General features: G+C 29.0%; 27 protein-coding genes, 1 tRNA gene and 1 riboswitch. Of the genes, 4 read left to right on the forward strand and 24 right to left on the reverse strand.

The window, feature by feature from the left end; all coding sequences use genetic code 4:
* Nucleotides 1-250 precede the first annotated feature (250 nt).
* From ACX1M8_RS01805 to pepF, 7 genes are read right to left on the reverse strand one after another with little or no spacing between them, the layout of a single operon-like run.
* Nucleotides 251-724 carry a DUF3899 domain-containing protein gene (locus ACX1M8_RS01805; protein ID WP_458797936.1) on the reverse strand — a complete coding sequence of 158 codons (474 nt, stop codon included), beginning with the start codon at nucleotides 722-724 and terminating at the stop codon, nucleotides 251-253.
* The gene (locus tag ACX1M8_RS01810) at nucleotides 717-3,107 is read right to left on the reverse strand and encodes an ATP-binding cassette domain-containing protein (RefSeq protein ID WP_458806977.1); all 2,391 of its coding nucleotides are present in this window, start codon (nucleotides 3,105-3,107) and stop codon (nucleotides 717-719) included. The genes ACX1M8_RS01805 and ACX1M8_RS01810 overlap by 8 nt, the downstream gene beginning before the upstream one ends.
* A complete protein-coding gene (locus ACX1M8_RS01815) occupies nucleotides 3,100-4,152 on the reverse strand; it encodes an ABC transporter ATP-binding protein (RefSeq protein ID WP_458616827.1) in 1,053 nt (350 codons plus the stop codon). Before ACX1M8_RS01815 ends, ACX1M8_RS01810 begins: the two co-directional genes overlap by 8 nt.
* 11 nt (nucleotides 4,153-4,163) lie before the next feature.
* Nucleotides 4,164-5,492: an ABC transporter permease gene (locus ACX1M8_RS01820; RefSeq protein ID WP_458616824.1), complete on the reverse strand. Its 1,329-nt coding sequence runs from the start codon at nucleotides 5,490-5,492 to the stop codon at nucleotides 4,164-4,166.
* On the reverse strand, nucleotides 5,492-6,664 hold the full coding sequence (locus tag ACX1M8_RS01825) for an ABC transporter permease (protein WP_458616822.1): 1,173 nt from the start codon (nucleotides 6,662-6,664) through the stop codon (nucleotides 5,492-5,494). The genes ACX1M8_RS01820 and ACX1M8_RS01825 overlap by 1 nt, the downstream gene beginning before the upstream one ends.
* Nucleotides 6,665-6,674: 10 nt before the next feature.
* Nucleotides 6,675-10,586 carry an OppA family ABC transporter substrate-binding lipoprotein gene (locus tag ACX1M8_RS01830; protein WP_458836677.1) on the reverse strand — a complete coding sequence of 1,304 codons (3,912 nt, stop codon included), beginning with the start codon at nucleotides 10,584-10,586 and terminating at the stop codon, nucleotides 6,675-6,677.
* Nucleotides 10,587-10,595: 9 nt separating this feature from the next.
* A complete protein-coding gene (gene pepF, locus ACX1M8_RS01835) occupies nucleotides 10,596-12,437 on the reverse strand; it encodes an oligoendopeptidase F (RefSeq protein WP_458836678.1) in 1,842 nt (613 codons plus the stop codon).
* A gap of 90 nt (nucleotides 12,438-12,527) precedes the next feature.
* Nucleotides 12,528-12,695, reverse strand: a riboswitch (Lysine riboswitch).
* 420 nt (nucleotides 12,696-13,115) lie between these two features.
* Between pepF and ACX1M8_RS01840 the strand changes: the two genes are divergently transcribed.
* Complete coding sequence (locus ACX1M8_RS01840; protein WP_458834955.1) at nucleotides 13,116-13,847, forward strand: chromate transporter; 732 nt, start codon at nucleotides 13,116-13,118, stop codon at nucleotides 13,845-13,847.
* Nucleotides 13,847-14,503, forward strand: coding sequence for a chromate transporter (locus tag ACX1M8_RS01845; RefSeq protein ID WP_458797929.1), 657 nt, complete (start codon nucleotides 13,847-13,849; stop codon nucleotides 14,501-14,503). Before ACX1M8_RS01840 ends, ACX1M8_RS01845 begins: the two co-directional genes overlap by 1 nt.
* A 40-nt stretch (nucleotides 14,504-14,543) precedes the next feature.
* Here ACX1M8_RS01845 and ACX1M8_RS01850 read toward each other — a convergent pair whose 3' ends face one another.
* From ACX1M8_RS01850 to secG, 12 genes are all read right to left on the reverse strand, one after another.
* A complete protein-coding gene (locus tag ACX1M8_RS01850; protein WP_458836679.1) occupies nucleotides 14,544-16,700 on the reverse strand; it encodes a coiled-coil domain-containing protein in 2,157 nt (718 codons plus the stop codon).
* Nucleotides 16,701-16,704: 4 nt separating this feature from the next.
* Entirely contained in the window at nucleotides 16,705-16,980 is a 276-nt protein-coding gene (locus ACX1M8_RS01855) for a hypothetical protein (protein WP_458616809.1), read from the reverse strand.
* Between the two features lie 3 nt (nucleotides 16,981-16,983).
* Nucleotides 16,984-18,021 (reverse strand): carbohydrate ABC transporter permease, encoded by a 1,038-nt coding sequence (locus ACX1M8_RS01860; RefSeq protein ID WP_458836680.1) that lies wholly within the window; start codon nucleotides 18,019-18,021, stop codon nucleotides 16,984-16,986.
* Nucleotides 17,966-19,015 (reverse strand): carbohydrate ABC transporter permease, encoded by a 1,050-nt coding sequence (locus ACX1M8_RS01865; protein ID WP_458616804.1) that lies wholly within the window; start codon nucleotides 19,013-19,015, stop codon nucleotides 17,966-17,968. Before ACX1M8_RS01865 ends, ACX1M8_RS01860 begins: the two co-directional genes overlap by 56 nt.
* Nucleotides 18,999-21,059 carry an ATP-binding cassette domain-containing protein gene (locus tag ACX1M8_RS01870; protein WP_458616801.1) on the reverse strand — a complete coding sequence of 687 codons (2,061 nt, stop codon included), beginning with the start codon at nucleotides 21,057-21,059 and terminating at the stop codon, nucleotides 18,999-19,001. Before ACX1M8_RS01870 ends, ACX1M8_RS01865 begins: the two co-directional genes overlap by 17 nt.
* A 98-nt stretch (nucleotides 21,060-21,157) precedes the next feature.
* A complete protein-coding gene (locus ACX1M8_RS01875; protein ID WP_458836681.1) occupies nucleotides 21,158-22,594 on the reverse strand; it encodes a thermonuclease family protein in 1,437 nt (478 codons plus the stop codon).
* Nucleotides 22,595-22,662: 68 nt separating this feature from the next.
* Complete coding sequence (locus ACX1M8_RS01880; RefSeq protein ID WP_458836682.1) at nucleotides 22,663-25,224, reverse strand: P68 family surface lipoprotein; 2,562 nt, start codon at nucleotides 25,222-25,224, stop codon at nucleotides 22,663-22,665.
* A gap of 205 nt (nucleotides 25,225-25,429) precedes the next feature.
* The gene (locus ACX1M8_RS01885) at nucleotides 25,430-25,714 is read right to left on the reverse strand and encodes an antibiotic biosynthesis monooxygenase family protein (protein WP_458616795.1); all 285 of its coding nucleotides are present in this window, start codon (nucleotides 25,712-25,714) and stop codon (nucleotides 25,430-25,432) included.
* A 43-nt stretch (nucleotides 25,715-25,757) separates the two neighbouring features.
* Entirely contained in the window at nucleotides 25,758-27,299 is a 1,542-nt protein-coding gene (gene metG, locus ACX1M8_RS01890) for a methionine--tRNA ligase (RefSeq protein ID WP_458836683.1), read from the reverse strand.
* Nucleotides 27,300-27,308: 9 nt separating this feature from the next.
* Nucleotides 27,309-28,094, reverse strand: a complete 786-nt coding sequence (locus ACX1M8_RS01895) for a tRNA1(Val) (adenine(37)-N6)-methyltransferase (RefSeq protein WP_458836684.1) — start codon at nucleotides 28,092-28,094, stop codon at nucleotides 27,309-27,311.
* Nucleotides 28,066-30,270, reverse strand: coding sequence for a ribonuclease R (gene rnr / locus ACX1M8_RS01900; RefSeq protein ID WP_458836685.1), 2,205 nt, complete (start codon nucleotides 30,268-30,270; stop codon nucleotides 28,066-28,068). Before rnr ends, ACX1M8_RS01895 begins: the two co-directional genes overlap by 29 nt.
* A gap of 4 nt (nucleotides 30,271-30,274) precedes the next feature.
* Nucleotides 30,275-30,547, reverse strand: a complete 273-nt coding sequence (gene secG / locus ACX1M8_RS01905; protein WP_458797906.1) for a preprotein translocase subunit SecG — start codon at nucleotides 30,545-30,547, stop codon at nucleotides 30,275-30,277.
* 280 nt (nucleotides 30,548-30,827) lie between these two features.
* Here secG and ACX1M8_RS01910 point away from each other — a divergent pair, with 280 nt between their 5' ends.
* Together ACX1M8_RS01910 and ACX1M8_RS01915 are read left to right on the forward strand one after the other, a co-directional pair.
* Nucleotides 30,828-33,263 carry a hypothetical protein gene (locus tag ACX1M8_RS01910; protein ID WP_458836686.1) on the forward strand — a complete coding sequence of 812 codons (2,436 nt, stop codon included), beginning with the start codon at nucleotides 30,828-30,830 and terminating at the stop codon, nucleotides 33,261-33,263.
* Between the two features lie 14 nt (nucleotides 33,264-33,277).
* A complete protein-coding gene (locus ACX1M8_RS01915; protein WP_458836687.1) occupies nucleotides 33,278-34,849 on the forward strand; it encodes a hypothetical protein in 1,572 nt (523 codons plus the stop codon).
* Nucleotides 34,850-34,889: 40 nt separating this feature from the next.
* Here the strand turns inward: ACX1M8_RS01915 and ACX1M8_RS01920 are convergent, their stop codons facing one another.
* The 5 genes from ACX1M8_RS01920 to ACX1M8_RS01940 all read right to left on the reverse strand — a co-directional run bounded on the left by ACX1M8_RS01920 (nucleotide 34,890) and on the right by ACX1M8_RS01940 (nucleotide 47,927).
* Nucleotides 34,890-35,978, reverse strand: coding sequence for a zinc-binding metallopeptidase family protein (locus tag ACX1M8_RS01920; protein WP_458616780.1), 1,089 nt, complete (start codon nucleotides 35,976-35,978; stop codon nucleotides 34,890-34,892).
* Between the two features lies 1 nt (nucleotide 35,979).
* Complete coding sequence (locus tag ACX1M8_RS01925) at nucleotides 35,980-36,486, reverse strand: redoxin domain-containing protein (RefSeq protein WP_458616778.1); 507 nt, start codon at nucleotides 36,484-36,486, stop codon at nucleotides 35,980-35,982.
* Between the two features lie 353 nt (nucleotides 36,487-36,839).
* Nucleotides 36,840-36,923: transfer RNA gene (locus ACX1M8_RS01930), tRNA-Leu, on the reverse strand.
* A gap of 38 nt (nucleotides 36,924-36,961) precedes the next feature.
* Entirely contained in the window at nucleotides 36,962-37,459 is a 498-nt protein-coding gene (locus ACX1M8_RS01935) for a dUTP diphosphatase (protein ID WP_458806989.1), read from the reverse strand.
* Between the two features lie 244 nt (nucleotides 37,460-37,703).
* On the reverse strand, nucleotides 37,704-47,927 hold the full coding sequence (locus ACX1M8_RS01940; protein WP_458836688.1) for a coiled-coil domain-containing protein: 10,224 nt from the start codon (nucleotides 47,925-47,927) through the stop codon (nucleotides 37,704-37,706).
* Nucleotides 47,928-48,034: the final 107 nt, after the last annotated feature.

Here is a 48,034-nt window from a genome sequence, read left to right on the forward strand (position 1 = left end):
AAAAAGATGACAGCTCCACTTTAACTTTAGTGGAATGTCATCTTTTTAATTTTTAAACATTCGGTCTATTACCAATTTGTAACTTTAAAATCTACTTCATAGTGCCTAAATTTATTAGCATCTTCTATATGCATCATAATATTAAGTTCGATATATAATTAAGCGCAATCCGTGCTTTTTTATTTACTTTTTAGCCTATAGCATAGCTACAAAAGCAAATAAAAAGTCAGCAACTTTTGTTGCTGGCTAATTAAGCATATACAACTATTATAAAAGCTATAGAGAGAATTAGATAGATAATAGATGCAAATACAAATGGGAATTTTGTTTTAGGGTGCGCTAAAGCATATTCCTCTTTCTTTTGCTTTTCTATTCTTTTCTTTTCTAAATAAATTCTTTTATCTTCATTAGGCATTTTCTTTAGTTGTTTTTGCTCTTTAGCATCAGATAGATTATCTATAGATAATCTTAATTTGCTAAGAGTTCTTTCTAGAAATCCTAATTTAAGTGCTATAGCAATAATTGAGATAAAGAATGTCACAAATGCTGGCACTGAAAATGCATCTATAGCTTTATTGTGATTTCATTGATCTTTATTTATTATGTAATAGGGAATTACAATAGCAAAATAAAGAATTAAGAAAGCTAAATTTATAAGGTAGAAGCGCAAGCTTGAAAATTCACTTTTAAGTTTTAATCCTATTCTATAGGTAGTTTTATTCATCTTTAGTCTTCGCTAATCATTTTCCAACTTGTGAACTTGTTCCATAAACATAATGTAAATCATCTTCTACTTCATATTGCATAGCAATATTAGGGAACATTTGTTCATCAAGATATGAAAGTTCAAATTTAACATCTTGGAATTTTTCGTTAGCATTTGAAATTTTAGGAATAGCTTTAAATAAGTTTATTGTGTAAGGGTGAACTGGATTTGCGTAAATTGCTTCAGTTTTACCTGATTCAACAATTTTACCAAGGTGCATAATTTGCACTCTATCAGCTATATATTCAATCATAGAAAGGTCGTGAGCAATAAATACCATTCCAATGTTCTTTTTCTTACATAAATCTTTTAGAAGGTTTACAACTTGAGCTTGAATTGAAATATCAAGTGAAGCGATTGGTTCATCGGCTACAATTACTTTTGGTTCTGTGATTAAGGCACGAGCAATAACAATTCTTTGTCTTTGACCTCCTGAAAATTCATGAGGATAACGATAAGCGAATTGTTTTAGTAAACCTACATCTTCTAACGCTTTATAAATAATAGATTGTGTATATAGATCTGAAATACGTTTCATTCTTAATGGTTGACCTAGTGTTGTAATAAATTTACCTAGTTTACCCATCTTCTTGTATTTTTGATCTTTACGTGTAATACCCATTAATAAGTAAACACTATATAAGTTTTTATTTAGGTATTTGTATTCAATTTTGAATGAAGCAATACCATTAAGTCTATCTTCTACATTTGTTTTATATACTTTAAGGTCAATTTGACGTTGTAAATATTTCTTATATTCTTTAGAATTCTTTTTAGCTTTTGATAATGGTGCAATAACATCTTTAGCAAAGAATTTCATGAAGTTTTCATTATTTTGCATAAATTGTGCAAAAACTTTTTTATCTCTAGCACGTAGTTCTTTATCAACTTCACTTGCTTTAGCGATTTCTTCTTGTAATTTTAAAATTCTTTCACGATATGATACAACATATTTTTTAGCTTCTGTATCAAATAAAGCTTGAGCACGGGCTAATTCAGCTTTAGCTTGCATTCTGTTTTGGTAGTAATCTGGTGCATATTTAAAAGCTTCTTTAATCATTTTTCTTTGTGTTGATCTTTCAGCTTTTTTAGATGCTAAATATTTTGTTTTAAGTTCTTTTTCCAATTTAGTAGATTGTTGAATGTATGAACTTAAATCAAAGTCATATTCATTTTTTACAATCTTTTTAAGTTCTTTAATTGATTCTTTTTTACTTGTATTAATGTTTAATTTTTCAGCATAGAATTCTTGAGAATATTTTCTAAATTCATCAGACATTTTTAATAAATCTTCGAATGAAAGAAATTTAAGTTGCGAGTAATTTGCTTTAAGTTCCTTATATAAACGATGATTAATTAAATATAGCTTGTACTCATGGAAGAATAAATCTAAAAATGTTGTAGATAAAGCATCATTGTGGTGCATACGATATTCATTTTTAACTTCAGCAAGGAAGTTTTGAATAGATGTTTTTGAAATTTTAGCTGTATCTTTGTAATTAGTTTTATCTTCTTCATAAACTAATTTTTCGTCATTGTATTGATTTTTTAAATCATAGAATTTTTGAGTAAATCAAAATAGTTCTTTTTCATGTTTATATTTATTTCTAGCTTCTTCAAGTTCAACTTCATCAAAATCAATTTTCTTATTTCTGAAATCAGCTTGCTTGCTTTCGTATAAAGCAATAAGTTCTTCAATATTTTTATAAAGGTTATTAATTACAATTGAATTGATTTTAGTTCTTTCTTCTAAATAAGCAAAATATGAGTTGAACTGATCATCTAAATTATTTGCTATATCAAATGTAATTTCATTTCCTAATTTTTCTCATTTAGCAATAAATGGTTCATGTAATTTATTTGATATAAGAAGACTTTTTAGTTGATATTGTAAAGCATTTTCAATAAATGTAAATCTAAAGTTGCTTTTAACTTTATTTCAATCTGAACTGATATCTTTACGTTTATTCTTTATGATTCCATTTACAATAAGTGGTTCTTTTAAAATACTATAAATAGTATTTTGACCATTTAAAGAAGCCATAGGATCTTGGAAAATCATTTGAATATTCTTGTGCATAAACTTTTTACGTTTACGTGATATTCTTTTACCTGAAATGATTTTTCCATCTAAACGAACGAAACCATTATAGTCATCATATAGTCTTAAAAGTGAACGACCAATAGTTGTTTTACCTGATCCAGATTCACCAATAAGTCCTATAATTTCACCTTCTTTAACATCAAAAGAAACATTATCTACAGCTTTATTAACTGCATTTTTATTAACAAAATATTTCTTTAAATTAATTATTTCCAAAATTGTTTTTTTATTATTCATTAAATACCTTCTTAAAGCTGTCTAGTCTTGATTGTAATTCTTTTGATAATGTTACTTTAGGTGCATCTGGGTGTAATAACCAAGTTGCTGCATAATGGTTTTCTGATACTTCAAATAGTGGTGGTTCCTTTAAAAAGTCTATTTCCAAGGCATATTCGTTTCTTGGCGCAAAGGCATCACCTAATGGTAGATTATTCATATCTGGGGGAGTACCATTAATAGAATATAATCTATCTTCTTTGTTTTCGGGGATAGCTGAAATTAAAGCTCAAGTATAAGGGTGACGTGGGTCTGTAAAGATATCTTTCTTGCTTCCACGTTCTACGATTTTCCCTGCATACATTACATAAATGTAATCACAGAATTTAGCAACAACGGAAATGTTGTGACTAATAAGGATGATTGTAATTTGAAATTCTTGTCTAATTTGTTCAAATAGCGCTAGCACAGAGGCTTGAACAGTAGGATCTAAGGCAGTTGTTGGTTCATCAGCAATGATTAAACTAGGTTTAAGAGCAACTACCATAGTAATAACAACTCTTTGTTTCATCCCACCAGAAAGTGTGTGTGGATACATATTAAAGACTTGTTCAGCATTTCTAATACCGAATTGTTTTAGTAAATTAATTAAGTAATGTTTCTTTTCGATATTTTCCTTGCCTTTTCAATCTTCATTTTTGTTTAAGGCATCAAGAAGTTGTTTTCCAATTTTTCTTGTTGGATTAAGTGAAGTAAGAGGATCTTGAGGAATATATCCAATTTTGTGCCCTCTTATCTTTTCTCAGAAAGAATCTTTTTTGCTTTGCATTAAGTCAATTCCATCAATTTCCATTTTATCAGCTGTAGTAAAAGCATTATCATTAATATTTAATAATGATTTAGAAGTAACTGACTTACCTGAACCAGATTCACCTACAATACCGATAATTTCACCTTTATTAATTTCAAGATTAACACCACGAACGATAGTAATGAATTTATTACGTCTTAATTTAAATGAGACTTTTAAGTTTTCAACTGTTAACAGTCTTTCTTTTTGTTCCATAATATTTTCTCCTATCTTGTTTTAATAACTTTTGGATCAAGAGCATCGTGTACTCCTAAAGCCACAAAGTGAAGTGAAACTGAAATTAATAATAGAATCATAGCTGGTAGCACAAGAATAAAGGCATTATCTCCGGCTTGAGCAGCAGCACTTGAAAGAATTGAACCTAGGTTAGCTTGATCTGATTTGAAGAAACCAAGGAATGCAAGTGATGATACAGACATAATGATTCCTGGAATTGAGGCAACATAGCTTGTTGAGATTTTTCCAATAATTGCTGGAAGTGCATGTTTGTAAATTAATCTAGCTTTTGAAGCTCCAACTGATTTTGAAGCTGTAATGTATTCTTGATCTTTAACTGTAATAATAAACATTCTAGTGCTTCCTACAGATCCAACTCAACCAATGAATACTAAGGCGATACCTAGTGTTAGGTCTGTTGTACCGAATGTAGAAGCAAAGATTAATAATCAAATAAGTGTAGGAGGCGCCACAAAGATATCAATTAGACGCATGATAACTGTATCAATTCATGATCCTACATGGAATCCTAAGTAAGCTCCAATTGCTACACCTATAACTGTTTGAATAGTTGCTACAATGATAGCTAATCTAATAGCTTGTCAAGTTCCAACTCATGATAAGGTTCAAATATCGATACCATCTTTATTTGTTCCTAAATATGTTGATAAGTTTAACTGAGGGTTGATAGCTATAATTTTATCAATCATAGCATTAACTTGATCTACTGGTGCATTTTTAGCAAGTCCTGAATTTTCAAGAGCAATTGCAATATTACGCGCTTTTAAGAAGGCATAAGCATCTACATTAACGCTTTGCATGTCTTCATTAATTTGCACTATTTTAACTGCGTTAGCAGGGTTATCTACGCCAAAGAACATGAATCTATTTCATAAGACACCACCAAAATAATCCTTATTCGCTCATTCTCTTGTAATTTTGTCAAAGTTAGGAATGTTTTCTGATGAATATCAAGGTGAAAACATTGGTGGTAAGTTTTGTACATCTGGAGAAGAAGTTTGTAAAACTTTACCATCAGGAAGGTAAATTGGCACTGTCCGAGATATCGGCTCAGTTGAAGAATATTGTGCTACAGCAGTAACTACAATAGACATAACTAAAATTGCAATAAAGACAATTAAGGCAACAACAGAAACTCAACTTGTGAAGAAACGCTTAAAGATTTCTACTAATAACTTTTTAGGTTTACCTGCAATATTATTTAATAATGATTCTTCTTTAGGAGCAAATTGTTTAACACTACTTCTAAGTTGATTTAAAGATAAATTATATTTTTTCTCAAATTCTTTAGCATTCATTAGAATTTTGCTCCTTTCGATGTAATTTCATTCATTTTAAATTGTTTGTTTCTATCTCTTCATGCAAAATAGAATTTTGTGTAACTATATGGAGAAGCTGCTGTATATTTAATTCTTGGATCTAAAATAGCAAATGATACGTCAACAACTATAGTTGTTAATAAGCTTAATAATGTGAAGAATACTGTAGAGAACATAATAATGTTAATTTCACCTCTTGGGAAGGCTTGAGCAATAACTTGTGATGTTCCGGGTACATTTCAGTATGTTTCGATAACAATCCCACCACTAAGAAGTCCAATATATGACGGAATTAAGATAGCTGCTAATGGGATTGAAATGTTTCTTAAAACATATTTGAAGAAAATTTCTCTCTTAGAAAGACCTTTAGATTTAGCGATTAAAATGTAATTTGAAGTAAGAACTGTAATAACTTGGTTACGTGTATATGTGATATATCCTGATAATGAACCTAGCACAATAATAGCGATAGGTGGTAATCAAGAAACAATCATTTTACCTACACCATAGGCTTCAACTTCTGTTTCATTGTTAAAGTTAATAAAGTGTGGTGGAATATTAGCTGAGAAAAGAATTGAAATTAAGATAGGCGCTATAACGAATGATGGAAGAGCAATAAAGATTAAAGCAAAGAAGTTGATTCCTGCATCAAATACTGTTCCTCTTTTGTAACCTGCGAAAATTCCTAGAGTAATTCCTAAAATAGCTGCAATTACAAAGGCTGGAAGTGTAATTATAATTGAGTATTTAAGGTATTTAAAGAAGTACTCTGAAATAGAAGATGTATTTGTTTGTTGGAAAATTGTTTCATCATAAGGCAATCCAAATGGGTTAGCATGATTTGTAAATAAATTTTGTATTCAATATCCGAAACGAATGAATGGGTTTAGTTTTATAGTCATTCATGTGTTCTTTACATCTTCATAATTTAAATTATTAGGAATTAAGTGATACTGTACGGATTTATCATACAGTTGGCGAAGTTGGTTAGCTATCGAAGTACCAGAAGAACTAGCCGAATTCTGTTCTTGCATAGCTTTTTGTGCAAATGGGTTATCTGAGAATTGTGCTACAAGTAAGTACACAACCATCGTGATAGCAATCAATGTTACGATTGCAAACCCAATACGCTTAAGTATATATTTTCACATAGTTTCCTTTCTATTTATTGTCTTCTTTTACTACTCTGTAGTTAGTTACATCATCAAATCCGTTATATGTCACAGGTATAATGTAGTTAGGGTTAGTAATTCTTTTAGCAAAAGGAGATTTTGAAGCTGTTAGGTAGAACATATCAGGGATAGCTCCAACTATATTCGAAATCTCTTGTGCTAAGTCTAAAAGATCTTTTTTAGTTATATCTTTAGTAGTTGTATATTCTAATCAGAATTTAGCGTTTAAGTCGCTTAATTTTGTAAAGTTTACTGCTTCATTTTCTTTTAAATCAACGAAAGCTTTTTCTCCGTTAGCTTGAGTTTCATATTTCTTCTTACCTAATCAAGAATCCATTTTATTTAATTCAGCTGTAGTTAAATTAGCTATATCTTCCATAGAAACTGAAAGCATTTGTGTAGGTTGTTGGATGTATTTTGCAAAAGCTTGTGTTGCTTTATATAACTGAGGATAAGCAATTTTTAATTTATCAGCATACTCTTGATTTACAAGTGCTGTAATCATTAGAACAGCTAAACCTGTTCTGCTAGCATATCCTGTTATTCCTGATCCTAGACCATCGTAGTCATATCCTCAAGAAGCTCTTGTAAATGGTGTTGTATCTTGTAATCAATAGCTAAATCATTCATCTCTTTTTTGAGCTTCAAACTCTACAACTCTGAAATCAAGTCTACTATCTAATCCATTTATTGCTGCTACATAGTCTTTATAACCTTGTTTTCTAGCTTGAGTAATGTTTGTATATGATCACATTATGTCCATAGAAACTTTAGTTCCAACAAGTTCTGGGTGTGCTTCATACACTTTATCAAGTAGAGCTTTCATTCTTTCCTTCATTTGTTCATAAACAATTGATTTTGAAGCATCTTGAGCTGTTACGTTTAAGTTTTGAGTATCTGAAGGTTTTAGGAATGTGGAATTAATCTTATCAAATACAACACGTTGACCTGTAGCTGAATCAACAACAAAGGTACCATTAATAATATCGTGATTTGGTCTTAAACTATTTGTGTCTAGAGATTTATCATCAACATCATCATTCGGTTTTAGGTTTGCATCTGGTGCAAATGCTGAAATTCAAGGATATGAAGGGTTATTTGGAGAAAGTTGATTTGCAAATGAAGCTCAAGAAATAGCAGATGAAATGATATTTCTAAATTCTCCCCCAATTCCTAGCGTTGTATAAGGGACAGTATTTTTAGCTGTTCCCTCCATTAATTCTTTAACAGAAGTTCCATACATTGTATATGCAAACGCATCACTCATATAGGCTTTTTTAGATGCTTGAGGCATAAATCTTCACATAAAGGCTTTTAGCAATGAATCTTTTGCTAATATTTGTTGATATGATAACCCGTATGCTTTAGGATCTTTTAAGGCAGCTTGTTTGTTATTTTTAGTTAAACTATCAAATGGATATTCAGCAATACCTCCAGATAAGTATTTATAGTAAGTTTGATTACTATATGTTTCTGGATCAATTGGTGATTGTTGATATGCAGTTGTTAATTTTAATAATGTTTGATTTGAACCAGTATAAGTTGTGTCAAAGTAATATGGATTTAGATATTGTGATAATGAGAAAGTTTCTGAATCATATGGTTTTGCATAGTATTTACCAGCAAATAATGTAGTTTGTGGATTAAATCCATATCAGTAAATACCACTTTCTCTTGCTTGACCTGAAGCAGATTTGACAGCTTTGACAATTGTGTTATATAATGTAGTATCATTTTTTGTCGCTAGCACTTGTGAGTAAATATCTTCAGTATTATTTAGTGTCATATCCTTAATATATGTTGAAGGAGCAGGCACAAAATCGTAGTTAATTGAGATAGTTTCTAGCAATTGCATAAAGTCTGTTTTTGCATTATCGTATTTTCCAATAACAAATAAATCATCCTTAACATCTTTATTTTCTGGGTTAGGAGCTTGAACAACAGTTTTATCCTTATCAAGCATTTGATCTCAGTTAACGTTATACATTTTGTATAAATATTGGTTAGGGAATTGAGCATCTGGAACAAATGCTTTATCAGGAGATATTAGTAATTTTCTAACTTCTTCATCAATATATTTGCTTCCACCATTTGAATTTCTATATTTTGTATCATTCATCATTGTTCTAACAATAGATGTATAGAAATCTTCTGAAATTATAGGATATTGAGTTCTTTGACCTTGAGCATTAACTCAGAATTGTCCCGGTCTAATTCTAAATGAGAATTTAACAACATTATTACCAGAAACTAAATCCATAAATTCTTTAGAGTTAATTGAACGAGGATTTGATGAAGTTCTTTTTACAACAGTATTTCTATAAGTTCCATCAGGGTTATCACCGACAGGTACTAAACCAGCATCATCACTATCGAAAACATGTATGTCATAGACTTTTTGACCTTTTTCATCCACTTTTCCATTATCAACATAAACATAAATAGCATCTGCTAATTCAAGTTTATATCTTTGAATTTCAGGTGAAAGAATTGCTTGAGTTTTTTTCTGTGTAACTCCATTTTCATCAATAATTGTTTCTTCAGTATTTTTAATTATTGGTCTACCTAAAGTTTCAAGTGAAACAAAACTTAGTGTAGTACTATCAATAGTTGAAGAAGCAACTCTTCCTCCATATGAAGCCGAGAAATCAGCTGGATATGATGAAAGAGAAAATGAAGAGTTAAATGATCTTTGGTAAACTCTGGTTTTAGCTATTTTATCACCCACTGGACTATTACTAAATGTGTAATCAGGACTAATAATCTTTTTAACTTGTTCTAATGATAAATATCCTTGAGTACCTTGTAATTTATCATTGTAAGTTTTGTCTAATGCATCCATTTGATAGATATAAATGTTTGTTTCAGCATCTTTTACTAAATCTGCATACTTTGTATATTTGTTGTATGCCTCTTGTAAATTAGCACTAAATTTAGCAATTTCTGCATCAGTTTCTTGTTTTTTAGCCACTAATTCATTATTCGCAATAACAAGTTTTGCATTAATAGCATTTATAGATTCATTAATCTTATTTTCGTCAGACTTTAGTTTATCTAATTCAGCTTGTCTACCTTGGCTATCATTAGCAAATGAAATTTTTAACATAGCAGCTTCAGCATATCCTAAAAATTTCTTTGCTTTTTCTAATTTTGCTTCAGCTGCAGCGATTTTGTTATTAATTTCTGTTACCTTAGTTGTTTGTCTTTCTGTAATGCGATTTTGAAGACTCTCAATTTTGGCTTTAAGCTTATCTTTTTCTTCACCATCAGGCAGAGCATTATATTTATCAGTTGTAGCTTTTAACTCTATTTCAATATTTTCGATAGCTATTTTATTTTGTTTAATTAAATCTTGTGCTCCTGATAATTCAGCTGTAGCTTTTTTAAATGAAACATTTATAGTATCGTATGTCACACCTTCTTCTGCACTTATTTCAGGGATTATAAATTTTTCTTTGCTTTCAAGGTTCTTTAAAAAGTTTTTAATTTCATCATTTAAAGAATTAGAAGGTAACTGTTGAATTTGTTCACTTAATTTTGGAAAAGATGTTTTTCCAGCAGCTAGTTGATAATACATTTCTTGAGCTTTTACAATTTGAAGATTATATTCATTGTTAAGGTTATTATTTTCTAAATCTTTTACTTTAACTGCATAAACTTCTAGCTCTTGTAGCAAGCTTGATTTTTTATTATTTAGCTCAGAATAAATATTCCATTGTTCTTTAGCTAATGTATCATTCTTTTTAACGATATCTTGATATTCAGCAAGTTGATTATCATTTTTAATATCGCTTGGTTTAATAGCTGCTGACGATTTTGTCGCACAACTAGAAGCAAGCATTACCGTTGCTGCTAAAGGTATGACGGAAATCGAAGATAATAATAAATATTTTCTTTTCATGCTTCCTCCTTATTTTTTAATTTTGAAAATCTTATTTCCAAGCTTAATTCATTGTTGAGTTAAGTCTTCTACATAATCAAATCCTAATTTATAGAATTCGTCACTTTCTAAATTAACACCAACATTTCTTAAAATTTCAATCGGATAATCGCTACATCCTGCTTTTAAGAAGTTATCAATGTAATTTTGCAATGCACTTGCACCTTCTTTTTGATATTTAGCAAAAAAGAAGTTTGCAACTAATTGCCCTATAGCATACTTGTAAACGTAAAATCCATAGTAGAAATGAGGTACATAAATTGCTTTTAGATTTTCTTTTGCATTGTATTTGTATGTTTTTTTCTTATCACTCTTATATTTTAAAGAATTTTTAAAGTATATATCAGATATTGTTTCATAACTTCCAGATGCATTTCCAGAAGCTATTGCATTATATAAGTCGTATTCATAATTTGCTCATTCAACTTGCGTTAGAACTGTACCAGCAAATCCTGAAATCATATTGCTTAGTATTTTAAATTTTAATTTATCATCATTTGATGTCTTTAGTAAGTAATCAAATAACATTAGTTCATTAAAGATTGAAGCTATTTCAGCTAAAAATATAGGATATTGTGAGTTTACTAATGGTTGATATTTAGAAGAAAAGTATGAATGCATTGAGTGTCCTAATTCGTGCGCTAGTGTTTCAATACTATCTAATCTACCATCAAAGTTCATTAGTATGTACTTTTTATCTATATCATATGTTCCACCGATACTATAAGCCCCACTACGCTTATTGTCTACAGGCATGAAGTCAATTCATCCTTGATTAAAGGCTTTTTCTACTTCAGCTATATATTCTTGACCAAAAGGCTTAATAGCATTAGCCACAATATCTTTAGCTTCTTCTACACTATATTCAGATTTTACATCTACTAATTCTCTAGCACCATCCCATTTTTGCATCATATCATGGAATTTAGCTTGGTAAAACTTTTTGTAGGCTTTCTTATATTTATTAAAAATTACACTTCTGTCTGAAACTTGATTAAATAATTTTTGAAGAATTGCATCACTAACCTTGTCGCTACTTGTTAGCATTGCAACAGCTGAATCATATTTTCTGATTTTTGCTTCTACTGTAATAGATTTAAATTGTTGATATAGTGTTTCTGCAAGAGATTGTCTATGTTGGTAGTAAGCATTTCAAAAATTATGATAAGCTTGTTTTCTTACTTCTTTGTTATCTGATTTAGAAAATGTCACTCTATTTGTTGGATTAAGTTTAACTTTCTTTTTATCAGATAAATTAATGTATCCATAATCAAGTTCGCTATTTGTTATGATTGAAAAAATGTTATGAGGATCTGGTTCTCCTAAAGAAGATTTAATGATATATTCCTCTACTTCGTCGCTAAGTTTGTGTGAATATTGTTCAATTAAGTCTTCAATTCCTCTTTTATATAAAACTAATCTTGGATCTTTCTTTCATTCCTTCATTTGTTCAATGTGTGCGAAGAAACGATTAGTTTCTGAACCATATTCCTCATCTAATTGTTGATTTAAGAATTCTCATTCCTGTATTAACTGCTTAAATTTAGGATCAACTATATTAATGTTATGGTTGTTTGATAAATAGTTATCAATTTTATAACTTATTATAGTTTGCTTTTCTGATTCGATTAAATCTTGTAAGTATGCATCTATGTTATCGTATTTAGTATCTTTATTTTTTATTCTGTTTTTATATATTTCTTTATATTGATCAATCCATTGTTCTAAAGTTTTACCTTGTAAAATATCTTCTAAATCCCAGCGATATTTTGATGGTACGTCTGAATATTTTCTGTATTGTTTAGCTGCCATATTTCTCCTTAATAAACATGAGAAAAAGAAAGTTTTGTAGGCTACAAACCTACAAAACCCTAAACAAAATTACTTTTATTATGGAATTTGTAAATCTATAGCACCAATGTTATTAAACAAAGAGTAGAAATCTTTTATGCTTTTCTACCAACAATCAGGTTGCCACCTTCAATGCTTCGGCTTTTATATCCTTTCAATATTTATCATCGCGTGCCCGCTAAAATATTTACTCTTATTAAAAGCTCCTCTATAGTTTATTCTTAGCAATAACAGATTTCTAGGTTGAATCTGTTATTAAATTTAGCCAAAAAACAGATACAACTAAAACACATTCATCATATTATGTCAGTGACGACGGATGAAGGTAATAATAATATTAGTTGTAATCACATTTCTTTCTTTTTTCATGCGTTTATTATAGCACACATGCAAATTATTAATAAAGAAAAATTAATTTGTTCCACATTTGTTCCACATTTTGACTTATATCCTTATAATATAGTCTTATTAAAATTTAATGAGCATTTCTATTTAAGCTTTTTTACAAAAATTTAGTGAAATTTTTATTTTTTTCTTACGTCTAAGTATTATTTTTTCCTTTAATGCTATGAAATAGAGATAAAGTTAAAATTAAAGCACTTATACTATATGGTAGAATAATGGGAGGGAAGGATGTTTATGAAAAAAATAAAAGTAAAAAAAGATAGTAAAGCTAGCTTTTGAGAAGTATTTCTTTTTATCTTAAAAGTTACTATTATTGGTTTTGGTGGTGGAAATGCACTAATGCCAGTAATCCAAAGAGAAGCAGTTATGAAGAAAAAATGACTAACTGAAGAAGAATTTGACGATATCGTGATTGTAACTAATATGTTGCCTGGAGCTTCAGTTATTCAAACTTTATCTTATATCGCTATTACATTACTTGGAAAAGTTAAGGGAACTATTTTAACATTACTTGCTATATTACCTCACGTATTATTAGCATTTGCATTCTTAGTAGTGCTAACAAAATATGTTCCTCAAGACTGACTTAAAATTATTTCAGTTGGTGTATTAGTAGCAATTATTGCTTTCTTAATTAACTTTGGGGTAAGATATGCAAAACAAGCACATAAAACTATGGCTACACCATTATGAATAGTTATCTTCTTATTTTCAGCAGGATATTCATTATTTATACCTGCACCATATAACTTACCTGTAGTTGCTATTGTGTTAGTTATAGCTGTTTATAGTATTTGATACCTAATAATGCGTAAAAAGGATAAGCCTATATCAGTTGAAAAACAAAAAGAAGAAAAATACAAGATTTGTGAAATATCTAAAGAACAATTAGAAGAAGCTGATATTGAAAATAACATTAATTGTTCTACAGAAGAAAATGAAGCTAAAACTAAGGAGGATAAATAATGCCTATTATTGGATTTTTAGTATGTATTCCATTAATTATATTTATATCTCTTTCAGTATTTGGTGGTGGGCAAGTTTTTATGCCTATCTTCCAATGATTATGAAATCTTATGCATTCTACATTTGGTGTAAAATCATTAGATGAAGAAGCTATTAATAGTATTTTTACAGTAGCTAATACCACTCCTGGAGTTGTATCTACTAAATTTGCTTTCTTTACAGGGTATGTAGTAGCAAATGGTGAATGATGAGGATATTTAGCTATGTTTGTTACTTATTTAGTATTCTGCCTACCAGCTATTGTCGTTATGGTTATTACCATGAAATATGTAAAGAAATTTAAAACAAATTCATATGTTGCAAATATGTTAATTGTTATGAAACCAATTGTTGCTGGTATTATGATATCACTAGCTATTTCTCTTCTAATATCTATATTAGTGCCTGAATATTACTTTAACTCATCAACTAAGGGATATACAGGAATAGCTGAACATAATTACTTTACAGGATATAAAAATATCTTATTAAAGATATATGTTCCAGTAGGGATTATAGGATCATATTTCTTAGCTAAAAAGAAAGTTTCATTATTTGTAATTATTGTTGTAAATATAATTATTTCAATCTTATTATTTGCTCCTTATGCGGGGTAAAGAAAAGTACACATTTAACATGTGTACTTTATTTTTTATCTTACTTGAAGTATGTAACATTTTTATAAAGATCATCAACAACATAACCAGAAGGTAATTGAGTTTCAAATGCATTATCTATATTATATGCTTCTTTAGCTGATTGCCCCATAAATGTAGGGAATGATGTATTGCTTTGGTATGATAAATAACTTTTGAAAACATCAAACATGTAGGCTTGATTTCCAGCCTTGAATTCAATTCAGTAAAAACTATTTGCAGCATATGATTCTAAATTATTGATTTCAGCTTTGATTTTTTCAATAGCTGAGGTATCATGTTTTTGTTCTAATGCTTTTAACTCTTCTTTTTTATTAGTGATTAAATTAGATATATCTTGAGATAAGTTTTGATTTGTACCTTTAATAATTTGAACATTGTAAAGTCCGTTAGCAAATAATGCTTGCGCATATAATGAAGCTAAAGAATATACAGTTGTTACAGATTCAGAAACATTTTTATATAAGATTTCAAACACAGCAGCAATATCTGACTTAATTAAATCATTATCTAAAAATCCACCAGTTATTTGTGATGATTTTATATCATCATTTCCTTTTAATAGTGTAATTTGTTCATTTAATTGTTGAGTATATGTTTCTAACTTTTTAATATCATCATCTGTTTTTTCTGCATTATTATTAATTTTTTGAATCTTATTGAATAATTCTATAGCAGGTTGTGATTTTGTTTTAATATCATTGATTAGTGTATCAAATTCACGAATTTCATCTTCATATGTTTGAACTTCTTCTCTTGCTTCAGCCTCAGTGGTTTCTATAACTTTTCCATCTAAAACATCTCTAAGTGTTTCTTTTGCTGATAATAAATTATTATAAGCTTTGTTTCTTGTTTCAAAGAATAATTGATATGTATGAGTTCAGAAATATAGATATGGGTTAGATAAGAAATTAATTTGTTCTTGTTGAGTTAAAATAGTTTTATCTGTGATAGGGTTATTTTTATCATCAACAACAGGATTGAAAACAGTGAATTTATCTGAAGATTGACCACTGCTTGGGTTTACTCCGTAAATTAAGTTTTCAGGTGCGAAACCAAGAGAAATACCATTTACCGGCAATGCACCAACATTGACTGCATAATTATTAAATCTAGTAGACATTTGTTTGAAAATATCTTTAAAGTATTTAATAGGATTTTTAGACACCTCACCAAAAGCAAGATTATCTAATGAACCAAAAAATGCTTTTTGGAATGATTGCATATTTTCAGTAGGAATTGCATTGTAGTATTTAATAATTTGTTGGAAATTAAACACAGCTGAATGTGTAGGTTCATCTCATTTTAATACATGATTGTCGCCTTTTTTATCTTTAGGATCATTCATGTTATCTATGTAAGCTGAATAATAAGGAGTATTTTTTAAGAAGTTTTCTACTACTTCTTTAACATCTTGTTCTGTTACGATTTGGTCTTTATAATGCACAGTGTCTAACCATGTGTATGAAAAAACATTTTTAAGATCATTAACAAGAACAGAAACTAATCTTTTTGCATCATTATCAACTTTATCTTCTCATTTTTGTTTTTCCTCATTAAAAAACTTAACAGGTTGACCATTTTCATCATAAACTATGAATTTTAAAGCAGTAAAAGTTGCTCTAGGCATGTAAGTTGCATCTATCAATCCTTGTAATGTTCTGAATCCGCTAGGGATATTTTCAACATCAGAATCATTTTTAGCAATCTTTTCGAAGTATTCTGCTAATGAAGCATTTAGCTTAGTAATTTTTTCTTTTATGTCGTTTTTTACATCTTCTGAAGGTAATTTGTTTATTTTACTTTCTTGAATAATTAATTGATTATTTTTATTATCTGCTGAATATAAATTATCAACAGTTACTTCATAATTTTTATTGTTTACTTTAACTATACTTTGTGGTTCTAAATAAAAGTTTGTGAATGTATATGTTAAAAACTTTGAATTAAATAAATCATTTTCAAATTGAACTAGGTTAGGTTTCTTAGTTGAAGCGATTCTATCTTTTACAATAAATCCATTATTATCTATGAATTTTTGAGCATAAACAACAGTTGGATTGTCGTTATACATACATGAAATAGCACTTAATGGAAGAGCTGATAAAGCACCAAAAGCACCTAAGAATAATGGTAATTTCTTGAATTTATTTTTCATATAATTAATAGAACATTTGCACGTAGTTTAATGATTTAATACCTGAATAAGCAATTATGCTACCCATTACAAATAATAAACATGCAAATGCTAAACCTCCTATTGAATATGCTTTAATATATTGATATGAATCAATGATTGTTTTATCTAAACCAACTTTTTCATTTAAATTTAGAATAGGTTGTATAGTTGAAATTAAGATAGATAGTCCAATAATTGCTATCAACGCAAGAACAGCAATAATGGTTCAAGTAATAACTTTACGTTTGTAATTTTTCATAAACTATCCTTTAATTGTAGAACCTTGTCTACTAATAGCAGCCATAATTCTCTTTCTAAAGATTAAGTAAACAATAAACATAGGTAAGATAACCATTAAGCTGGCTGCAAGTTTAACGTTTTGCATTACGTTTGCACCTGAGTCAGTGTCGTTTGGATCGATACCTGCTTTGAATAGTCATACAGATACAACATCAAGTTTTGCTGATGAAATTGTTGAAACGATTGATGGTCATAAGTATGAGTTTCATGAAGCAAGTGAAGTAAGAATAACGATTGTTAATGTTGTTGGAACTACCATTGGGAATGCAACTTTAAATAAGTATTTAATCCCTCCAGCTCCATCAACAAGTGAAACTTCTTTAATTCTACCAGGTATTGCTTCAAAAGCATTTTTATACATAACAGTGTTGAAAATACTTGCAGTGAATGGTAATGCAATAGCAAATAGGAATCCCATATATTGCACAGCCATATCTGTTTTAAGAACAACTAAATATTGTCCTGAAAGAAGAGCAACTTCAGGTAAAACTAGTAAGGCTAAGGCTAAGAATCATACTAAACCTTTTCCTCTTCAGTTTCTTAATGAGAATGCATAACCCATTAAGAAAGTAATAAATACTTTTAATGTAACTGATACTATAACATTAAGGAATGTTAGTAACATAGCTTGTCAATATCCTGAAGACATAGCTCTATCATATGTATTTGCTACAACTTCTTTTCATGATACAAGCTGTAAACCTCCAGAACCATTTTCACCAGCATAATATGTTATCCCTTCTTTAAATGAAGGTAACATTCTAAATTCTGACTTTAATGATGCTGCTTGCGAATCATCCATAAATGAAATAGAAATCATATAGAAGAATGGGAATAGAATAACTACTCCGAAGAATACTAAAAGTAATAGTTTAAGGCAGCTAATTGCTACAACTTTTGTAGCACTTTTTTCAGTAACTTGTGAAGAAACTCTTTCTTGGTTCTTACGAAGCTTTTTCTGCATTAAGCGCTTGCGTAGCTTTAACTTTAACTCAAACATTTCTTTCTCCTAAATTGTTTAATGATGTTTGCACCATAAAGAATCCACCTCTAACCATTGAAGAGAAAGTAACCCCTATGATGAATAATGAAATTGATGCTGCCCCAGCTAATTGGAAGTCTCCATTTTGTGTTTGTAAGTAAACATAAAGCATTAGAGAACCACCTCCTGCGTTAAATGCATTTACAGGTTTGTTTTCAAATAATGCAAGTGGGAAAACTTTTAATCCACCAATAATTCCTAATGTGATTAGGAAGTTAATTGTACTTTTAATTGATGGAAGTGTAATTGTGAAGAATTGTTTAAAACCATTTGTCCCGTCAATTGAAGCTGAACGATATAGGTTTTTATCCACACCAAGCATAGCTGTAGTAAAGATTAATATGTTGAATGCTAGACCATTTCAAATCCCGTTAACAATCATAGCAACTAAAGCATTGAATGTATAAGGATCTTGTGTTTCTAATCAAGCAACATGTGTACCTAACATTTTGTTTAATAAACCGTATGTACCAAATAATTGGATGAATGCTAAAGAAACAGCAACCCCATTAGTTACATAAGGCATGAAGAACACTGTTTGTCAGAAACCTTTTGCATACTTACGATATAGTTTAGCTATAACGGATGATATAACTAAAGAAATCATCATAACAAAAGGTAGCACAAACATACCATAAATAAATGAGTTTCTAACCCCAACAGCAAAACGTGGATCTGAGAATACTTTTACATAGTTATTTACAGTAAAATCTCCACTTTTTGTTTGAAATGAACTTATTATATTTAAGAACATTGGTGTAATTGTGAACATTAGTAAAAGAATTAAACCAGGTAATAATAACAACATTGGTTTTCAAAATGGTGTTCTTTCATCTAATATTGAGTGAGATAAAGTAGATTTTCTATTTGATTGTTTTTTAACAGATCAATTAAATAGAAAAGGGAATTTACTTTGAATTTTTGAATGTAATTTATTATCCAATAATTTCATAAGCAAGTCTTTCTTCGCTAGATGCATCAAAAATATGAAGTTTATTTAGTGGTACATCAAAGAAAATATCATCGCCAACAGAAAAGTCATAGTTATTGTCTAGTAAGAAGTTAACTCTTCCTGTACCTTCGACATCAACAACAAGTTTACTTTCTTTTCCGAAGTTTTCTTGCACAACTACTTTACCTTTGAATGAATATTTATCATCTTTATTTTTAATAATGAAGTCTTCTGAACGAACTCCAATATTTAATGTTAAATTATCTTTGTTATCTGATAATTTTATTTGAGGTAATTCAACACCAGCCATATTAATTTTTCCATCTTTTACTTCAGATGAGAATAATCCCATTTCAGGCATTCCAAGGAATCTAGCAACGAATTGGTTCTTTGGTTTATTATATAGTTGAAGTGGTGTACCCATTTGTTGCACTTTAGCCATAGACATACAGATAATAATATCAGAAATAGACATAGCTTCTTCTTGGTCGTGAGTTACGAATACAGTAGTAATTCCAAGTGATTGTTGAATTTCTCTGATTCATTGACGTGTTGAAATACGCAACTTAGCATCAAGGTTTGAAAGTGGTTCGTCCATTAATAATATTTCAGGTTTTTTAACAATTGCACGTGCGATAGATACACGTTGTTGTTGTCCCCCTGAAAGTCTTGTAGGTTTCTTTTGAAGAATGTGAACTATTTCAACACGAGAAGCTACTTCCATAACTTCATTATGAATAGCTTGTTTTAAACTAATATCATCTTTTGATAATTCTTTGATACGAGCTTTATCTTCTTCAGATAAGAAATCAGAACTTGGATTTCTCTTTTCTTCTCTTAATTTTTCAACTAAATTATATTTCGTAATTAATTCATTTGATAGGTTTTTAAAATGAGATCTAGCAATCATAGGTAATGTTTTAGCATCATGTACTAATTGCTTGTATTCTTCATTTGTTCTTAAAATGTTCTTAAATTCAGATTTTTCACTTAAGTATTTTTCTTTAGTTTCTGCCTTTAATACATCATATCTTGAAATAATTTCATCTTGTTTAGTTAAATATTTGTATCTTGTAAGAACTTTTAAAGCTTTTTCTTCAAGTTTTACAATTTTAATTCTGTCTTGTAATACAATGTTTTGGAAATCAACTAGAAGTAATTGACTTACGAAGTCTTGAATTTCTTTGATTCTTTCTTCTCTTTCATTTGCTTCTAATCTTTCATATTTAGTGAATTTTCTATCAACATTTTTTAAGATTTCTGCAGAAACTAATTCAGCAGGTAAAAGATTGTTAGCTTTATCACTTATAAATTTCTCTTTAATTGCATGAATTTTTTGTTTTGAATCTTTTTTAATTTTAGCATTTGTTTTAATAACATTCTTAGTTAATAAAGATATTTCAGAATCCTCATGAACTAATGTTATTTTATATTCTGTATGAGCTTTTTCGTATTTTTCAACTAATTTAGCATATAATTCAGCAACTTTATGATCTGCTTCTTCAGAAATTATCATTCAGTTGTTGAATGCTTTTCTTAATGAAGCTATTTCAGAAGCAGTTGCCCCTAGTTTTTCTAGGTAGACAATGCTTTTTTCATTACGAGCTTTTTCCTTCTTTAAATAGAATTTTCTTTGTCAGTCAGCATCGTTTTTTAATGGGAATGCAATATTTGCATAAACACTCATGTGTGGATATAGAGCATAGTTTTGGAAAACGAATCCAATCTTTCTCTTTTGAGGTGTGAAATCTGTAACATCTTTACCTTTGAATAAGATTTTTCCAGATGTAACCGTTAATAACCCAGCAATCGCATTAAGTGTTGTTGTTTTACCAGAACCAGATGGTCCAAGTAATGTAACAAGTTTACCTTCAGGAATTTGGAAACTTACATTATCAACCGCTAGTGTTTCACCAAAGTCAATGTTTAAATTCTTTAATTCAATAGCGGGAATTGAATCTTTATCAATATTTTCGATTTCAGAAACATATTTTTCAATTCGAGCTAATTGGTCAGCATTAACTTTTTCTTTATTTTCTTTCATTAATTTCCTTTCATTTTATAAATAGTACAATTATTTATTCAAAATATAATAATACTTATTATATTTTATTACAAAAATTGGATTTTCAGCATTATTTACTAGTTAGATTCGGTTTTTTCTTTGCTTTGTTCTTTATCATAAATTTTTTCAAATGGTTTGTATGAAGTATTTGGTTTTATTAAGTATATATAGTTTGAAACTTGGATAGGTTTTTCAAAATAATGGAAGAATCCACGGTGATTTTCAATAGCATCATGCATTGCAATAGCTAATTGAGGATAAATTTTTCCTTCATATGAATTTTTATCATTATCATAGTTATTTTCAGTAACTGTTTCTTTTGACATTGGCAATGTGAATCCTGCACGAACAACTTCAACGTTATATGAATATTGGTAATCAGGTCCAAAGAAAACATCTGCTGTTATTCTTCCACCACCTGTACCATCAAAACCTTCAATATAAGCTACACGAACATTTTGACCATATGTATCTCACAATTTCTTAGCAAAGTGAGTTGGCATTAATGCGAATGCATATTCAAAAGGTGCTGATTGAACGAACTTATCCTTTGCACCAACAGCTTTTTCAGGAGTATCAATTCCTAATAATCTGATTGTATAAGAATCAGATTGATTTACGCTTCCGATGTTATTTAAACCTTTCTTGTCTTCTGAAGCAGCTACATCAAATGTATCACCATCTTTTGTAAGTGTAATTTTTGCATCAAAATATGTATTAGGGTTCATTTTAGCTCAGTCAATGTTCATCTTCTTAAATGTTTGAGCATTTGGTTCTGTGTTATATGATTCTAAAATTGGGTCTATTGTTTTGTTTTGTTTATTTTCAACAACAACACTTAAGCCACCTTTAATAAAGGTATTTTCATTTATATAAGGTTTATAAGTAAAACTTGTTACTACGTCGATATTTGTTAATTTAAGAGCTGCATCTTGATTGCTTTGACCCTTAACTCCGAGCTTCATACCTGTAAGTCATTGATCGAACATTTGAGAAGCACTATCTAATACATATGTTATAGGAACATTTTTTCCATTAGAATTTTTAACAATAACTCTAAATTCTTTTGGGATTCCTCCAAAATTTTCAATATATGGAAGTAGATATTTGTACTGACTATCATTTTCTGTATAAGTTAAAGTAAAATCATTTTTTACTTTTTCAGCGATTTCAGCACCCAATTTTCTAAGATCATTTTCAAATTCCTCAGGTTCATCACCAAAAAGTAGATTTGCTGATTCGATTCTAGCTTCGTGGAAGTAATTATCAACAGTATCTTCTTCTTCGTATTCTATAACGAATGGATTTTTATTTTCGAAATTAACAATATATGTTGGAATATTGTTATCTTCTGAAGAAAAATGAATATTAGGTGTATTATTAAATGCATATTGTATAGGAACAACAACTGATGATTCTTCTGTAGATGTTTTTTGGCATGATACAGCCATCAATGGAATTGCTATTGCTGAAGTAGCAAAAGCTCCCACAGTTATTAATTTTTTGAATTTCATATATCTCCCTTTATTTTAAATATAAAAATATAATTTGTTAGTAACTAACAAATTATATTAACTAATAATTAGTTATTAGGTTTATTTGATTGTACGTTGTTTACGAATGATGTGAATGTTTGTGCACTTTCACCATTTGAAACAGTTTTTTGTAATCCATCTCATGCAGCTTCTATAGCAGCTCTATATTGGTCAGCTGTAGGTGAACCTGGTTCTTCATAAACAATATATTGAGATTTTGTTTCAGCGTCAACAGCTTTTTTGAATAAGTTGAAAGCAACTTTTAGATATGCATTTGTTCCCATAAATGATAAATTAGTTTGCTTTTCAAATCCATTATAAGGCATGATGTAGCTCATTGCATTTTGAATGTATTCTTTTGGTGTTCCTGGAATTGGAGAATCTTTAGAACCAATATTAAATTTGTCTTGTTTTTTATCGCTTTTAATTAATCAACTAATAAATGCTTTTGTTGCTCTATTGTCTTGTTGATTTGATTTAATACCAATGATTGATGGTCCTTGTGAGAAAATAACATTTTTGGTGTTAGCTGCTGTTCATTTTCCAGGAGTTTCTTTAGAAATTAATTCATCTTCTGATAAGAATTGAGTTGATTTATAAACTTTCATTGTATATCCAACTTTATCCATCATTGTTTGAAGGAAAGTATCACTTAACATAGCTGTAGCAACTTTTTTCCCTTGTTTATTTACTTCTTCACCAGGTGTTACAGTATTTTGGAATAATGCTAAAAGAGATTGTTTTCCATCAACATTAACAAGTTTTGTAACTATAGCACCTACTGATTCAAGTTTACCAATGAAAGCAGTATTGTATTTTTCATTATCTGATAATGGTAGAACTAATATTAATGATTTTGTAAAATCAACATTAGCTGTTGCGTTAACAAATGTATCTTGAACTTCTTTAGAAAGGAACATAAATGAATGTGAATCAGGTGAGAAGTTTTGATTATCTGTTGACATTAAATCTTTAATATTGTATGTGTAAATAGAGTTATTGTATGTACCAAATGTAAATAATCCCTTAACATTTTTACCTTTTTCACCAAAGTCCATTCTTTGAGAAACATCTAATGTAGGAGATTGAGTTTTTTTCATAACCATTATATATTGGCTGTTTTTTGCAATATTTTTGAAATTAGTGTTTTTTCCATCTTCAAACATGAATTCAGATACAAGTTTTTTGCCTTCGTATCTTCATGAGTATTCTGTTCTTTGCTTATCTGAAATAAAGTTGTGTTTGTAACCGGCTGTAGAACCAATTGAGAATGCAAATTTATGTTTTGATTGATCTCCTGAAGCGAATTGACCACCAGGGAATAACTTCATTCCTCCAGCTTGAACTGATTCAGAAACTTTATCATAAATAGCTTTTGATTTAACGTTTGCTTCTGAACCTGCTTGACCTAAAATATCATATGTAACTGTAACTTTTTTTGTTGTTGCATTTGTATCAACTGTTTGAATCATTTTAGAAACATTACCATCAAGTTCAGCAAATAATGATTGTTCATATAATGAAGTAATGCTATCTACACCAAAAATATGTAAATCTGATTGAGCACCATCTTTAGTGTTAGCAAAAAGTTTTTGTGCTGTTGTTGCAAAGTCAATTAACTCATCGTAATTCTTAAACATTGATGATTTTAAGTTTCCATATTTTGCCACAATTTCTTTTGCGTTTGAAACTGGTGCACCTCATAATGTTTTAACTTCTTCTAAGTCTTCTTTACCTTTTTCAGCTAATTCAGCTACAAAATCTTTCATTTCTTGATCATCATCAGCAATTGTAGAACCAAGATCCATAAATGTTTTAACAACATAGTTAAGTACAGGTGCGTTGATTGCTAAAACGTTTGTAGATTTGAACCCTGGTAAAATTCATGATGATGGTCTATCAATGTATTGTGTTTCTGCATTGATAATTGCATATTCTGTTGCAAAGTCTGTTAAATCTGTATTTAATTCTGCAAAACTTTTATCGTTAAAGCTTAATAACATATTGTATGAAGCTAAGTTTGAAGCAACTGGTGCATAGTTGAATACTATATCGTAGAATTGGCTCTTGTTTCCACTTTCTAAGTCCATTTTTACTTTTTGAGAACCAGCTCCATAACCAGAACCAATATTTCTTATACTAATTTCTTTAGCATATCTTGAAATATTATTTGTTGCTTTAAACCCAATTGAGTTTTTGTCTTCTGGGTGTTCTTTTTTGTATTTTTCTAATTCAGCTTTCATAGCTTTAACTTCGTTGTTATAAACTTCAGCTATTGTAGCTAATGCTTTACCTTGATATCCTGTTTCAGAGAATGTATGAGCAACAACGATTTGTGATCTTACGTTTTGTTCAAACCCTGGTTTAATAACTTGACTAGTAGGTTGTTTTACTGAGTTATTAGCACGTTCATATTCAGTTGATGTTTGGTTAATGAGTGTAATTTGTCCCATTTTCTTATCAACCATATATTCTGGTAGTTTTTCAACTGTAACTTTTTCTTGTGTTCCTGATGTACCATTATTACATGCTACTGTTAAACCTGCTGCTGATGCAACAGCAACTAATCCAGTACCCCCTAATAATAAGTTTTTTCATTTAAAATTCATAAATTTAAACTCCTTAATATAATATAAAAATATTATTTATTATGTTTTAAGAAATGTATATGAGCGATATAAATATTTTTGAATGAAGCTCGATTTACAATTTCTATAATTAATTATAGAGCATTTATTTTTTATATTATTTAAATAATTAATTTCCACATTTTGTTCCACATTTTCACATCAAAAACAAAAAACTCGCTAGCGATTATTTAGCGAGTTCTAATTCATAGACAGTTTGGACAGTTTTAGACATTTTTTTAATAGTTCCAAACTCTTTTTTAAATTCTTCTAATTGGTTAAACTCCTCGAATGATTGCTTAGAACTTCAACGTTCGATAACAAGCACTTTATCTTCGGCTTCTAAACCATATTCAAAAGAAAGATTTTCTTCTTTCATTCTTGTTTTTTTAGTTAAGATATATAAATAATCAATGAAACCTTTCATTTTTTCAGGGTTGATTATATATCTTGTGGCTTTTGCAAAAATCATATTATATGCTCCTAAATTAGTATTTAAGTTCACTAACTAAATACTACTTTTTAATTCTTGAAAAAAGAATAAATTCTTTCCCTTGATTAATATTACCAAATTTGCTTCAGTTTGTTACTAAATCAAATGAAAAATTATTTAATCCTAGTACTTCCGCAACTTCTTGGGTCTTTCTAGGCAGTACTGGAGATAAGTATAATGACACAGCATAAATACCATTTAACAGCCTTACAAGGATTTGTTCTAAACGTTCTAAATCTTCTTTTAAGGTTCAAGGCTTAGTTTCATCAATATATTTATTAAGTTCACTTGAAAGATCAATAGCAACCTTTAAGGCTTTATCAACTTCTAAATTATCAAAATGTCTTTTATAGTTTTGAATTGAATTTGCAATTTTTTCTTCAATTGCTAAATCTTCACTTAATTCTGAATGTTTATATTGCAATGGGTTTGAAAAGCTATTTGCTTTCATTTTAACACTACGAGCAACTAAATTGCCATAGTTATTGATTAAATCAGAATTAATAACATCAATAAAACGCCCTTCGTCTCAAATACCATCTTCTCCTAATGTGATTTGTGAAGCAAAATAATATTTAATCATTTCTGGGTGGTATTTTTCAAGTAAATCATAAGGATCTACAACATTATTTTTAGATTTTGACATTTTTCCTGTTGGTGTAACTAATCAACCATGGGCTTGAATTTTATTTGGTTGTTTTAGATTTAAACCTTTAAGGAAAATAGGTCAATAAATCATATGGAAACGAGCGATTTCTTTACCTATTAAATGCACAACTTCAGCTTCATTTCAAAATTCATTAAACTCATCACCTTGCTTATCTTTAGTAACATCATAACCTAATGCTGTGATATAGTTGCATAAAGCATCTAACCATACATATAAAGTGTGAGTTGGATCTTCGTTAATTTTAATACCTCAGTTAATATTACTTCTTGTAACAGATAAGTCTTCTAATCCTTTAAGCAAGAAATTATTCTTCATTTCATTGATTATTTTATTAGGTCCTAAAAAATCTTTATGTTCATCTATATATTGAAGTAGTCAAGGAGCAAACTCGTTCATTTTAAAGAAATAAGAATCTTCTGAAACAGTTACTAATTTATGTCCACTTTGAGGGTGATAGTATTCACCATCTTTTAGTACAGCTTGAGTTTCGGTTAAAAACTCTTCATCACTTATTGAATATAGACCTTCATATTTTCCACGATAAATGTAGCCTTTATCTAAAAAGTATGAAAAAATATTTTTAACACTTTTGCAATGTTGTGGATTACTTGTTCTTGAGAAAATATCATAATTAATATCAAAGTCTTTTCACATTTGTTGGTATTTAACAACTAAATTATCAACAAATTCTTGAGGTTGCATCTGAGCTTCTGCTGCCTTTTGCTCAATTTTTAATCCATGTTCATCACTTCCAGTAAGCATTTTTACATTATAACCATCTAACTTTTTGTAATTAGCAATTACTCAAGCTAGAGTAGTGGTATAAAGGTGCCCGATATGGAGATTACCACTTGCATAATAAATAGGGGTTGTTATATAAAAATTTTTTTTCATTATTGCTCCTTAAACTTTTTTAGGTTTATATAATGCTTTTATTTCAGGCAAGTATGAATGATTGCTCTTATCATTACTATCATGTAAATATAAATTAGGTAAAAAATGAACTCCTCAACCAGATTGATATCTAGCTTCAATTAAAGCGAATTTAGGCTTATCATCTATTCTAGGAAGAATGAATTGGATTCTTTTAGGCTCGAATTTATATTTTCTTAAATATTCAAATGTATCAACTAAACGTTCCACTGGAAGAACAATAGTTAAAAATCCTTTTTGTTCAATTATTTTGCTACATCCCATAATTAATTGTTCTAGATTTAGGTGTATTTCATGAGTTGCTATTAACTTTTCTTGCGAAATATCTTTTTTAATCTTACTTTTATCATAAGGATAAAAAGGGGGATTGCAAAAAATACTTTGGTATTTTTTAGCTGCCTGCTTTGCATGCTGCTTTCAAAAATCATTAAAGTCACTGTGAATAACATTAATTTGTTCTTGCATATTATTTAATTCAACATTTCTTTTTGCAAGTTCAACAGCTCTTTCTTGAATTTCTACGGCATCGATTTTTAAATTAGTAGAACGAGAGGCCACAAAAATAGATAAAGCACCATTATTTGTGCCTATTTCTAATGCACGAGTAGTTTTTTTAGTTAAATAAATAAAGTTACCAAGCAAAATTGTATCAACTGAATAATTAAACATTGTTTTATCTTGGTAAACGTATAAATCTGAATCAAAACCTAATGAATTTTTAACTAGCTTACTTTCTTTGTTTTTTATACTTTGCATTATTTCTTTCTGATTCTTCTTTTTGTTTTTTATTTAGGTAGTCTTGGTACAAGTCAGCCAATACACAGTCGACTTTTCCTTCAACAAGATCTACACCAACAACTACTACATCAACATAATCACCCAAGGTAAATTTACGATTAGCAGATATCAATTTTGTTAATACATCATTAGGCTCGTATTCGCCATCTATTAAAGTGCTTTTGTGCACTAAACCACTAGCCTTAAATTCAAATTCAACGAAGAATCCGAAATTTAAAATACTTAAAATTTGTACTTTAAAAGTTTTTCCAATTTGATTTTTTAAAAATTCAGCAAACTTTAAATCATTTACGTTACGTTCAATTTGCACAGCTTTTTGTTCACTCTTTGTATTTAAATCACCAAAAATTGGCAGCATCTCACGGTAATCATCTAGCTTGTTATATTCTTTATTGATTAGAAAGTTTCTTATTGTTCTATGAACAACTAAATCCGGATATCTTCTAATCGGGCTTGTAAAGTGACAGTAGAATTTTGAAGCAAGCCCAAAGTGTCCGATATTATTATCTGAATAAATTGCTTTTTGCATTGAACGTAAGAACATTAACTTAACAAAATCATCATCACGCTCATTTTTAACCTTAGCCACAAAATCAGCAAATATTTTTGGTGTTATTGTATTCGCTTTAAGTTCGCTTGCTGAAATATTTATTGCTGAAAGTGAGTTTTTAAGTAGTGTTAATTTATCTTCATCAGGTGTTTCGTGAATACGATATAGCACAGGAAGTTTTGCATCAAATAAGTATTTAGCTACAGTTTCATTAGCTCTAACCATAAAGTCTTCTATTAATACCTCACTAAATCCACGTGGATTAATTTCAATACTTTTTACTCTTCCTTCTTCATCAAGCTTAATTTTAGGCTCTTGGATTTCAAAGTCAACATAACCTTCTTTGATTTTATGTTCGTGTAAAATCAAACTTAATTCTTTAGCAGTAGTTAGCATTGCTTTTAATTCTTTTACTTGTTTAGGATTATCATCTTCATTTAATAGTCCTGTTTTATAAAATTTATCAACATTTTTGTATGTTAATCTGAATTTAGATTCAATTATTCCTTGAGAAATCTCAACATTTACATTGTTTCCGTATTCATCAATTTCCATTTCACAGGCTAAAACAAAACGATCTTCGTTCGGATTAAGTGAACAAATTCCGTTAGATAATTCAACAGGCAACATAGGAATAACACGATCTACAAGATAAATACTTGTTCCACGTTTTAAAGCTTCTTCATTAATTGCTGTTTCTTCTCTAACGTAGTAAGAAACATCAGCAATATAAACACCTAGGAAGTAATTTCCGTTCTTAAGTCTTCTTACAGTAATAGCATCATCAAAGTCTTTAGTATCATCACCATCGATAGTTACGATCATTTGATCTCTAAAGTCTTTACGGTTGCTTCAATCTTCAGCAACAATACTTGAAGGAATATGACTTACTTCTTCATCCATATTTTCAGGGAAAGCTAATGGTGCTTTAATTTGTTCTAGATATGACTTAACAAACACCATAGGATCAGCTTCATTAGTGATTACTCTAGCTACTTGGATATCAATGCAGTTTCCTTCATAAGATAAAATTTTGCAAGTAACTAAATCATTTAATTTTGTAGGCACTGCAGAAGAAATTAATCTTCATTTGCTTGTTTTAAATCTGTTATCAACTGGCACAAAATATTTTGTATCATTTTTTTCTTTAATAAAACCTACAACAGATTCATTATTTCTTTGCACTACGGCTGTAACTACACCATGGGTTAAATCATCGCCCCCAGGTATTTCAGATTTATAAACATTTACTTTAACAGTATCGCCATTAATCGCTCCGTTAAAGTTGAATGATTTGACATATACACTTTTTTTAGTGTTGTTTTCTTCATCAATATCATAATCAACAAAACCAAAATTACCTTTTTGTGATACTGATAAAATACCTTCAATTGTTTCTTCTAGTACTGGCGCATAGTATTCATCGCGATTATTTTTAAAAATTAAATACTCACCTTGGAGTTCTGAAAGCACTCTTGTAAGTGATTTATTATCCTTAGGTAGGATTTTAAAGTGTTTTGCTATATCAAGGAATGATTTAGGCTTTCCAGTTTTTATATAGTCATAAATAAGATTTTTTTTCATTTGTTTACATTAAGATTCTAATTACCACTGATCCAACTATGATTAATGTTCCTAGTGTAATCATTGAATATTTTAAAATCTTTTTGACTCCTCTCTCTTTTGAATGCTTAAATAGGTCTAAATCACCTGAACCAACTAATGCTCCTGAAAACCCGTTTGAATCCGGAGACATTAAGAATGAAACTATGATAATTAAGAAACCAATAATTAGTAATACAACTACTAAAGTGGTCATGCTTCCTCCTGAAATATTTAAATAGTATTTAAATAATACCATAAAAACACCCTAAATTTCTGAATATGGAAAAGCTTTTTATTCCTGATTTTAAGGAACAAAAGTTATGGTTAGAAAATTTATCAAAAGTCTATGTAAAATAGCTACATTTTTCTCTATTTTTCGCTTCATTTAGTTAATATGGATAATAACCAATGGGATTTTTATTTTTAACGCTATATCATAGGAATAAAAGGTATTTACACAATTAAAAATTAATCACGCACATTATAAAGTTGTATAACTTTATAATTCTTTAATATAACAGAGTATAATTTTTAATATGAAAAATATATACAGAAAATTATTATTAGTAGGAACTTCTATTCCTGCAATTATGACGCCAATTATTTTAAGTAGTTGTGCCCAAAAAGAAGAAAATATAAAAGATAAAAATGACAGAAACTTAATTAAATCAGTCGAGATATTGAGAAATTCTTACAAAATGTTTATTGATAATACCAATTCATTTTATACAAAATTAATTTTAGATACAAAAAACAATGAGTTTTTAGCACCTATTGCCAAAAATGTATACAATGAACTTTCAATAGATGATCACAGTGGAAAGTTTCAAAATGATTTCTTTGATTACTTTAATAACATCCAAAATATAGATAACTTTAGTAAAAAAATGAATAATTCATTTGCACATTTAATACAAGGTATGTCACAAGTTAATATAAATAATCCAATTCAATTAAAACAATATTTAAATAAATTACGTCAACAACTTGCTGACCTATATAAAAATATTCAAAGTACCTACAATTTTATTCTTAATGCAGCCTTAAAAATAGACGAGAAAAAAGCAAAAGAACTACAAGCAAGCTATAACGAAAGTTTAAAAACAGGTCCTTATAAAATTTATGACTTTACTTTTATTTCTAAGCTTCTTGTAGAAACAGAAATGAAAAGCTATATCATGAACTCAATGCTTATGGATTTATCTAATGCTGATAGTAAATTAAAGAACCAAATTAATTCCACATTACAAAAAAGCACTCAATGAGCTAATGATTGAAATAATAAACTAGAAAAATATGATGTACACAAAGTTTTAGCAACAGAAATTAAAACACTTCAAAATATGAGTAAAGATTTATTTGATGGTTTTTATTCAAATTCAGATATTTTCTACTCAAAATATTCAAAATCAGTTATTGAAAATAGAATTCCTGAATCGCTCGTTAAAGAAATATTCAACAAAAACCCTATTTATATTAGTTATCATTTAGATAATAATAATGTTGAAACAAACATACCTACAGCAGATGAAATTTTAGCTAATGATAAAATTAGTGAAAATGCTACTAAAGCAATTAATTCTTTAGTAACGGATTTTGATAATTCAGGAAGAACCCTAAACCCAACATATAAGAAAGATAATTTCTTAAACGGGCAAGATATCCAATTGGCTTTAGGTTATTCTGATGGATCAAGCAATCGAAATGATACACCACTTTTAGATGCGAAATTATTTAGCAGAGAGCAAAGCACTAACAATTTTGCTTTTGATGCATCTATTCAAAATGGTATAGCACAAGAATTTAGCAAAAGTTCAACTAACAATGTAATTAAAATAAAGGTGCCTTTTAAATATATAAGCTTATTTAATAGCTTGCTAATTTCGCCTTCAAAACAGGGATATCAAGATTTTTATGAAACTACAAAACTTCTTCCATTTGGCTTACAAGGTATTAGTGTGCTAAATTCATATAAGTTAAAATTGAATCAAGCAACCGAGGATAATACTTTAGTTTTAGGGTCTCAATTTGCATGAATGGAAGGTAATAGAACTAGTTCAAATCTTTGAGATATATTCATTTTTAGTAACTATAATTTCACATTACTTAGCAGTGAAAATACAAGTGATTTAGTTCTTGACTTATATATAGGAATTGACGATCAATTAGCTCAAAGAGCATTAAACCAATACCAAGATATGAGTAGTTTTTCTAAAGAGAAGCAAGCATTTGATAATGAAGAAATTACATTAGATAGTAAATATGTAGATTGAGTAAAAGATTTCTATATTCTTCCTTACAATACATACATAAAAAATACAAATGATAAATCTTTAAGCGAAGAAGCATACTATAACCAAGAATTATCAAAATATATTAAGGACGGAAAAATAAAACGTAGTACTTGGGTTTCAACATTAAATAGTATATCTAGTTATTTAGATGACGTTCCTAATGTAGACAAAAAGGCTCTTGCACCCGAAGAGGTTGATAAAATTAATAAATTAATTTTATCTATAAACGAAACATTAAAAAATATGGATATTCCTGTTGAAGAACTAATAGTTAAATTTAAGGAAATAAATAAAGAATTATCCAAAATTGATAACATAGGACATAAATATTTAAGTGATGAAGAAATAGATAATTATATAAATAATGTCGCTCAATTAAGGGAAGATGAAGTTAAAGAATTAAGCAAAGATAAAGCTGCTGATTTATTCAAAAGCAGAGTTACTGCTTACATATCAAAATATTTATATAGTTTTATTAATTTATTAAAAGACCACATGAAAACCTTTAATGATTGATTAGCACAACCTAAAACACAACTTCTAAATATTACAAATTCTTCTGACTATGAGTCAGCTAAGAAAAATATAAATAAGATGATTAACGAAAACGTTCAAAATGCACCTATACCTATTCAAGACGTTGAAATTATCTTTAGTATTAAAAATATCATAAAATAAATTTAGGAGAAAATATGAAAATAAAAACACTTGGTAAAATATTATCAATTCCTAGTTTTGGACTTATTACACTAGCTTGTAGCTGTCAAAGTCAAAACAACGACAATGATAATGTAAATAATGTAGAAAAAAATAACTTATATGTAAAGGCATTTATGAATGAAGCTAATTCATTTATTAATAATTACACAAATATGCAAAAACAAATGGTTGAATTTATATTGCAACAAGGTCAAATAAACCCTGATATTCAGAAAAAAATTCAAAATTTAAGCTCTCAAGCACCATCTGTATTTAATAAATACTTTTTACCTTTCGCAGAACAGAAAGCTGAAAAAAACAATATTTTTAAAGCTAAATATAAGGATTTTTTAACAATCTATTCTCAAAAGAATATCACATCATTCGCTTTAGCAAATGCAATGCAAAAATTTGTTAAAGAAATAACAAACGAAGCCAATAATATGTTAGCTACACTTGATCAATATTTCTCAATTAATAATAATTTTAGTCAAAAAGATCAAATCGAATATGATGATATGGTAGCTTTAAGTCATATTTACTATATACAAGCTTTATATGCGCATATTTCAAATAATCTTAATAACCTAAAAGCTATTAAAACAGCTAATGTAGACAAAATTAAAGAACTTGAAGATAAAATCAAATCAAATTTAACTGATTTTTACTCTCTATTAAGTATTTATCAAGATAATGTTTTTTTCAAAAACAACTACAACAGTGGATTAAAAGTAGCGATTTGAAATTTAGAAAATGTTGTTAAAGAATATAAAGAAAACTTTGGAATACTATATTTACAAAGTCTTCCTGTAAATAAAGATAAACTATTTTCTAATTCCTTTTCATCAATGTATAACGATATGAAAGTAGCTATTCTTAATTCAGAAGGTGTACTAGAGCCAGCTTATTTATATATAAATCCTGAAAGTTTTAGTAATACAAAACCTGAAGAAGAGACATTAGTAAGAGAAATTAATAAGCTAAAGAAAGAAAATTACACCTTTGTTGAAAACTATGTAAAAGATAATATTACTTATGATAAAAAGCTTGTTCTAAAAAGTAATTTAACAAATAATGTTCCATTCAATATTTCATTAGCTTCTCGAAAAAATGGGCATTTTAGCACCGTAGAAAAAACAGTTAATACTAATTTTGGTGAAAAATTATCCTTAAGCAAGCACCTTCAAGGCGTAAACTATTTAATGAGAATGCAAGTTAATGAAAATCAACTACATTCTTTAGGTATTACTTTAGTCGATATAATTCAAAACCCAATTTTAAATAATCAAAATCTATTACTATCTCAACCCACAAATCTTGCCGGAGAGGTTGTTGTTAAAAACAATGTCCCTACAATTAGATTAGCTCAAAAAGAAGAAAATTATATTATACCTACAGGATGAGATACAATCTTATATCCTAATAAGAAATTAAACATTTCTTACAACTTTCCAAACCAAGTCAAATTTAGTATTTATAACGTTTACTTTTTATTAGATAAAGCTACTTATGAAGCTATTTCTAACCTAGAAGATAATGCTAGTTTAAACTTAGAATTTATTTAGATACAAAAAAGCTACTAGAACTACCTAGTAGCTGTTTTTGTTATTTATAAGCAATTTTTTCACTGTAAAGTTTAGGTGAAATTTCTTTAATAAATTCAGTCATTAAATCAATTGTTGCTTGGATATCTACAAGTGAACAGCAACCAATTGGTGAGTGAAGATATCTTTGTGGAATTGAAATAGTCATAACTGAGGCTCCACCTTCTGCATATTGAAGTTGAGCAGCATCTGTTCCTCCACCTTCAGCAACATATTTGTATGCTGGAATTTCTTTTCTTTTTGAAATTTCCATTAATACTGATAATAATTTAGGATCAGGTAATGTTCCACCATCCTTAACAAGAAGCGAAACCCCTTTTCCAAGCACTGGAGTACCAGGTTTACATCCTGTTGTATCATGTGAAGCACCTGTATCAACAGCAAATGCAATATCTGGATTAATGATTGATACAGATGTTTTAGCGCCACGTGTTCCCACTTCTTCTTGAACTGTTCCAACTAAGTATAAATCACATTCAAGTTCTAAATCAGCTACATTGTTAGCAATAAATTCTAAAGAAGTTACTCCTGCACGGTTATCCATTGCTTTACCACCAATAATATTGTTTGCAAAGTTAATTGTTTCTCCTGATAAAAAGATTTTATCTCCAATTTCAATACCAGCTTCTTGAACTTCTGCTTTTGAAGCAAAACCTAAATCAACAAATAAATCAGATTCCTTAATTGCAACACCCATTTTATCTCTATCCATAATGTGGATTGATGTGTGTCCAAATACACCTTCAAATCTTTTTCCAGATGTATTTGATACAACAGTAGCTTTTGTCCCAATAACTACAGAAGGTCAAACACCACCAATTGTTGTAACTAGAATATTTCCGTTATCTGCGATTGATTTAACCATGTACCCAACTTCATCCATGTGAGCTGCTAGCATAACTTTTGGAGCATTAGCAACTTTAGAAGGCTTATGGAAAATAATTGATCCAAAAGCATCTCTTGTAATTTCATATTTATTTTTGATGTTTTCTCTTAATTCTGTAGCTACTGGTTCTTCAAAACGCGAAATAGCTTCAATTGACATATATTTTGCTAGACGACTAGCTAATTTTTCATATTTTTTATCCATTTTAATTTTCCTTTAATAATTCATTTAATTTGTGTTCCATTGATTTGAAATCAACTTGCTCATTAGTGTTTTCGTTTATTTGCATATATTGGACTTTATTTAAGTCATCTAAAATAAATAATGAACGAGCACATAATTGTAATTGATCAATTAATACACCTAAACTACGAGCAACTTCATGATCTACATAATCAGAATATAATTGAACTCTTCCAATTTCATGGTCCTCAGCATAATTGCTTAATGCCGTAGGTAAATCCATTGAAAATGTTACAAAATCAACGTTTTTGTATTTGCGAGATAATTCAGCCATTTTTAAAATTTGCATATCACATACAAGTGTATCTGCTGAAGGGAATGTACCAAGAACTAAATATTTGTTTTGGCGTTTTGGTGAACTTTGTTCAAACTTACCTTCTTTAGCACCTTGAAGTAAAACTTCATTGCCTAATACTGGTGCTGTACCTGCTAAATTATATTCTTTATTTGCGAATTTAACTGTTCTCATAAATCCTCCTTGTTTTAATAATTTAATTTTACTAAATGTTGCTGTTTATGGTAATTATTTTTAAATCAAAAATACTCCATCAATACAATAGATGAAGTATTTATAGAGCTATATATTAGTAGTAAAAGATAATATCAAGAATTTTGTTATCACCTTTTATTTTTGAAAGTATTTCTTTTTTGAAATCAATGTATTTAATCGTCTTTTCTTATTTGTTACAAAATAGTTAAGCTTTTTAAATTTTGCACAATTTATTTCTTGGACTTTTTGATTATGTTCTTTTTAAAATCCATTAACAGTATCAAAAATCACTCCAAATTTTAAGTATAAAAAAGACTCAATATTGAGTCATTTGGTGCCTTAGACAGGACTTGAACCTGCACGGATTGCTCCAGCGGATTTTGAGTCCGCAGCGTCTACCATTCCACCACTAAGGCAATAAAGCTATATTTATTATATAGCTTTTTAATTTTGATTAATAATTATTTGCAATTCTTTCGTAATTTTTGCGATTTTTAGCTTCATATGCTTTAAATAAATCATCATAATCATAGCCTAGCATAGTAAAACTTCCTAAAGCTACTTGAAAGGCTTTTAAGATATTTGCTTTATTAATATCTTTCATAATATCCGTGATTGCTATAAAAAGTTGTTGGAATTGAATGTTGATGTCTTTACTTAATACCAATGGTTCTATAATTGGGTCGATTTCAAACTTGTATGAAAAGTTTACTAAAAAGTGAATTAGATCAGCGAATTCTTCAGTAACTGCAGCTTTTTTGATGTTTTTATGTATTTTTCAATACTTAAAACTTTGGACTTCATTAATGTATTCAGCAGCTTCGATGATTAGAGCTAAAGTTTTTTGAACCTTAATATCATCAACATTTAAATCAGGGTTTGCATCACGACTTTTTTTAGCAATTTGTTTATCTAGTTCTTTTTGCATATCGAAGATTTTTGTTAAATTCATAGCTGTATTATATTACTTTTTTGATTTTTTAAGCCAACAAAATAAGCTACCTTACTTTAGGCTTTATTTATTTGTTATGAGTTGAGAAAAAAATGAAATTATTGCAAAAATCCTAAAATATTTGTCTTTTATATTAACTTAATTTTAGATATTTATTCCTACGCCCTAGGCAAAAAGTTATATATGCATTGTTTGATTCCACAGTAAAGAAAAACCCGTAACCTACGTTACGAGTTAAAGGATATTAATATTTTGGACCTTTATTTGAAACTAATAAGATCATGCCAGCTAATCATACAAGAGATGTAGAGATAACTATTCATATTCATCAAGTTGCATTATTTGCAGCTTTTCTTACATGAGCCACGATTGCTGAACGAATTACTTCAGGCATTTGACTAAAGGCATCTGAATTTACAATATTTATGAGTTGGCTAGCTTGTTGTTTATTAATTTTGTCAATATTTACAATGTTAAAGTAATCGTTTGCTTCCAATTCTTTAGCAAATTCGTTGTATTTAGGGTCTATTTTACTTAAAGCATCTATCGCTTCAGAAAATGCATTTGAATCATTGCTTTCTAGAGCACTTACTACTTTAATTACGTTAGTTCCTATAGTAATCAATTTGTTTAAATAGTTATTTTGTTCATTAGCCACAGTAGGATAATTTTGACTTTCAATTTCTCTTGCGCTATCAAGAGCTTGTTGTAGTACATCTAAGTTAGTTTCGTAATTTCCTTGATTAATTCCTGTATCAAGATAATTATTTAGTATGCTTGATAAGTTATTTAAAGCGCTTAAATTATTATTTAGATTATTTAATTCATTTACTTTTTCTTTATTAGCATGCATTAATGAAGCTAAATCATTTTTATCTTGCAATACTAAATCTTTATTAATATCAGGAACATTGTCTGTATTAGTTTTAATATCACTAGCAACTTTATCAAGTACACCTTGATATTGTGCATTTAAATTATTTAATGATTTCATTATATCTGAAGCATTATTATAAGTTGTATCTTTATTAAATGCTTCTACTTGAGAATTAACATAAGTAGGATCAAGATTATTCATTTGACTTGCTGTGTATTCAATTTGAGGAACAACTTTATCATTTAACATGTATTGTTGTTCTGAGAATTGATTAATTGCTGAAATTGTATCTTGGAGTTGTTTTACTATGTTTACTGCATTAGCATAGGTTTCGTTGCTTTGTTGAGTTTTATCCTTGATTGTCGCAATGGCATTAGCAGCTTGCTTTTGAAGTTCTTTTAGTTTTTCTTGAAGAGCTTTAGGTGAGTTGAATAATGAGTTAGCATTAATATTTGAGTTTAAGTCATTTACTTGACCTTCAAGTTCGCCAGTTTTTTCTTCAAAGACTTTATTTCCATTTAATCTATCAAATGCTTCTTGTAGAGCAACCTTCATAGTGCTAATTGCTTTAGGATCGTTATCGCTAATTACTTGACCATTTTGTACATTTGCTACATCTAAAGCATCTTTTAAAGCTTTAGCAAAGGCTTCTTGTCTTTCTGGTGAAGCAAATGTATATTTAATAACTGTAATAGGGTTTTGTTTATATTCTTTAGGTATTTTTTCAAGAAGTTGTTTTAGTTTATACATACTATCATTAAGCTTAATAGCTTTTTTATTAATTGCGCTTATAGTTTTTTTAGCATGAGTTAAGCTCGTTATATTACCTTTAGTTGCTTGCATAACTTCATTATATAAAGCATTTCTTTGAGCGTTGTTTAGATGAGATAAAGTAGCGATATCATTTAAAGCATTTATTTCATAGTTATTTACTTTTTGAGCTGTAGATTGGGCAATTAAGTCTTTAGCTGGAGTATTAGGATCTTTTAGCATTGCTTCAGATTTTTCAAGTATTTCATTACTATATGATGGAATATTAGCTTCTAGTGTAGGAGCATTTTCTACAGCATTTGCAAGTCTATTAGCATTTAATGCAAATTCGAGTTTATCAGTTTCATTATTTAGATCATAAATATTCTTATTTTGATCATTCATAATGTTTTCTGCATTTTCTAATTCACCTTTAAGCATTTTTGAAATGCTGATATTTTTTGGAATAGCTTTTACTTCATCAATAAGACCTTGTAATCCATTTAAAGCTTTACTGTAGGCATCTTTGCCTGGGGTGATAGCATTTTGTAATACATTAGCAGCTGTATTTAAACTTTCTTTAGTTGCTTGAGGATTATCTAATTCACTTTGAGCAGTAGCTAATGCTTGTTTAATATTATCAAGGAGTTGTTGAATATTATCTACTGGGGTTTGTCCTTCTTTTGGTGTAAGTTTTTTAATAATATCACCTGCATCAACGATCGCATTTACTAATGCATTCTTGTTGATTGTTTGAATTAGTTTTTCTGCTGCAGCATTATTTACTTCTGGAGTATTTGTTGTAGCATTTTTAGCTACTTCTGTAGCTTGCTTCAAGGCATCTTTTAATTGTTGAGATCTTTCACCTTCAGGAATTGCTTCAGCTTGTGAAATAGCATTAGTTAAGTTATTTACACCCATTGCATCACTTAATTCTTTAGCTTTTTGATCAAAGAAGTTTTTATCTTTATCTAGATATTGATTATTAGTATCTTCTAAAATTTTCTTAGCTTCATCAATTAATTTTTGTGCTTCAGGTGAAATTTCTTGCTTATTGGCAATTGCCTTATCATAAGCATTATATAGTTCTTGCTTCTTAAGGTTATTTTGAAGTTTTTCGATAGCTTTATTAATATCATCAAGAGTTGCATCAGGATTATTTAAAGTTGCTGTAGCAGGGCTTAATGCTATATCCTTAAATGTTTTTGAATCTTTTAGTTCTTGAGGAACTGAATTAATTAATTTTTCAAGTTGATCTTTTGCTTCAGCTTTTTGTAGATTGTTTAAAGCTTTAATAACATCAACAGCTGTAGAAACTGGAGTAACATTCATTACTTCAGTAGCTTTTGCTAAAGCATCTGAAAGCCCTGCATTTGGATTTTGAATATTTAAAGCTTGTTGTATAACATCTTGAAGATTCTTTCTATATCCATTTACTAAATCATTAGCAACTTTTGTGGCTTGCTGCAAGGCATTAACAGCATCTTGATATGCTTGTGAATTTTCAGGAGCTTGAGTAATTACTTCTTGAGCTGCCTTAATAGCATCAGCAACTGGTTGCATTTGTTCTTTTAATGCTTGAACTTGTGTTGAAATTTCAGTGTTCGCTTCATCTTGAGGTGTAACTGCAATTTGTCTTTGTAAGTCTTCAGCATCGACAATAGCATTTGCAAGTGGATTTTGTAAGTTAGCTAATTGTAGTTTTTTATTAGCTTCAATAATTAATTTGTATGGAGTGTTGCTTAAATCTTTTAGTTCTTGTTCTTGAAGCTCAGGAGCAAAAATATTAATTAATGATTGAACTTTATTTTCATCATTTAAGTTAATATCATTTCCTAATTCTTTTGATAATAATTTAGCATCCTTAATAGCTTTTTCGAGTTCTTTAGAAATTCTTAAATCAGCTGGTAATGAATTTAAAAGTTTATTCATTTGGTAGTAGGCAGCATTAGCTTGAAGTTTTTCTATTGCTTCAGCTACATTATTTTGTTGACTTGAAGATAATTGGAATGAATTATTTGGAACTAATGCATTACTTGAATTTACAATTGTATTTCCATTATTAATAAAGTTATCACTATAAGGTTTATCTTTTGGATCTTGACTTTCAGGGTTAGCAGCTTGCAATTTAGCTTTTTCAAAGTAAATTGCATTAGTGTTTGTGTCAGTAAATACTGATGATAATTGACTGTTTACAGCTGCATCAAAGGTATTAAAGTCTTCTTGATTAAATTCAGTTAGACTTTCAATCTTAATTTTTTCTTCAGCAATAAATGTATCAGCAGCTGATAAAGTATTTGATAATTTTTCAGCTCGTTTATCAGTTTCAACAAGTTGTTTAGATGTATTGACTGCTTGAATTAATTTATCTAAGTCTAGAGCATAGGTTAATTTACCTTTAGCAAGATCATAATCAGTAGCTTTATTGCCTTGTTTATTTAAGGCATTTTCAGCTTCTTGAATAACTTTATTAATATAATCTTTATCTGCATCAGTGCTTGCTTGTTCCTTAGCTTTAGCAATTAAATCTTTTAATTGGTTTTTAGCATGTTGATCTTTAGCTACATTACTAATTACATCATTAAGCTCTTTAACAGCTTGTTGAACTTGTTCAGGTGTTAAATCATTTTTAGCTGCTATTTCTTGGGCTTTAGCAATAGCGCTTTGAAGTTCTGGATTAGGTGTTTCATTTTGTACTGCTTGAGCAGCTTCGATTTCTTTATTTAGAGGTTCTTTTAACATCGCATCTTGAAGCTTCTTAATTTCTTCATCGTATTTAGTTGTTTCTTTATTATTTGTTACAACACTTGCATTATTAATTGCATCTTGAAGTGCTTTAGAAGGTGCAATTACGTCTTGAGCTTTTGTAATTTCATTTTCTAGTTCATTTAATTTCACTGCATTCTTTAGAGCATCAATAGCATCTTGTACATCTTTTGAAGCTGGTGTTGTAGGTGAATTAAACATATCTTTTGCAGTATTTTTAGCTGTTGCAATAGCATCTTGAAGTGCTTTAGACATTGGAGTAATTTCGTTTGCTTGTTCTATTTCTTTTCTTAAAGGATCTACTGTAATTGCATTCTTAGTTGATTGAAGTAATTTGTTAGCTTCTTGATTTGTTAATGTACTTGGATCATCAAGATAATGTTGAATATCATTTTTGAAATCTTGTGTACATTTAGCTGAATTATCATTAATATTTTCATTTACTAAATCTTTAATTTGTTGAATTGTTAAAGCTTTATTAATTTCAGGTAATAAATCATCTATTGATTTCTTGATATCTGCAACTTGTTGAGCTGAATCATTGCTTCCTGATACTTTATTTAGAACACTTGTAGCAGAACTAATAGCTTGTTGAACTTTATCCTTAAGTTCAGGATTGCTTATCTTATCTCAGATAGCTTTATTATCTTCTAGAACTTTATTTATATTTGAAAGTGATGTAGATAAATCATTCATTCCTGTGTCTAAAGCTTTAATCTTATCTATTTGATCTTTTAGATCAGCAAACGTTTTTTCTGGATTAGTTCCTAATGCTTTAGTTTCTTCTTGCAATCCACTTACTTGAGCATTATTTAAATTAGCTTCATTTATAGGAATTTTATTTGAAATAGCTTGAGCTAATTTATTCATAACTTCTTGATATGCTCTATCATAGTCTTCTTTAGTATTTAACTTATTAAGTGAAGAAATGTCTGTAACAGTGTTATAGGTCTCTTGTCCTACATACTCTTTAATAGAAGGATTAATTGCTGCTATTTTATCTTTTAACATTTGTAAGTAACCATTTAATAAATCATATTGAGTTTGTAGGTTAGTTGTTAATTGAGCAATTTGACTTGGAACTATATTTGAAATCTTATCAATTTCACCAATAGCGTTATATGCTTTCATAAAATCTACTTTATTAGTTGCATATGTTAATCTATCGCTTTGATTTTCTTTGCCTACATTCAATTCTTCATTAACCTTGTTATATAAAGTTTTAAGAGTTAACATAGCATCATCAAGCTCTTTTGCTGTTGCGTTTACTGGATTACTTTGTGGGTTGTAAAGAATTTTTTCACCTAATTCTGAGAATTTAGCTGGAAGAGCATTTTGTAAATTAGAAATATTTAATGAAGCATCATTTCATAAGTTAACATCACCAATTTTTGCATTTAAGGTATCTTTTTGAGGTTGAGTTAAGTTTTGATATTCAGAAAGCTTATTTGCAATTCCTTTATTTACTTCATTGATTTGAGATGCTTGGTATAAGATAGCTTGTATTTTTCATAATGTTTTAGGTTCTTCTGTATTTCCTACATTTAATGATGAAAATACTGTTTTATCTTGACTTGTCCCTGATGGTTTACCAAATATAGCATTTGCTTGGGCCATCGCTGCTGATTTTTCATTTTGACTTAAGTGTTCTAAACCACTAATATATTTAGTTATTGCTGGAAGCAATAATTTAACATTAATTTCTTGATATATGTCTGAATTTTTATTGAAATCAAAATCAGCTGCGTCTTGAGGAAGTTTGCCTTCTTCTTTAAGTTGCTGAATGATAGCCTGACCTTCTTCTACTGTGAATAAGCTACTTCCTTCAGTATTAATTGAATTAAAGTATTTATCTAGAATGTAATTTGGATAATCAAGAACTGCTCGATATCTTCCATCCATGTTTTTGGCTGCTTGTTTAATTGAATCTATTAATTGATTAATTTGTTCAGGTGTATATGCATATCATGTATATGGAGTTGCTTTACTAAATGTTGAAAGCTTAAGAACTGAAGCAAGGTTTTGCGCTGTTTGAGCAGCTAATAATTCATTTTCAGGAGCACTCTCACTGACAATTTGATTAATTCCATTTGGAACTTGTTGCAATAATTGGAATGCTGTAGAAATTAAAGCAATAAATTGTCCATTTGCTTTAGGCGTATCATCAAAATTGAAAACCCCACGTTTTTCTCTAGCAAATTTATCTAAATTTCCTAGAGAGTAGTATTGTCCATTCATAAAGACATTATCTTGTGAACTCGGATCAGTTGCATACTTACTTAAAACCGAATTTAACTCTGTCATAGCGCTAATTGTATTTGTTACATTAACATCTACGGCTTGAACACTATTTGTAATAGAACCTTGATCTGCTAATTCATAAGCATTTAAATATTGACTTACAAAGTATTGATATTGAGCTTGATTCAAATTATTTGAATTAGGAGTTTCTAAAGTATTAACCTTGGTTTCTAAAGCTGTAATATTTGCTAATAATTTATCAATTCTACCATTTCATTGGTCTAAGAATGTTGTAATTTCATCTACAGAATTAAAGCTAGTTGAGGCGTTAGATAAAACCTTGTCGAATGCTTCTTGCATTTGTTCAGGAATTGTGTAAGTTGAACTAGTAGCTTTTAAAATATCATATTTAGCCTTTGGATAAGGCGTTTTAGATATAAAGTAAGTTTTAGCATCTACTTGTCAAGGGAAGTTAACACTAGCTGAATCTAGACTCGTGTTAGGAAAGACAAAGATATCTAATCCATTATCCTCCTCAACAGATGGGGTATTTGTGTGATAATCGTTTAGTTCCGGTACCAATACAGAACCTAAAGGTTGTTGAATTTCAGTAGTTTCATTAGATACTACATTTTGAATGCTGTTTGAGTATTTTGATGAGCTATATGCAATAAATTCTTTAGCAAAAATAGGATTATTTGTAGCAACTTGATTTAAGTGAGATTTGTATTTAGCTTCTGCAATTATTACATTAATCTTAATTTCACGTTGACTGTAGTTTTCAAGTTCCTTGTAGTTTACTGGAGTAGTCTTAGTAATGATATTATCTAGTTTATTATTAAGTTTTTCAATATCTTTTGGTGTTAGGTTACCTAAATTAGCTATAACTTCTTTTGCTGCTGTTATATCAGTTGTAAGTTCTTGATATTTTGTTTCTAAATTATATGTATTAGCAAGCGTCTTAAGCTTATTAAGATTTGTAGGAACATCTAAAAGTGCAGAATTAATATTAGATTGACTATAGTTTTGTATTAAATCAATAGTAAGTTTATATTGAGCAACAGCATTTTTGAATGTATTAAAGGTGTTATCTGATCCTGAAGTTATTTGTACAGCCTTATATTTAGCATTACTGTCTACAGCTACATATTTGTTATACATTTCAACTGCTGATTGATATGCACTTTGAAGTTCAAGCATGCTATTTACTAAAGAAACAACTTCAGCACGACTTGTTTTTTGAAGTACTTGAGTTTTAAAAGCATCTTTATAAGCACTACTAAATAGTGTTGTTGAATCAATAATTTCAAAAGCTTTTTGAACAAATTCAGCCGATGTTAAGTTTTGACCTTCTTCAAATCCTTGATATGCAGTTGCGTTTAAAGCTTGGATTGAGGCATTATAGTTATCAACCATTTCTTTAACATTTTTAGCTGCTTCATTATTATCGACAACACCACTATCATTAGCTGTATAGTTAGGAACTGATTTTGAAGGTCATTGTTTTAACGTTTCTAAATCATTTCTATATGTAGCTCTATTTACATCATCAGCAAAAAGATAATTAATGAAGTAATTCATTTTGGCTTTAGTTGCTGCATCTTGTGAATTGTAATTATTAATGTTTAAGAACTCTTTAGCATCCTTATTTGCCTCGCTGGTAGGTGTATTAGCATAGCCATAAATTGACTCGTAAGTTTGAGTAGTTGTTACGATTTTATTTGCATCATATGAAGATTGTTTTAGATCACTTAATTGTGATTGTCATTTTTCATTATTGAAATTAGCTATAGTTCAATCTTTATACATCGCATCTTGAATAGCTGCTTGTTGAGCACTTGATAATGTAAAGTTTTTATATGAAAAATTCTTATATAGGCTGCTTGAACCACCATTTCTTGAAGTAGCAGTTTCTGAATTATTAAGAACTCTTAGCTTATTGTAACCTGTTCTATTTGAACCAGAACCCATTCATTGTACTTCAGATATGAATTCTAATTCACCTGTCTTCATAAGTGAACTACTATTATTGTAAATATCTGCTAAATTCAACTCACCTGTTTTGTCAGGAATATATTCATTCATTCCTTTTTGTTCTGGATCTTGAGAGAAGAAGGGAGCAGTTTTGCTGTTAAATACTTTCTTAAGAATTAATCTATTAGCGCTTGTTAATGATTTATAATCCTTTTTCATTTCTTCAGGTCATAAGTCAGGATCAGAATTAAAAGTTAGGTTAATTGTGAAATCTTTAGTTCTATCTTTGTAAGTTTGAGATTTAGCTTTTGCTACTACGTCAGCCGGAATTTCAGCTATTTTAGTTGTCTTCCCATCGCTTTCTTTATAATAAAGTTCATATCCATATGCATCGTTAGGAATGAAGTAGTTATATAGTTTATTTTTAAAACCTTGGTAGTTATTTATAGCTTTTTCTTTAATTTTTACATTAATTGCTCTGTATTTATTTCTGTTATAGTTAACTGAATTAGTAGCAACAAATGTACCTGAACAATCAGGTGCTGTTTTACAGTTTCAGTATAATCCTCTATAGTATGTCGTTACAGCTGTAATACCACCATTGTTATTACTTTTTCCATTAATATATGAATATTGATTATTAGGGAGAGTTTCTTGATTATCTATTGTTTCAAATTCAAGAACAACTGTAGGTTGATATACACCATTTGCATTAGTTCATTGGTTACCCATTGAAACTTGACCCATAAACACTGAGCCAACATCTGTTTTATTTTTACTATATGGTGAGTTACTTACAGGACGCAAGAATGCATTATTTAGGGTTTGTTTTAAAGGTTGTGTAGGATCTCCATCTTGATGAATCGTACCATTAATAATTTCTTGTATAGTTTCATCTGCATTGCTTTTAGAATCAATAGTCACATATCTTAAATTATTAACTAAGAATGGTCTATTTTTATTACTATTAAATCATCCTTCTGGAATATCAGCACCATTACTTCAGTTTTGATAAAATCCATTTTCACCAATGTATATAGGTTTAGTTTCAAATTCACTTGGATTTCAATTTAATGTACCTAAACCATCATCTGAAGCATCTGCTACAGTAATATCTCCTGTTATTAATGGCTTATCATTTTCTGAATTAAGAATATTTTTCACTAAACCTAAATACATTGTGTTAGGGACATTGGTTTCTTCATACTTGTAATTTCTAGCTATAACACTAATTCTCATTGAGTTATCTACAATTTGAAGATCGTTTGATAAAAAAATACCAAATGTTAAGTTACCAAATACATCAGGATAAAAGTAATTATTTGCATTAGGCTTAACATTATCCATTGGTGACTTAGGAATGTAATAGTTGTTAAAGGTTGCTCTTCATCTTCTTCTTGGCGATGTCGAAATCGCAAAGTAATCCTTAGGTTTACCTTCGTTTGTTATATCTTCAATTTTTACAACATTATCAAAATATTTATTTACAAGTTTGTGATATTTATCTGTTGAACTCGATGAGAACCATCCCTTATTTTGAATAGCTTGTTGATCTGTATTTGATTGAAAAGGCATTCATACATTTTGGTTAGATTCCAATTTATTTCATTCAAGGTTAGCTGAATCAATTGATGGATAAATATTACCAAAAATAGCATTATCTGCAGTCTTATCTCCGGTTTTAAAGATATTTATTTCTTTATTAGAAACATAATTTCCAGAAAAACCAGAATTATCTCCACCTAAGTCTTGCATACTATTTTCATCATCATTTGATGCTGAAATCAGCAATACACTAGGTACTGCTAGTATAGATGCAGAAGCTATAGGCATTATAACTTTTGCAATTTTTTTGTTCATTAATCAACTCCTTATTTTTTACTTATGTTTTCTTATTTTAGATATATTTTATGGTAATAGACCAATTTTTGTGTAATCACTTCGGTCTTTTGTAGATATATTATAAA

The organism is Mycoplasma tracheobuteonis (assembly GCF_054456995.1).